This window comes from Aeromicrobium sp. WCS2018Hpa-31, from assembly GCF_031843905.1.
Classification (GTDB): Bacteria; Actinomycetota; Actinomycetes; order Propionibacteriales; family Nocardioidaceae; genus Aeromicrobium.
Map to the genome: position 1 here is coordinate 112,743 of NZ_JAVTJF010000010.1, position 57,671 is coordinate 170,413.

Genomic DNA, 57,671 nt, shown 5'->3' on the forward strand with positions numbered 1-57,671 from the left:
GTCGCTGACGTGGGGCGCGACCGCGCCGTCGTCGAGCCGTACCCGGGCATGCGCGTCGAGATCGGGGTCCACGGCATCACCGGCAATCCCTTGGACGACCCGCGCGACCTGATGACGGTCGGTGAGGTGGTGGTGGCGCATGTGGTGCGCGCCGGAAGTTGGCTCCTCTCGCTCGTCGACGTCGACGACGACGAACCGGTGCGGGAGGTTCCGTCGCTGCTTCCGGGCGGTCCTGCGTGGCTCGCGGTCGAGGATTCCGCGCCTGCCGCTCGGCCGGAACCGGACGCACCCTGGTCGCCACCGCAGGTCGACGTCGAGCCGGTCGTCGCGCTCGAACCGGCAGGCACGCCGCCACCGGCCATCGCAGGGGCGGCCGACGTCCCCACACCTGCTCGACCGTCCCCTCTCGATCTCGATCCTCGGCGGCGAGGAGCCGCCGATGTCACCCATCCGCCGTCGACGTCGCCCGACGACGAGCCGGTGGCTACCTCCTCCGCTCGGAAGGACCTGCACCTGGAACGGGCAGCGCGTGCTCATGCCCAGCGGCAAGCGGACGCCCTGAGGCAAGAGATGGCTCAGCTCGTCTCCCGTCTTCAACGGCTCGAGCACGAGCGGGACCGGGCGGTGGGGGAGGTGGAGCGCAAGAGGACGGAGACTCGTGACCTCCGCAAGAAGCTGCAGCGTTCCCGGTCCGTGGCTCGGGTCGAGGCCAGCAGCGAGGAGCGCTTCATCGATGCGGAGTCGGCGTTCCGTCACGACGTGTACCTCGCCTGGGTCGAGGCGATACCGGCTGCCGAGAAGGCGCAGCGTCCGCTGCCGGACGACTGGACGCTCGGGCGCGACTTCCTCCCCTCTCTGGCGTCGGTCGACGGGGTGGCGCGATCGAAGGTCGCTGAGGTCGTGGTCCACGTGCTCACCGGACTCGCCGACTCGATGCCCGGCCGCGACATGCATCGTCTGAGGATGGGTCCCGGCGGTGACGACCCGTGGGTGGAGCGGCATCCGGGGGAGTACTGCTGGCGAGTGGCGCTGCAGCAGCACACCCCGAGTGCGCGGCGTCTGCACTTCTGGCGACGGGGCACCCAGGTGCAGCTGTCGAGGGTGGCGCTCCACGACGAGATGCGGCCATGATCGTGTGATGACCCGCGTCCGCATCCACAACCTCTCCGTCTCTCTCGATGGGTACGCCGCGGGGGAGCCGCAGTCGCTCGAGACGCCGATGGGGCACGCCGGGCAGCAGTTGCACACGTGGATGTTCGCCACCCGGTTCGGCACCGCGATGATGGGCGGCGATACCGGCAGCTCGGGGATCGACGACGCCTTCGCGCAGCAGCACGAGCACGGTTTTGGCGCGGAGATCATGGGAGCCAACAAGTTCGGGCCGCCCGGCTGGCAGGACGACGCGGACTGGCGTGGGTGGTGGGGCGACAACCCGCCCTTCCACACGCCGGTCTACGTGCTCACGCACCGACCGCGTGCCTCGATCGAGATGGACGGCGGGACCACGTTCCACTTCGTCGACGCGTCCGCTGCGAAGGCGCTCGATCTCGCGAAGGAGGCGGCCGGTGACCTCGACGTCAGGATCGGTGGCGGTGCCGACGTGGTCCGGCAGTTCCTCGCCGCGCGACTCGTCGACCACATGCACGTGGTGCAGGTGCCAATCGTGCTCGGCCGCGGCGCGCACCTGTGGAGCGGTCTCGAGGGACTCGAGGACGACTACGACGTCGAGGTCGTGGCGTCGCCGAGCGGCGTCACGCACCTGACCTTCGAGAAGAAGACGCTCTGAGCTAGTCGCAGTTGTCGCAGATGCCCGTCGCCGGCAGCGCCATGAAGCAGGTGGGACAGATCTTCGCGGGCCGGTCCTCCGGCTTCACGGCACGCTTGACGGTGGTGGTCGATCCGGACGCTGCGCGCGTCGTGCGGACGCGGGCCGGTCGGGGAGTGCCGCCGTCGGCGGGCAGATCGGTGGCGAGGGCCTGGTAGCAGAGCAGGCGGTCCTCGGCAGCGCGCTGCTCGACGTCCTTCACGACGTCGCCGGTCGCCGCCAGCACGGCGCGACCGTAGACGTCGCCCACCGTGCCGTCGCGCTGGACGGCGAGCGATGTGAGCGGCGGGTCGCCGGCGCGGGCTGCCGCGAGGGCGGTGATCTCCATGAGGTCACCAAGCCAGGTGCGGCGCGACGTCGGGCTCTCGACGCGCGTGCGCTTGAGTACCTCGTCGGCGAGGTCGGAGACGGTGATCACGGCGCCGTAGCGCGACGCGGTCTCGCGCAGGACGTCGAGTGCTACGGGGGTCCACCGGGCGAACTGGGGGAGGATCTTGGCCACGTCTGCCGACGTTAGACGATCGGTCCTGACGGACCGCCGGCCGGTGCCGACGAGATGACTAGCTGCGCGCCTTCCGTACCCGGATAGGCCCCTTCGCGGTCGACGGATTGACGACGTGACCGCCCTGCGTGATCTCGACCCTGCCCTCATCGACCAGTCGGCGCGCAGCGCGTCGGGCCGGTTCCATGAGGTCGCGCCAGCCGTCGGGATCGACCTGCTTCGCGGCCTCGGACGGGCAGATCGTCGAGGTGACCGCCCGCTGGTCGAGCAGCCCGATGATCGCGTCCTGCAGCGCCTGGTCGGTCTTGGTCACCCCGCGCTTGCGGCAGGCGGTGGAGCAGTAGCGCACCTGGTCCCAGTCGCGCTCCCACTTCCTGCGCCACTCGATGGTCCGTCCGCAGGAGGCGCAGGTCTTCGGTTCGGGTGGCACCGTCCTAGTCTCCGTCGACCGGGACGGTCTCGCCCGTTCAGCGGGCGACGAGGACGGGGGCGGCCTCCTCGACCTCGAGAGACGTGGACTCGCCGGTCGCGGTCAGGGTCTGGCCGAGGGGAGTCCAGGCGCCGCCGTCGACCCGGTATCGGACCGAGTAGGTGGTGTCGACGCGCGGCCGGACCTCGTCGGCCACACGGCGGTAGGTGTGAGTGACGTCCTTGGCCGGGTAGGGACGGCCGGGCCTGGTGGTGGACTTCGAGGTTCCGTCGCCCGGGTGCCAGGTGTAGCGCGTCGGAGTGGCTTCGACGTCGATGTCGAAGCCCAGCAGCGTCACGCTCTCGCGCAGCGTCCGCGGGTCGGTGTGGAAGATCGTCGGGACGTTCACGAGGGTCCGCCCGCCCGGCTGCACCTGGATCTGCAGCGACGGCATCGGGATCTCGCTGACGGCGCGGCGGATGTCGCCCTCGGTGACTTGAGGGGCGGTGGCGGGTTGGGCGTCGGTGGCGGTGATGCCGCGCGCTCCACAGCGAAAGGTTGGCTCGTAGCGACGGGCGTCATCAGAACGGCCGGCGGCTTGATTTCGGAAGAAGCATGCCGAGTCACGACGAGGCTTACTTGCGCGCAAGTCGCGGGACCCTCCGAAACGAGCAGCCTTCTCCCTCGCGAGAGATTTGTCGGTGTCCCGCAGCACCAGACGATCACCACGGCCTTCTGCCTCCGGGTCGGCCACCGCGGGGAATGGAAACGTCATAGCAAACAGGAAGACCGAGGAACTCACGAAGAACTTCACGACGGCTCCTCGAGCAGAATGAAGAGCATCCTCCAACGGCCCTCTTCGAATTTGACCGTGTAGGTCACTCGGCTCGTCTCCTTCTTGCTCTTGGTCGTCTCGCCGCTGGCAGTCCGCCGGAACTGTCCTGCTGCGGCTTCGGCGTTTACGGTCACGTCGAAGGTTGAATCGTTGAGCCGAGAAACGTCGAGCGGAGGAAGCAGCCTCCGCTCCCCGCCCTTGAACGCCCCTCCGTTGGCATACGTCTCTTCATAGAGGTCGATGAAGCGCGTGCATCCGCTGCAGTCCGATGCTGAGATTCGCTGAAGTGGTTCCACATCACCGGTCAGCGCGGCGTAGTCAGAGGTCTCAATCCAGTGAGCGGTGAATGAGGCAGCGCCCTCTTGCGTCGCATCCTTCGCCTGGCTGGGCAGAGAGGGAGGAACGCGTGAAGTCGATGTAGCGGCGGTCGGGTCGGGCTCGAGGACTTCCGGCTGGCCTGAGCAGGCGGAGGCGAGGAGAAGGGCCGCGGTGGCGGCGGTTCTGGTGATGACTGACAACGTGGATCCCCCGATCTGACGGTCCGAACCTAGCGAAATCGCTCGGGGACGTGAAGACCGTTGTCCCCAGCTCCGGTGGAGCATCCGAGGTAGGTGGCGCGCGTTATTTCCGGACGAGCGGTAGGTCTGCCGCGGATACGAGGCCGGTAAGCGCGGCTCACCTACCTCCGGGGCCTGGGTTCCGCGGGCTTCCTACCGCGACGCCCCGTTCCGCGGGCCACCTACCTCTTGGGGGACGGGTGGGAGCGGGGTGTCCGGGTGGGCGGCTAGGTTCGAGGCGTGGCCTTGACGATCCATCGCGCGGAGCGAGCCGACGTGCTCGCAAGTGGGTTGGCGCGGCTGCTCGCGGAGCCGCCCGCGGACCCGTTCGAGCGCGACGTGGTCGTGGTGGCCGCCAACGGAGTGGAGCGCTGGCTCGCCCAGACCATCAGTCACTCGCTCGGGGCCAGTGACGGGCGCGACGACGGGATCTGCGCCGGCGTGGAGTTCGTCCGCCCGATGCACCTGCTGTCCGAACTCACCGAGAAGGACCGCGACGACCCGTGGGCCAGCGGTCGGCTCGCCTGGACCGTGCTCGACGTCCTCGACGCGCACCTCGACGAGCCGTGGCTCGAGATCGTCTCCCGCCACGTCGGGCGGGGCATGGCGCCCGCCGACGAAGCCTTGCGCCGCAGCCGGCGCTACCCGACAGCACGTCGGGTCGCGTCGTTCCTGCACGGCTACGCGGTCCAGCGTCCGTGGATGGTGCAGGCGTGGGGCGCGGGCGACGATGTCGACGGGCTCGGTGCACCGTTGCGCCCCGAGAGCCGCTGGCAGGCGGAGGTGTGGCGGCGCGTCGCCGCCAGGCTCGACGGCCATCCCTCGCCTGACCGGCGCCTGGCCGACACCGCAGCCCGCCTGCGCGACGGCAGCCTCGACCCCGACCTGCCGCAGCGGCTCTCGTTCTTCGGCCACACTCGCATGCCGCACGCCGAGCTCGACGTCGTCGACGCGCTCGCCCAGGTGCGCGACGTGCACCTCTGGCTCCCGCACCCCTCGCGCGCCCGCTGGGACGCCGTCGCCGCCACCGCCGGCCGTACCCACGACGGTCACGCGCCCCGGCGCGACGAGGTCGAGACGCTCGAGACCGGCAGCACCTTCCTCACCGCCTGCGCACGCGACGTGAGCGAGCTGCAGCACGCCCTGCTCGCCCTGCCTGGCGACGCGGACGTCGAGCACCTGCCCGAGCCCGACCGCCCCACCACCCTGCTCGGTGCACTCCAGCGTGACCTCGCCGCCGACCACGACGGACCCACCGACGAGCACACCGACGGGGGAGTGCGCACCCTCGACCCGCTCGACCGCTCCGTCCAGGTGCACGCCTGCCACGGACCGGCTCGCCAGGTCGACGTGCTGCGCGAGGTGGTCGTCGGCCTGCTCGCCGACGACCCCACCCTCGAGCCGCGCGACGTGCTCGTCATGTGCCCCGACGTCGAGACCTTCGCCCCGCTCGTCGAGGCCGCCTTCGGGCTCGACGACGTGGCCGGCGTCGACCACCCGGGCCACCGCCTGCGGGTGCGGCTCGCCGACCGCGCCACTGGTGCCGTGAACCCCGTGGCCGAGGTGCTCCAGCGCGTCGTCGACATCGCCGCCGCCCGCCGCACCACCGCCACCGAGGTGCGCGACCTGCTCGGCCTCGCACCGGTGCGCCGGCGCTTCGGTCTCAGCGACGACGACCTCGAGCAGGTCGACACCTGGACCGCCCAGACCGCCATCCGCTGGGGCGTCGACGCCGACGCCCGCGGCGCCTGGAACCTCGCCGGCCTCGCCCAGAACACCTGGCGCTCCGGGCTCGACCGACTCGCCCTCGGTGTGGCCACCGACGGTCAGCGGTACGACGGGCAGCCCGGCAACCGGCTCGGCGGCGTGCTTCCGCTCGACGACCTCGGCAGCACCGCCGTCGACCTCGTCGGACGCCTCGACGAGGCCGTCGCCCGGCTCGGCTCCGTCCTCGCCGACGCCGAGCCGCAGCCCATCGCCGACTGGTCCGACCTGCTCGCCCGCGCCGTGCACATGCTCACCGACGTTCCCCCGCGCGACGCCTGGCAGAAGGAGCAGGTGCTGCGCATCCTCGCCGAGCTCGCCGCACCGGCTGGCGGTGCAGCCGAGGCGGGAGGCGAGGACGGAACAGGTGGCACGCTCACCGTCGTCGAGGTCGGGGCCTTCCTGGCCGACGCGTTCGCGCCCCGCCCCACCCGCACGAGCTTCCGCACCGGCTCGCTGACCGTGTGCACGATGGTGCCCATGCGCTCGGTGCCCCACCGGGTCGTCTGCCTGCTGGGCGTCGACGCCGATGCTTTCCCGCGCACCCCCACGCCGCTCGGCGACGACGTGCTCGCCCGCACCCCGCTCGTCGGCGAGCGCGACGCCGCCGGTGAGGACCGCCAGCTCTTCCTCGACGCCGTGCTCTCGGCCACCGAGCACCTGGTCATCACCTACACCGGCGCCAGCGAGCACACCGGCCGCCCGCTCCCGCCCGCCACACCGGTCGGCGAGCTCCTCGACCAGCTCGACCGGACCGTCCCGGGCGCCGACGTCCGCGACCACGTGACCGTCCACCACCCCCTGCAGTCGTTCGACGTGCGGTCCTTCACGCCCGGCGCCCTGCTGCCCGGCACGGCGTTCAGCTTCGACGCCGCCGCCTACGCCGGTGCCCGCGCCACCACCCGTGAGCCAGAGCCGCCAGCGCTCTTCCTGCCCGAGAGCCTGCCCGAGCAGCGCGCCGACGTGGTCATTCTCGACCAGCTGCGCGAGCTCGTGCGACACCCCGTCAAGGCCTTCGTCACCGGGCGGCTCGACGTCCGCCTGCCCTACGAGGACGACCCGGTCGACGACGCGATCCCGCTCGACGTCGGCCACCTCGAGCAGTGGGGCGTCAGCCGTCGGGTGCTCGAGGCCGTGCTGGCCGGCGCCCCGGGCGAGGAGGCCGAGGCCGACGAGCTGCGTCGCGGCCTGCTCCCTCCCGGACCGCTCGCCGCCTCCACACTGCAGAAGAGCCGCAGGCTCGTGGGCGACCTCTTCGCCTTCGCCGCACCGCTTCGCAATGAGGCCGCCCACAGCGTCGACGTCGACATCGAGCTGGCCGACGGACGTCGCGTGGTCGGCACCGTCGCCGACGTGCACCCCGCGCACGCGCTGAGGGTCACGCCCTCGGCCGTGCAGGGTCGCCAGCTGGTCGAGGCCTGGGTCGACGTGCTCGCGCTCGCCGCCGCAGGCCAGGGGCTGCCGATGCACCTCGTCGGTCGGGTGTCGGCCGGACGCGGCAAGGCACCAGGCGTCGCCACCATCGCCCCGCCCACCGACGACGAGGCGCGCGCGATCCTCGCCGAGGTCCTCGACCTCCACACCCTCGGGACGAAGCGCCCGCTGCCCCTCCCGGTCAAGACGTCCCAGGCCTACGCCTCCGGCATCCGACGTGGCAAGCCGCAGATCGCCGAGGTCTTCGCCGAGCGCGAGTGGGTCGGCAGCCGCGACATCCCCGGTGAGGACGCCGACGCCTACCACCGGCTCGTCTACGGCCCCGGGCTGCCGTTCTCCGCGCTCGTCACGCGCGGGCTCGACCAGCACGCCGTCACCCTCTGGACGCCGCTGCTCGACCGGTTGGACGGTGCCTGATGAGCGAGCGCCCCCCTGCCGTCGTCGACGTCGCCGAGTTCGACATCACCGACCCGCTGCCCACCGGCACCACGCTGCTCGAGGCCAGCGCCGGCACCGGCAAGACCTGGGCCATCGCCGCGCTCGTCACCCGACTGGTCGCCGACGGCCACGCCGAGCTCGACGACCTCCTGGTCGTCACCTTCGGCCGAGCCGCGAGCGCCGAGCTGAAGGACCGCGTGCGCGAGCGCCTCGTGGAAGCCGACACCACGCTCACCACGGGCAGCGCGCCCGAGTCCGACGCGCTCCTGACCCTCCTGCTCGACGCACCCGAGGCCGAGCGCGCCCAGCGCCGACGTCGGCTCCGGCGCGCCGTCGCACGCTTCGACGAGGCCACCATCACCACCACTCACGGCTTCTGCCACGCCGTGCTCCGCAGCCTCGGTACCACCGGCGACGTCGAGCCCGGGTCGGCGCTCATCGAGGACGACACCGAGATCGTCGACCAGGTCGTGGCGGACCTCTACCTGCGCGCCGTCGGCATGGGCGCCACACCGCCGTTCGACCACGCCGAGGCCGGGCAGCTCGGTCGTCGCGCCGTGGAGGACCCGTCCGCCCACCTCCTGCCCACCGACGCACCGCAGGGCTCGCCGCCCGACCTGCGTCGGCGGTTCGCCGGTGCCGTCCGCGACGAGTCGGCCCGACGTCGGCTCGCCGCCCGCACCCTGTCCTACGACGACCTGCTGCAGCGACTCGCCGAGGCCCTGGAGCCCGAGGCGTCACCCGCCCGCACCGTCATGCGCGACCGCTGGCGGTTCGTGCTCGTCGACGAGTTCCAGGACACCGATCCGGTGCAGTGGCAGATCCTGGAGCGGGCCTTCCTCGGCCACGCCACGATGGTGCTCGTCGGCGACCCCAAGCAGGCCATCTACGGGTTCCGCGGCGGCGACGTCGACACCTACCTGCGCGCCGCCGCCCAGGCCGACACCCGCCGCACCCTCGTCGAGAACCACCGCAGCGACGCGCCGCTCGTGGCCGCCGTCGACACCGTGCTGCGCGGAGCAGCGCTGGGCGACCCCGAGATCCTCGTGCGTCCCGCCCGCGCTGCGCTCAGCGGCTCACGCCTGCACGACCCCGAGCACGAGGCGCCGTTCCGGCTCCGTGCCCTGCTGCGCAGCGACGCCCAGCACGAGTCCGACGCGCCCCTCAAGATCGGCGCCGTGCGCCCGCGGGTCGCCGCCGACGTGGCCGGCGACATCGCCGCCCTCCTGCGCAGCGGCGCCACCTACGACCACGGGACGGGTCCGGTCCCGCTCACCGCCGGCGACGTCGCGATCCTCGTCGAGCGTCACCTCGAGGCCGACCTGCTGCACGAGGCCCTCGCCCGACTGGGTGTGCCCGCCGTGCGCAGCGGTGGCCCCGACGTGCTGCAGAGCGACGCCGGGCTGCAGTGGGTCACGCTGCTCACGGCGTTGGAGTCCCCGCACCGCAGCGGCTACGTGCGCGCCGCGGCCCTCGGACCGTTCCTCGGCCTCACGGCCGCCGACCTCGCCACCGGGGGAGCGGACCCCGATGGCGACGGCCTCACCGACCGCGTCTCCGCCCAGCTGCGCGACCTCGCCGACCTGCAGCGCGAGCGCGGCACCGCCGGCATGGTCGAGGCGCTCACCGGCGACCCGGCGGTCGTGGAGCGGCTGCTGCGCCACGAGGGCGGCCGACGTCAGCTCACCGACCTCGAGCACGTCGGCCACGTGCTCGCCGGCGCATCTCGTGAGCACGGCCTCGGCCTCTCGGGCCTGCTGCGCTGGCTGCTCGACCGACGCTCCGAGAGCGCTCCGTCGGCCGACCGCACCCGCCGGCTAGACACCGACGCCGACGCCGTGCAGATCGTCACCACCTTCGTGAGCAAGGGGCTGCAGTACCCCGTCGTCTACGTGCCGTTCCTGTTCGACCGCTACGTCCCCACGCCCACGATGGTGCGCCTGCACGACGCCGACGGCCGCCGCTGCCTCGACGTCGGCGGTGACGGGCCCTCGTGGCGCACCCATGCCGCCCGCTCCGACACCGAGCGGGCCGGCGAGGCCCTCCGGCTGCTCTACGTCGCCATGACCCGCGCGCAGTCCCGTCTGGTCATGCACTGGGCGCCCACGTTCAACGGCAAGCACGCCGCCCTGCACCGGGCCCTGTTCCGTCCCGACCCCGACGACCCGGTCGTGCCCGACACGCAACCGGTCCCGTCCGACCACGATGCCGTCGCGCGGCTGCGCGCCTGGCAGGACCGCGGAGGTCCGGTCGTGGAGCAGATGGTCACCCAGACGCTGCCGCTCGACCCCGCACCCGCCGACGGCACCGAGCTCGTGCTCCGCCGACTCGGGCGCGAGGTCGACACCACCTGGACGCGCACCTCCTACACGTCGCTCGTGCGCCGCGACGACGGACGCTCGGTGGCCAGCGAGCCCGAGGCCGTCGGCCCCGACGACGAGGTCGACGTGGTCGCCGACGTCGGGGCCGCGCCCACGCTCGGCCCGTCGCCCTGGGCCGACCTCGTGGGAGGCGCTGCGCTCGGCACCCTCGTGCACGGGGTGCTCGAGGACGTCGACGCCGACGTCATGGCCACCAGCACCGATGCCATGGAGCGTGAGGTGCGGCTCCGGGTGGAGGAGCAGCTGGCACGCCGACCGATCGCGGTCGACGTCGAGGCGCTCGTGTCCGCCCTCGTCGGCGCGCTGCGCACACCCCTCGGCGCGCTCGCGGACGACCTGACCCTCGCCGAGTCGCTCGCCCGACGACCCTTCCGCGAGATGGACTTCGAGCTGCCGCTCGCCGGCGGCGATCGTCGCGGTCGGGTGGATCGCCCCGGCACCCTCGCCGACGTCGCCGACCTGATGGAGCAGCACCTCGCGGCTGCCGACCCGCTGCGGCCCTTCGCGGCCGAGCTGCGCGACGCGTCCCTGCGCGGCCGCACCCTGCGCGGCTACCTCACCGGGTCCATCGACCTGCTGCTGCGGCTCGACGGCGACGGCTCGCTCGTGGTCGACCACAAGACCAACCGGCTCGAGGGCCCCGACCTCACCGACGCCGGGGGAGGACTGGAGGCCTACGCCCCCGACCGTCTCGCCGGCGCGATGCTGCACACCACCTACCCGCTGCAGGCCCTGCTCTACGCCGTCGCGCAGCACCGGTTCCTGCGCTGGCGGCTGCGCGGGTACGACCCCGACGAGCACCTGGCGGGCGTCCTGTACCTCTTCGTGCGCGGCATGACCGGTCCCGACGTCCCGCGTGGCACCGACGGCGCGCCGTACGGCGTGTTCGCGTGGCGCCCGCCCACGTCGCTCGTGCTCGGGCTCAGCGACCTGCTCGACGGGAGGGTCGCACGATGAGCGAACAGCCGATCGTCGTGGGCGACGACGCGCTCGACCCGTTCGACCGCCAGGTCGTCCAGTCGTCCGACGCGGACGTCCTGACGGTGCTCAACCGCGCCGGGCTGCTCGTGGCGGCCGACGTGCACGTGGCCCGCACCGTCGGCCGTCTCGGCAGCGAGGACGACGAGGCGGTGCTGCTGGCCGTCGCCCTGGCCGTGCGCGGCGTGCGTCTGGGGTCGTCGTGCATCGAGCTCGCGCCGGTGGTGGCCGACCTCCGGGTCGAGGCGCCCGACCTGCCGTGGCCGTCCTTCGCCGACGACGTCCCCGCCTGGTGGGCGCGCATCGTGGCCAGTCCGCTGGCGACCGGCCGAGACCGGGTGCTCGTCGCGGAGGAGCCGCTGCTGCACCTCGCCCGCTACCACGCCCTCGAGGTCTCCCTCTGCGACCGGCTCGCCACCCGCCTGGCCCTGCCGGCTCCCGCCACGGACGACGAGGCGCTCGGCAGCGACCTCGACCGGTTGTTCGGTGAGCCCGGCTTCGACGAGCAGCGAGCGGCGGCCGAGCGTGCCGCACGCTCCTGGACGAGCATCCTCACCGGCGGGCCGGGCACCGGCAAGACCACCACGATCGCCCGACTGCTGGCCGCGCTCGCGGCCCAGCACGCGTCGGCCGGTCACGCCCGACCGTTGAACGTCGGCCTCGCCGCACCCACCGGCAAGGCGGCCGCCCGCATGCGCGAGGCGATCGTCGGCGCCGCCTCCGGCACCGTGTTCACGGCCGACGAACGCACCTGGCTGGAGTCGTTGCGCGCCGTCACGCTGCACCGGCTCCTCGGCGCCCGACCGGACCACCGCACCGCGTTCCGCCACCACGCGGGCCAGAAGCTGCCCTACGACGTGGTCGTCGTCGACGAGACCTCCATGGTCTCGCTGCTCATGATGGAGCGGCTGGTCCAGGCCGTGCCCCCCACCTGCCGCCTGGTGCTCGTCGGCGACTCCGAGCAGCTCGCCTCCGTCGAGGCCGGCGCGGTGCTGCGCGACGTCGTCGACGGACTGGGGGGTCCTGGTCACTCGGCCGTCACCCACCTGACGCAGGGGCACCGCTTCGACGGGGGCATCGGCGACCTGGCCGCCGCCGTGGTCGAGGGCGACGCCGACGGCGCCCTCCACGTGCTCACCGGGGGAGTCGAGGGACTGACCCTGCGCGCTCCCGACGAGATCGACGCCGTGGCGGCCGAACGACCGGCCGACCAGGCCCGCGTCGTCGCCCGGGCCGCGCTCGAGGGCGACGTCGACGGCGCCCTCGCAGCCCTGGCCGAGCACCGACTGCTGTGCGCCCACCGCGACGGCCCGTTCGGGGTGAGCCACTGGAATGAACGGCTCGAGCGCGAGGTCCGCACCTTCCCCGACCCGTCGCGACCGTGGTTCGCCGGCCGTCCCGTGCTCGTCACGCGCAACGACCCCTCGCTGCGGGTCAACAACGGCGACGTCGGGGTGGTCGTCGACGACGGACACCGGCTCGTCGTCCACCTCGACACGCAGGTCGAGGTGTCGTCGTCGCGACTGTCGTCGGTGCAGAGCGCCTACGCGAGCACCGTCCACCGCAGCCAGGGCAGCGAGTTCGAGCACGTCACCCTCGTGCTCCCCGACGAGGACTCCCTCGTGCTCACCCGCGAGCTGCTCTACACCGCGGTCACCCGCGCCCGCACCAGTCTCACCGTCGTGGCCACGCCCGAGGTCGTGCGCGCGGCCGTCGAGCGCCGCACCGCGCGCGCCAGCGGCGTCGCCCGCCGGCTGGCTGCGCTCAGGAATTCTGGGTAGTTCGTCCGTTTCCACCCGTCCGCGCCGACCTTCGGGCACCCTCGTGCTGGGAGCACGAGGACGAGGGAGCGTTCGATGGGGAAGAAGACGTCGTACCCGAAGGGTGAGTATCGCCGGCTGCTGCGAAGCTGGCTCGTGCGACACAAGCGTGTCGTGGCGGTGATGGCGCTGCTGTTCATCGCGACAGTGGTCGCCGAGTTCGCACTGCTGACCGTCTTCCCCTCGCCTGAGTACGCGCGGTACGTGATCGTCGCGTTGTTGGGCGCCATGTTCGTCGGCTTCTGCTGGGCCATCCACACGCTCTTCCTGGCGCACGAAGGTCACGCCATCCACCAGCTCCGCGGCGCGTGGGGCGAGGACAACACCGCCACCGAGCTGAAGGCGGCCCAGCGTCAAGGCTTGGTCTGGGGGCGTGTCGACGCGCTGGAGCTGGAGCGGGGCGACATCGACCACCTCGTCGTCACCCGTCGCGGCGGCGTCGTCGTGGTCGACTCCAAGTGGTGCAGCGCCCTCGACGCCGACCTGCGGCTGGCCTTTGCCGCGAGTGCGACCCGAGCCGCGAACGCAGGCAGGGGTCTGGTCAACACCGTCACGCAGCGCAGCCACGGTCGGCACAGCGCCCCGCGCAAGGCCCTGACGGTGACGCCGGTCGTGGTGGTGTGGGGTGCCGCGCAGTCGTCGGTGCGCGACGACGAGGTCGTCGACGGCGTGGCCATCGTCCGCGGATCAGGCTTCCGCACCTGGCTCGCCCGCCTCGAGGCCGAGACCATCTCGCAGAAGACCGCCACGGAGCTCGTGGCACGCATCGAGGGATTCGACGAGAACCGACGCGCGGTGGTCCGCGAGCGGGAGCGCGAGCGCCAGAGCGTCACGCCGGTGAGCACCTAGACCGTCCTCGAAGATGCAGGGTGAGGGTGTCCCTGACAGGCTGGCCGGGACCGATCAACGACCCGGGAGGACACCCCCATGAAGAAGCTCATCTACGCGACGGCCTTCGGCATCGGCTACGTGCTCGGCACCCGGGCCGGCCGTGAGCGGTACGAGCAGATCCGCCAGGCCGCCGAGAAGGTCCAGACCGACCCGCGCGTGCAGGACGCGGTCCGCAAGGCCGAGGGCATGGCGCAGGACGCGGTCACCCTGGCCCAGGACGACGAGCGCCTCGCCGACCTCGCGCACAGCGTGAAGGACTCGGCGCAGAAGGTGCGCGAGCAGGCCGTCGGCGTCGTCTCGTCGGTGCGCCAGAGCGTCGAGGACGACGACGTCGTGGGTGACGTCGTCGACACCGCCAAGGGTGCAGCGAAGGACGTCGCCGACAGCGCGAAGGCCGCGACCGACGGCGGCGGAGTGAAGGACGTCGTCGACACGGCCAAGCACGCGGCGAAGGACGTCGGCGAGAGCGTCGAGGACGCATCCGACGACGGTGCGATCGAGGACGCGGTCGGCACGGCCAAGGACGCAGCCGGCGACGCGAAGAAGGTCGCCGAGGAGTCGGCCTCGGAGGCGACGCGGAAGATCAAGGCGGCGAGCGACGAGGCACGCGGCGAGTCCGGTGGCACGGACGCCGACGGCGAGACCTGGCCCCCGCACCCAGACGAGCACATCGCCGAGCCCGAGGACGAGGTCGTCTTCACCACGGGACCCGACGACAAGAGCTGACGGCCGGCGTCGGCCCGGGTCACACGGACCTGGTCCGGCCCCCGAGCCCGAGCCCCCATCGGTGGATCCTCAACCGCAGTGCGGCTCCTGCGGTTGAGGATCCACCGATGTGGGGGAGAGCGGCGGTCAGGCGCCGAGGCGGGAGCGGACCTGCTCGAGCACGCGCGGGGGGAACTCGTGGGTGCGTCGGCAGCGCTCCACCAGGTAGAGGATCTTGTTGAGCCGGGGGCCGGGAAGCTCCACGCCGCGGGCCTCCAGGGCCGGACGGAGCACGTTGCGGTCGAAGGCACCGTCGCTGCGCTCGGGCTCGTCGCGCCACCGCGCGAACGCCTCCTTCAGCTGGGCGTGTGCCACGACCCCGTTGTCGGGCGAGATCGCCACGGCGATCGCCGCCACGAGCCAGGCGTCGTCGTGCTGCAGGGCGTCGACGTCGAGCTGCACGGTCCCGGTGCCCGATGGACGAAGCGTCGGGGGGTCGAAGTCGACGACCAGCTCCAGGGTCTGGTCGGGGAAGCGCAGCGAGATGCGCGTGCCGGGGGCGGTGAGTGACATCCGCTGGCCGGGCACCGGCGTCGACGCGTCGCCGTCGGGAGTGACGACCTCCATGACCACGCCGTTCGCTCGCTGGCCGCGGTGGAGCACCGGATGGCCGGGCCCGGACTGCACCACCACGGCGGGGTCGCTCAGGTAGGGGAGTCGGACGAGCACGTACGCCGACCCGCCGATCTCCTCGACGGCCACCGGCCGCTGGTCCGGCAACGTCATGCGTCGAGCGAGGACCAGCTTGCCGCCGGGCTCCACGACCGTGCTGCCGCCGACGTCGGGGCCGACGGACCAGGCGATGCGCAGCACGGGACGTCCTTCGCTGGGTCGATGGGTCTGGGTGGGTGAGGGGACCGGCCGAGGCGGTCGGTCGAGGACGATCATGCCAAACCCGCCGGAGGACCCCGCGTCACCGAAGCATTGTGCACGATGTAATCGTGTGCAATGATCGATGAGGCGCGAGACAGCGCCGCACCCACGACTTCAGGAGGACGTATGGACGCGATCTACACGGCAGAGGCACTCGCCACCGGCGGAGGACGCGACGGCGGTCACGTCGTCACCTCCGACGGCCAGCTCGACGTGCGCACGGCGCTGCCGAAGGCCATGGGCGGCAACGGCGAGGGCACCAACCCCGAGCAGCTGTTCGCCTCCGGCTACGCGGCCTGCTTCCACAGCGCCCTGCAGATGGTGGCCCGCCAGGCCAAGGCGGACGTGACCGACTCGAGCGTCGGCGCGAAGGTCGACATCGGCCCGAACGGCCAGGGCGGCTTCGAGCTCGCGGTGACCCTCGAGGTCGTCGTGCCCGCCCTCCCGCACGACGAGGCCCAGAAGCTGGCCGACCAGGCCCACCAGGTCTGCCCGTACTCCAACGCCACGCGCGGCAACATCGCCGTGACCGTCGTCGTCACCGACGACTGAGAGCCCGCAGGACGCACCTGTGCCGGGTGCGTCCTGCCCTGGGAACGAGCCGCGGTGGAACATGTTCCACCGCGGCTCGACTCTTGCGTGCCCCCGCGACGACGATGGCGAGCATGACCACCCTCGGCTCGCTCACCACCAACCTGTTGATCCTCGCCGCCTTCGTCGGCGTCGTCGTGGTCGCCCTGCGGGTCGCGCAGAGCATCTTCGGCACCGGCTCGAAGAAGGCCGCCGCCACCGAGGCCGCCGCCCGTCTGGTCGCCTACCCGACCGGTTCGGCCGCGGTGCTGCGCCGCCGCTTCGTGAAGGCCCTCACCAGCCAGCACGTGGTCATGCCGAGCGGTGACCGCGTGGCCTTCAGCGAGCTGGTCGTGCGGATCGCGCCCGAGGACCTCGAGCGCCTCGATCCCGACGGCGACACCGACCGGCTGGGTGACGACGCCGCCAAGCTCTACCGCACGCACGCCGAGCGCGAGGGATGGGCCGTCCCCGACCACGTCGACGTCGAGGTCGAGGTCGACCCCGGTCTGCGGTCCGGCTGGGTCCCCCCGGCCCGCGGCAGCCGCTCCGGGGCGTCCGTGCGCCGACCGCTCGAGCAGGCGCTGAGCGCCAACGGCTCCGACCGCAAGGAGCCCGACACCGGACTCGACTGGGACGTGCTGGTCGACCCGGCCCGTACGGCGTCCGACGGCCGCGCCGGTGGCTCGGCGCCGCGACCCTCCCAGCCCGCCGTCGCGAGCCAGGAGACCATGGCCTTCCCGGTCCTCGTGCCGCACGACCCCATGCCCACCGTCAACGTGGCCGGCGACCTGTTCCTGCACCGCGGTGGTGAGACGGTGCGGGTGCCCCGTGACGGCGTGACGACGCTCGGACGCCTCCCCGACTCCCCGCTGCGCCTCGACGAACCCGAGATCTCCTACCGTCACGCCGCCATCCGGCTCGACGGTGCCACCTGGCAGGTGATGGACGTGGGCAGCACGAACGGCACCACGGTCGACGGCGAACGCATCGGTGACACCTGGTCGCCGCTGCGGGACGGCGTGGTCCTCGCCCTGGCAGGCGTGCGCGTCACGGTCGGCTCGGACTCGCACGGGACCGTGGCGCTCGGTGGCGTTTCGCGGGCCACGTGACAATGGTGCCCATGGCTGATCAGCGGAGCCGTCGCCGACGGTGGACGAGCTGGTTCGTGGCGTCCGCCGAGGGGCACGCGCACGGGCACGTCCCGGTGCACGACCGCCCGCACGGGTCCAGCCACGGCCGCACGGTCCCGCGGGACGACGCCGTCACCGCCGAGGTCCCCGTCGTGGCGCCGGTGGTGCCGGCGCCGGAGGTTCCCGTGTCGTCGCCACCGTCGCCGGGCACGGACGGCCGCGACACGGTGGAGCCCCAGGTGGACGCCGGCCGCTTCACGCTCCAAGGACGTATCGGGGCGGGGAACCACGGGGTCGTCTTCCGCGCCGTCGACCGCCACCTCGGCCGCCAGGTCGCGATCAAGCGGTTCTCGCACTTCCTGGCCGACGACCCTCGCGCCATGCGTCGCATCACCCGCGAGGTCGAGACGCTGGCGCGGGTGTCGCACCCGAACGTGGTCACCGTGCACGACCTGGTGCGCATGCCCGACGGCGACGGCGAGGTGGTCCCGCACCTGGTGATGGAGCTCGTCGAGGGCACCTCGCTGCGCGACCTCCTGGCCCAGCGCGGGCCGAGCCCGAGGTCCGTGGTCGTGGTCCTGGGCGTGCTCGACGGGCTCGCGGCCTGCCACCGAGCCGGGATCCTGCACCTCGACATCAAGCCCGCCAACGTGCTGGTCACCCCCGCCGGTGGCATCAAGATCGTCGACTTCGGCATCGCGCGCGCGGCCTCCGACGCGACCGCCACCGTCGCCGGCACGCCGCACTACATGGCACCGGAGCAGTACGACGGCCGCGCGGACGAGCGCAGCGACGTCTACTCCGTCGGCTGCCTCCTGTTCGAGTGCCTGACGGGCCGGGCGCCGTTCGAGGGCGCGATGGCCACCCAGCTGATGGCGCACCGCACCCAGGCCCGGCCCGACCCGCGCGCGAGTGCCCCCTGGGTCGGCGCCTCGCTGGCGGCGGTCGTCCAGAAGGCCATGGCGATCGACCCGGCCGACCGGTACGACGGGGTCGGCTCCATGGCGGCCGCGTTGTCGGCCGCGGCCTCGGACGTCGACACCCACGCAGCGGCCCGATCCTCCGCCCAGCCCGCCGCGGTGCTGCCCACCGGCCCGGCACCGCGACCCGCCGCGGACCCTGTGGCCGAGCCGATGATCCGACCGTTGTCGCGTCCGGGTGAGCTGGGGGACCGGCGGCGTCCTCCGGAGCAGGACGCCGCGCCGGAGGCGCTCGGGCACGCCGGACCGTCGGTCACCCGCTGGACCCGTCTCGTCTCGCTGCTGCTCGGTCTCGGCGCCAGTGCCGCGGTGCTGGCCGTGGTGCCGATGGTCGCGTGGGCGAGCCTCGACCTCGCACCGTCGTCCACCCGGCCCCGCGCGATGGACGACCTCTCGGCCGACGCGTGGTGGATGATCTCGGTCGGCATCGCCCTCGTGCTCCTGGTCCTGAGGCGCAAGCGGTTCTTCCCCCGGCTCGCGGGCCCTCAGGTCGGAGCGCCGCTGCCCGACGGTCCACTCGCGCCGAGCGCTCGAGGTGGCATCGCGATGGCGTTCGGCGCGGCGGTGAAGGGCAGCCTCCCGCTGCTGCTTCCCTGGTACGTCCTCGGGCTGCTCGCCCTGCTGACGGCGAGCGGCTTCGGTGCGCCCGACGACCCCTACGCGGACGTCTGGACGACGCTGTGGGTGCTCGCGCCACTCGTCGCGGTCGTGCTCGGCGTGCGCAGCATCACGGGCATGCGGATGCGCCTGGGTGCCATCACGGTGTCGTTCCTGTGCCTGATGATCGCGGCCGGCGCGGCGGTCTACTTCGTGCTCGCCGCCACCTTCGTGGTCTGAGGGCTCGGACCTCAGCGTGCGAGCAGCCGCAGCGCGCCGGTGGCCCACCACCGGCCCGCGGTCGGGCCGCCCTGGCACGTGCCGTCGGACTCGCCCGGCCGCTTCACCCACAGGTACGCGTCGAGCCCGGACCGGTTGACGACGGCCGGAGCCCGCCCGATCCGAGCGGCCCGGGGATTGCAGAAGTCCCATGCGTCAGGAGGTGTCGTGGCACCGTTGCGGGACGTGTCGAGGACGTAGCGCTTCCCGGTCACGCCGCGCTTGCGCAGGGCGGTCAGCACCTGGGAGGCGTACGCGGCCTCGTCCTTCGTCGGTCGGAAGTTCGACACGTTGACGGCGAACCCGCGCGCGGTCCGGACGCCGGAGGAGACGAGGCGGTCGGCCATCACGTCGGGGGACTGCCAGCTGCTGTGCCCGGCGTCGAGGTACACCCACGCGCCGGCCGACGTCAGACTCGAGACGGCGTGGCGCAGGAGTGCGGCCCGGTCGCCCTGACCGCTGCACGCGCCCATGAGGGCGACGGCGTCGGGCTCGAGCACGACCATGGCCTTGCGACCCTTCAGGCCGGCCGCCACCTGGGTGACCCAGGCCTTGTAGCGCGCGGGGCTCAGGCCACCTGCCGAGTGCTGGCCGCAGTCGCGGCCGGGGATCGCGTAGACGGCCACGAGCGGGGTGCGCCGGGCCTTGACCGCGCGCTTCGCGTAGGCCTCGACCTTCGACCGCACGGTCGACGCGGAGTACCCGTCGGTGACCCAGAGCGCCTGGCCCCGTGAGCCGATCTTCGCGAAGCGGCTGTCCTTCGCCGCCGCCTTCGCGGCCGCGCCCGTCGGGTCCACGTAGACCGGGCGGGTGAGGCGTGGGTCGGCCTTGGCCGCGGACGCCGGAGTCCCGGCGACGAGCGTGGCCAGGACGGCGCACAGCAGCACCGCGAGCAGCCCGGACCGGGCGGTCGCGGGCAGCCTGAGACGTCGCGTGGCTCCCTCCACGGGCGAGATCCTACGGGTGGGTGACGGTCGGCGTGGTCGCTTTCGTGCACGATCCGCCGTGGGAGGCTCGCTGGGCGAAGGCACCCGCGCCGGTCAGGTCGTCGTGACCTCGGCGACCTGGGCGTCGAGGGCGGTCACGAGTGCGTCGGCGTCGACCCAGACGCTCCACCCGTGCTCGCCGGCGCCGAGGGCGATGCGCCGTCCGAGCACCGAGGCGTCGGCCACGACCGGCAGGGCGGAGGTGGTGCCGAGCGGCGTGATGGTCCCGCGTTCGTACCCGGTGGCGGCGAACGCGGCGTCGGCGTCGGGCATCCGCGCCCGGTTCACGCCGAGGGCGGTGCGCAGGAGCGGCCAGGAGATCTGTCGGTCGCCGGGCACGAGGACGAGCACGAACGCGTCGCCGTGCTGCACCACGAGCGTCTTGACGATGTCGCCGGGCGGCACACCGAGCAGGGCGGCGGCCTCCTCGAGGCTCCCGGCCGCAGGGCGCTCGACGAGCTCGACCTCCAGCCCACGGCGCTCCGCGTCGGCCAGCACCCGCTCTCGCCCCATGGGTTCATCGTGCCAGGGGCTTGCTAGCGTCGCGGCCGTGACCGAGCACGCCTATCCGGACCACGAGCGGGAGACCGTGCACCGGGTGATCGCCGAACGTCGGGACATGCGCCACTTCGCCGGGGGTGAGGTTCCTTCGGACGTGCTGGCCCGGCTGCTCGAGGCCGCGCACCGAGCCCCCAGCGTCGGGCTGATGCAGCCGTGGCGGTTCGTCCGGGTCACGGACCGCTCGTTGCGGCTGCGGCTGCACGCCCACGTCGAGACCGAGCGACGCCTCACCGCCCAGGCGATGGGGGAGCGGTCCGAGGAGTTCATGCGGCTCAAGGTCGAGGGCGTGCTGGACTGCGCGGAGCTGCTGGTGGTGGCCCTGACCGACGACCGTGACCGACACGTGTTCGGTCGACGCACGATGCCGCACATGGACCTCGCCTCCGCCTCCTGTGCGATCCAGAACCTCTGGCTGGCCGCGCGGGCCGAGGGCTACGGCATGGGCTGGGTCTCGCTGTTCGACCCGGAGGTCGTCGCCGCCGAGATCGGGATGCCCGTCGGTGCGGAGCCCATCGCGATCCTCTGCCTGGGCCCGGTCCACGCCTTCTACGACCGCCCGATGCTCGAGCAGGAGCGCTGGACGTCCCCGCGGCCCCTCGCCGCGCTGCTCGGCGAGAACCGCTGGCCCGCCGACGAGGCATCGACGCCCGTCAACCCTTGACCTGTGGTTGACCTTCGGTTCTGATGGAGGGACGCTCAGGCACCTCACCGCCCGGGCGATGGGAGAACGACCTTCTCTCGGGATGGACGACGGGGCCGGATCACTTCCCCTGGGCCGGCTCCGTCGTTCCCCTTCCGGCTAGAGCGTGGTGCCGTCCTCGAGCCGCAGGAACTCCAGGTGTCCCTCGTAGGCGTCGAGCACGTCGTCGATCAGCTGACCGTGCGTGTAGTCCATGACGTCGTAGCCCTGCCCGCCGCGGCTCAGGTGGACCTCGAGGCGGGAGTAGCGGTCGTCGTCGCGCGGCATCAGGCTCCCGCTGTAGACCGGGATCGGCACCTCGCAGCGGATGACGCGGTAGCAGAACGGCTCGCCGTCGCCCACCGACGCGGTCAGCTCGACGCCCGGTCGGCCCTCGTCATCGGCGGTCGTGGCGACGGCGGCCTCGACGCCGGTCGACGCGAGCTCGCGAGCGACCTCCTCCAGCGCCGGGGTGACGGTGCGGACCAGGAAGTCGTCGGCCTTCGACGGGGTCGGGAAGCTCATGACCCGGCGCAGCCTCGCCTTCCAGTGCGGCGCCGAGGGGGCGGACCCCCCGCTGCGACCGGAGAGCGCGCCGGGCATCGAGCCCGCACGGGAGTCCTCGATCAGCGCCTCGACGCGCAGCGCGCGGTGGAGCCCGATCATCACGAGGATCATGACGAAGGCGAACGGCAGGCCCATGATGATCGTCGCGTACTGGAGTGCGAGGACCCCGCCGACGAGCAGGAGGGCGATGGTGAGCGCGCCGGTGACCGCGGCCCAGAAGATGCGCAGCCGACGCCCGCCGTCGGCGTGCGCGCCGGTCATCCTCGACGACAGGTTGGCCATCACGAGGGCGCCGGAGTCGGCCGAGGTCACGTAGAACAGCAGGCCGACGAACGTCGCGATCGAGGCGATGAGCGGGAACGCCGGGTACTCGGCCAGGAAGGTGTAGAAGCCCTGTTCGGGCGTGTTCATCGCCAGCTCCCCGAACGCGCGGTCGCCCTGGCGGATGAGGTCGATGGAGGAGTTCCCGAAGATCGAGACCCACATGAGGATGTACAGGAACGGGATGATCAGCGTGCCCGCCACGAACTGCCGGATGGTCCGGCCCCGCGAGATGCGCGCGAGGAACAGCCCCACGAACGCCGACCAGGCGATCCACCAGGCCCAGAAGAACAACGTCCAGTAGCTCATCCAGTCGCCGGTGTCCTCGTAGGCGAACGTCTGCATGGTCATGTCGGGGAACAGGCGCACGAAGTCGCCGACGTTCAGCACCAGCGCGTTGAGCAGGTACGCGGTCTTGCCGGTGACGAGGATCCAGGCGGCCAGCCCGATCGCGAGGAACACGTTCAGCTGCGAGAGCCGCTTGATGCCCTTGTCGACGCCGGAGACCGCCGACACGGTGGCTGCGCCGACCCCCACGATCACGATGCCGATCTGCACGGCCTTGTTCTGCGGCACGCCCATGAGCTGGTTCAGGCCGAAGTTCAGCTGCACCACCCCGATGCCGAGCGTGGTGGCGACGCCGAAGATCGTGCCCAGCACGGCCGCCGTGTCGACCGCGTCGCCCGCGTACCCGTCGACCCGCCGCCCGATCAGCGGGTAGAGCGCGGAGCGGATCGCGAGCGGGAGGTTCATGCGGTAGGCGAAGAAGCCGAGCGCGATGCCCATGAGGGCGTACATGCCCCAGCCGGTGATGCCGTAGTGGAAGAGGGTCCAGACCGTGGCCTCGCGCGCCGCCTCGACGGTCTCGGGCTGCCCGGACGGGGGAGCGAGGTACTGCGTGACCGGCTCGGCGACGGCGAAGAACATGAGGTCGGTGCCGATGCCGGCGGCGAACAGCATGGCCGCCCACGAGAAGGTGCTGAACTCCGGTCGCGAGTGCTCGGGCCCGAGCCGGGTGCGGCCGTGGCGGGAGACGCCGAGGTAGACGACGAACCCGAGGATGACCGTCGCCAGCAGGATGTAGTACCAGCCGAGCCACTCGGTGGTCCAGGTGACCACGCTGCCGAGGGTGGACTCCGCGTTCTCCGGGGCGATCACGCACCACAGGCTCACGGCGAGGGTGACGCCGGCGGCCGCGCCGAGCACCACCCAGTTCACCGGGGGAGACGCGTCCGGCCGGTTGTCCGTGCGCACGTCGTCGGTGGTGGGAGTGCTCATCGTCGGTCTCCTGCCGTGGGTGCCGCCACCGTGCCGGGGGCGGCGTCGTTGCGCGGGTCGCCCTCGGGCCACAGGGGCATCCCGGTCCCGTGACGGTAGAACGGCACGTCCTGGGGCGCCAGGGGTGTGTTCCCCGCGATGAGGTCGGCGGCCTTCTCGGCCACCATCATCACCGGCGCGTAGATGTTGCCGTTCGTGACGTACGGGAAGACCGACGCGTCGACGACCCGCAGCCCCTCGGTGCCGTGCACCCGCATGGTGGCGGGATCGACGACGCTGAGGTCGTCGGTGCCCATCTTGGCCGTGCACGAGGGGTGCAGGGCGGTCTCGGCGTCCTTGGCGACCCAGTCGAGGATCTCCTGGTCGGTCTCCACGGACGGGCCGGGGGAGATCTCGCCGGCGCTGAAGGCCGAGAACGCGGGCTGCTCGAGGATGTCGCGCGCGGCGCGGATCATCTCGATCCACTCGCGTCGGTCGTTCTCGGTCGACAGGTAGTTGAACCGCAGGGCTGGGTGCTCACGGGGATCGCGGCTCTTGATCTTGAGCGAGCCGCGCACGTCGGAGTACATGGGTCCGATGTGCACCTGGTACCCGTGCCCGCCGTGCTCCTCGCCACCCGCGGGCTTGGACCCGTCATACCGGATGGCGATGGGCAGGAAGTGGAACATCAGGTTCGGGTACTCGACCTGGTCGTTGCTGCGGACGAAGCCGCCGGCCTCGAAGTGGTTCGAGGCGCCGACGCCGCGGCGCAGGAACATCCACTCGGCGCCGATGCGCGGCTTGTGGCGGTGCTTGAGCCACGGCGCGATCGACACCGGCTGCTTGGAGGCGTGCTGGATGTAGACCTCGAGGTGGTCCTGCATGTTCTCGCCGACGCCGGGCAGGTCGACGACCGGGTCGATGCCCAGGGCGCGCAGCTCCTCGGCGTTGCCGATGCCGGCCAGCTGCAGCAGCTGGGGGGAGTTGAAGGCGCCGCCGCACAGGACGACCTCACCGGCCTGCACCGAGCGCTCGAGCCGTCCGCCGCGCACGTAGTCGACACCCGTCACGCGGTTCCCCTGCGTCCTCAGGCCCGTGACGAACGAGAGCGTGTGCACGGTCAGGTTCTTGCGGTGCTTGACCGGTGCCAGGTAGGCCTGGCTGGCGCTGAGTCGTCGTCCGCGGTGCACGTTGCGGTCGAACTTGGCGAAGCCCTCCTGGCGGTAGCCGTTCACGTCGTCGGTGAGGGGGTGGCCCGCCTGCTGGACGGCCTCGAAGAACGCCCCGAAGAGCGGGGACGTGGCGGGACCGCGCTCCAGCACGAGCGGACCGGAACCGCCGCGCCACGCGTCGGCACCGGCCATGCAGGTCTCCATGCGCTTGAAGTACGGCAGGCAGTGGGCGTAGTCCCAGTGCTCGAGGCCCGGTTCACCGGCCCACCGCTCGTAGTCGAGCGGGTTGCCGCGCTGGAAGATCATGCCGTTGATGCTCGACGAGCCGCCGAGGACCTTGCCGCGGGCGTGGAAGACGCGCCGGCCACCCATGTGGGGCTCGGGCTCGGACTCGTAGCGCCAGTCGTAGAGCGGGTTGCCGATCGGGTAAGGCAGGGCCGCAGGCATGTGGATGAACGGGTCCAGCTTGGTGTCGGGGCGCCCGGCCTCGAGCACCAGCACGCTCGTGGAGGGGTCGGCGCTCAGCCGGTTGGCCAGGGCGGAGCCGGCGGACCCGCCGCCGACGATGACGTAGTCGTAGCTCTTCACGCGTGCTCCTCGGTGCTGGGCTCGTCGGTGCTGGGCTCGTCGGGCGGGGCGCCGAACCAGCCGGTCGGCGCGGGACGGGTGTTGTGCCAGACGTGCTTGGACTCGCGGTACTCGTCGAGCCCGGCGAGCCCCAGCTCGCGGCCGATGCCGCTCTGCTTGAAGCCGCCCCACTCGGCCTGGGGCACGTAGGGGTGGTAGTCGTTGATCCAGATGGTGCCGTGCCGCAGACGCGAGGCGACGCGCTCGGCGCGACCGGCGTCCTGGGTCCACACGGCGCCGGCCAGCCCGTAGATCGTGTCGTTCGCGATCGAGACCGCGGCCTCCTCGAGGCCGTCGGCGTCGGCGCCGGTGAACCGTTCCACCGTGAGGACCGGCCCGAAGCTCTCGTCCTGCACGCAGGACATGTCGGCCGAGCACTCGTCGAGGATGGTGGGGAGGTAGTAGAAGCCGTCGGCGAGCGCGGCGTCGTCGGGTCGGGCTCCGCCGACGCGCAGCACCGCACCCTCCTCGATGCCGGCGGCCACGTAGGCCTCGACCTTCTCGCGGTGCGCGGCGCTGATGAGCGGACCGGTCTCGGCCTGCTCGTCGTCGGGCCCACCGAGCCGGATGCGGGCCGCACGCTCGACGAGCTCGTCGACGAACGCGTCGTGGATCGAGTCCTCGACGACGAGCCGGGTACCGGCGGAGCAGACCTGCCCAGAGTCCAGGAACACCGCGGTGAGGGCGTTGTCGATCGCCGCGTCCCAGTCGGCGTCGGCGAAGACGATGTTGGGGTTCTTGCCCCCGAGCTCGAGGGCGATCTTCTTCACGGTCGGGGCGGCGGACGCCATGATGCGACGGCCGGTGGCCAGCCCCCCGGTGAACGAGACGAGGTCGACCTCGCGCGGCTCGGTGAGGGCCGGGCCGACGCGGTCGCCCGCGCCGAGCACCAGGTTCGCGACACCGTCGGGCAGACCGAGGTCGGCCAAGGTGCGCACCAACCAGATCGCGGTCGAGGGGGTGAGCTCGCTCGGCTTGAGCACGAACGTGCAGCCGGCGGCCAGCGCAGGCGCGACCTTCCACGACGTCTGCAGCAGCGGGAAGTTCCACGGCGTGATGAGGGAGCACACGCCCACCGGCTCGTGGACGATCCGGCTCCTCACGGCCGGCATGCCGGCATCGACGACGCGGCCGGCGTCGGCCTGGGCCAGCCCGGCGAAGTGACGAAAGACGCCGATCACGTCGTCCATGTCGATGCGGGCCTCGACCATCCGCTTGCCGGTGTCGAGGGCCTCCAGGCGCGCGACGGTCTCCTTCTCGGCCTCGAGCCGGTCGGCGAGGCGGTGCAGGAGCGCGGCGCGCTCGGGGGAGGGCGTGCGGGGCCAGGGGCCGTCGTCGAACGCGGTGCGAGCAGCGGCGACGGCGTCGCGGGCGTCGTCGGCGGTCGCCTCGGCGACCGTGGTGACGTGGTGGCCGTCGGCGGGGCAGCGGATCTGGCGGGTCTCGCCGTCGCTCGCGTCGCGCCACCGGCCGTCGATGAACAGGGTGGTCACTCGGTTCCTCCTCGGTCGGGCAGTCCTTCGACCCAACCGGACCACGTAGAGCACGTCAAACCGCGGGTGCCGGCGCGGCGTCATCGGCCGGCGGCACCCGCGGTCCGGTCCGTCAGGCCGTGTGATGGACCTCCTGCAGCCCGTGGACGGGGGTCGGGATGCCCTCGTACCGGGCCTTCAGCTGCAGCGCCAGGTACAGCGAGTAGTGCCGCGACTGGTGCAGGTTGCCGCCATGCATCCACAGGTTCTCGACCTGGGTGGGCTTCCACATGTTGCGCTGCTCGCCCTCCCACGGACCGGGGTCCTTGGTCGTCTCCGATCCGAGGCCCCAGCACTTGCCGACGCGGGCTGCGGTGTCCTGGTCGACGATGTCGGCCACCCAGCCGTTCATCGAGCCGTAGCCCGTGGCGTAGACCACGAGGTCGGCCTCGAGCTCGGTGCCGTCGGCCAGGACCACGGACGTCTCGGTCAGGTGGTCCACCTGGCCGTGCGCGAGCTTCACCCGCCCGTCCGCGACGAGCTCGGCCGCGCCGACGTCGATGTAGTAGCCCGACCCGCGGCGCAGGTACTTCATGAACAGGCCGGAGCCGTCGTCGCCCCAGTCGTGGTCGAAGCCTGCGGACTCCAGCCGCTGGTAGAAGTCCGCGTCCCGCTCGGCCATCTGCTCGTACAGCGGGATCTGGAACTCGTGCATGATCCGGTAGGGCAGCGAGGCGAAGATCATGTCGGCCTTCTCCGTGGTGACGCCGGCCTCGACGGCACGCTCGGAGTAGAGATCGCCCAGGCCGATGTCCATGAGGGAGGCCGACTTCACGATGTGCGTGGAGGAGCGCTGCACCATCGTGACGTCCGCGTCGTTCTCCCACAGCGCCCCGCAGATGTCGAAGGCGGAGTTGTTCGAGCCGATCACCACGGCCTTCTTGCCCGAGTAGGCCTCCGGGCCGGGGTGCTGGCTGGAGTGCTGCTGCTCGCCGGCGAAGACGTCCTGGCCCGGCAGCTCCGGGACGTTGGCCTTGCCCGACATGCCGGTCGCGAACACCAGCTGGGTGGGCCGCAGCTCGATGGACTCGCCGTCGCGCTCGACCGTCACGCTCCACGTGCCGGCGGCCTCGTCGAACGTCGCCGACCGCACCGTGGAGCGCGACCAGTACGGCAGCTCCATGACCTTGGTGTACATCTCGAGCCAGTCGCCCACCTTGTCCTTGGGTGCGAACACCGGCCAGTTCTTCGGGAACGGCAGGTAGGGCAGGTGGTCGTACCAGACCGGGTCGTGCAGGCAGAGGCTCTTGTAGCGCGAGCGCCACTGGTCGCCCGGCCGGTCGTGGCGGTCCACCACGAGGGCCGGGACGCCGAGCTGGCGGAGCCGGGCGCCGAGCGCGATGCCGCCCTGCCCGCCGCCGATGACCAGCGCGTACGGCTGCGTGCCGTGCCCGAGGTCGGCCTCCTCGGCGTCCCGCTCCTCCTTCCAGGACGGCCTGCCCTTGGAGAGCTCGTGACTGACGCCCTGGGGTCGGGTCTCGCCCTGGTTCTCCTCGTGGCCCTTCAGCTCGCGCAGCGACGTGAGCAGCGTCCACGCCCCCTCGTCGGTGAGGCGCAGGTGCCCCTTGCCGCGGCCGACGCCGGTCTCGAACGCGATCCAGGCCTCCACGACGCCGTCGGCCTCGGTGGCCGGCTCTGTGAGCGTGAAGGCACTCGGATCGACGCGGTCGAGCACGTCGTCCAGCATCGACCTCACCCCGGCCGGGTCCTCCACGGTCGTGATGTTCCAGGTGAAGGAGACGAGGTCGCGCCAGAAGCTGGTCGGCGCGAAGAGTGACGCCGCCCGCGCGGTGTCGCGTGCGGTCAGGGCGTCCTCGAAGTCGCGCAGCCAGGTCTCGACGCGGGTCGAGGGGTCGGCGGGGTCGGTTGCGGTCGGCGGGTCCAGCAGCTCGGTCATGGTCTCTCCTCGGGTGTCCGTGGACCTGCAGGACACCGCCCCGCCGGGGGTCCCGGGAACCGTTGCACGATGTTGCAACGTGGCCGGGGTCACACTCGGGTCGGAGGTGGCGCCATGGCAGGCTTCGCGGCGGTCGGACCGGGGACCGACCTGGGTCGGCACGCGCAGGAGCTCGCCCGGGTCCGCGACGCCGTCCTCTCCGGGACGCGGTCGACGTCACCCCTGCGTCCCGTGGTCGCACGGTCGTGGGCCCGCACCCTGAGCGCCGGCGTGCGGCCCGACGTCGCCAACGCCCGCGACCCGCTGAAGGCCGGTGAGGTCGAGCGCCGACGTCGGGACTCGCGCCTGCGTCTCGTCGTGGAGGAGCTGGCCTCGGTGGTCGAGCCCGTCGCGGAGGCCTCGCACTTCCTGCTCGTGCTCACGGACGCCGACGGCGTGATCCTGTGGCGGCGCGGTGCTGCTGCGGTGCGTCGCCAGGCCGACGCGCTCGGCTTCGAGGAGGGAGCGCTCTGGACGGAGGAGGTGGTCGGCACCAACGCGATCGGCACCGCACTGGCGGAGCAGGCGCCGGTGCAGCTGTTCTCGGCCGAGCACTTCGAGCAGCACCAGCACCCGTGGTACTGCACGGCCTCGCCGATCCACGACCCGGTCACGGGAGACCTCCTCGGCGTGGTCGACGTGAGCGGTCCGGCGATGACCCTCCACCCGGCGGTCGTCGCGCTGGTCGGGACGGCGGTGCGCCTGGCCCAGCTGGAGCTGCGTCGTCAGCACGAGTCGAGCCTTGCCCGGCTGAGGGACGCGACCGAGCCGCTGCTCACGGCCGCGGCGGGACCCCACCTCCTGGTCGACGAGCACGGGTGGGTGGCCCGCGCCGTCGGTGTGCGGGCACCCGAACGGGTGGCCGCCCCGTGCGCCGGCCTGTCGCAGCGTGTGCTGGGCCTGGGTCTGTGCGTGCCCGAACGGCTGGGTGACGGGTGGGTGCTGCGGGCCCGGCCCGACGACGCCGTCGTGCGAGCCCGGCTGGTCGGCGGAGACCGTCCACTGCTGACGCTCGACCACGCGGGAGTGCCTTGGAGCGTGGGGCTCTCGGCCCGGCACGCGGAGGTGCTCCGGATCGTGGCGGCCGCCGGTCCCGCCGGCATCACCGCGGCGGGACTCGGCCGCGCGCTCTTCGGCGACGACGGCCACGAGGTCACCGCTCGCGCGGAGGTCTCGCGCCTTCGCCGTGTCGTCGGTGCGCTCGTGGAGTCCTCGCCCTACCGGCTGAGCGACGGGGTGGAGCTGCTGCACGGGTGAGGGGCGAGCGCGAGCAGGACCCCGCGCTCGTGTCGAGAATCGTTCCCGTTACTGTTCATGGGAATCGTTCTCGACTAGGGGAGTACCCATGCACCTGTTCCACCGATCCCGGCTGCGCGCGGCCGCCGTCGTGTCCGCCCTCGCCCTGGGCGCCGCCGCATGTGGCGGCGGGGGAGGCGACGACGACACCGCCGCCTCCGACGTCGGCCAGCAGCTCTCCGGCCCGCGCCTCGTCCTCACCACCGACGAGGGTCTGCTCGTGCTGGACCGCGACTCGCTCGAGCCCGTGGCCACGCTCCCGTCCGAGGGCTTCGTGCGGGTGAACCCGGCAGGCGACGACCGGCACGTGTTCGTGTCCACCACCGAGGGCTTCCAGCTGCTCGACACCGGGGTCGAGGTCGAGGCGCACGGCGACCACTCGCACTACGCCGTGGCCGGCAAGCCGCGCCTCGGGGAGACCTTCGAGGCGCCCGAGCCCGGTCACGTGACGGTCCACGACGGCACCACGCTGCTCTTCAGCGACGGCGCCGGCACCATCCAGGAGCTCGACACCGACGATCCGACCACCGTCGTGGACACCGTGGAGCTGCCGACTCCGCACCACGGTGTCGCCGTGAACCTGGACGGCGACCTCCTGCACACCGAGGGCACGGCCGACGAACGCTCGACCGTGGTGCTCCGTGGGGCCGACGGCACCGAGAAGGCCCGCACCGACGACTGCACGGGCGTGCACGGCGAGGCCACGGCTGCGGACGGCGTCGCCGTCGTCGGCTGCGAGGACGGGGTCGTGGTCGTGCGCGACGGCGAGATGACGAAGATCGACAGCCCGGACGCCTACGGCCGCATCGGCAACCAGGCCGGCAGCAGCAGCTCGCGCGTCGTGCTCGGCGACTACAAGGTCGACGCGGACGCCGAGCTCGAGCGCCCCGAGCGCATCAGCCTCGTCGACACCGAGTCCGACGAGATCCGCCTCGTCGACCTCGGGACCAGCTACTCGTTCCGGTCCCTTGGGCGCGGGGCGGCGGGCGAGGCACTCGTCCTCGGGACCGACGGTGCGCTGCACGTGCTCGACGCCGAGTCCGGGGACAGGCTCGACACGATCGACGTGCTCGAGCCGTGGCGCGAGCCGCTCGACTGGCAGAAGCCCCGTCCGACGCTGCACGTCGACGGTGACACCGCCTGGGTGACCGACCCGAGCACCAGGACGCTGCACGAGGTCGACGTCGCGTCGGGTGCCGTCGTCGACTCGGTGACGCTGCCCGCCGTGCCGAACGAGATCGTCTCGGCCGGCTGACGTCGGCGCAGACGTGGGGAGCGGTGGACGTCCGTACGACGCTCACCGCTCCCGGCGGACCCACCCTTGACGCGTGACGCGCGTCACTGTCACGCTCACCCTGCGCGTCCGAGGGTGTCGCGCGATGGGGGAGTCGCCGATGTCCACGTCCATGCCCACGTCCTCGCCCGAGGCCCGCACCGGATCGCCGCGTCCGCGCCGGTCACGGCGGCTCAGGACACGCCTGGCCCTCGCCGCCGCCGCGGCCCTCGCGGGTGGGCTGGTCGCCGCGCCGCCGGCGTCCGCAGCCGACTTCTACACCCCGCCGGCCTCGGTGTCGGGCGCGCCCGGCACGGTCGTGCGCAGCGAGCCGTCGCAGTTCTACCTCGACCCGTTGAAGCTGCTGAAGGCCCCGGCCGACGTCACCCGCGTCATGTACGTGAGCGGCAACGCCGACGGACCCACGGTGGTCACCGGCACGGTCCTGCAGCCGCGCACCCGCTGGATCGGACGAGGCGAGCGGCCGGTCGTGGCCTACGCCGTGGGCACCCAGGGCATGGCCGACCGCTGCGCGCCGTCCCGGCAGCTGGCAGCCGGCACCGAGTACGAGGGCGCCTTCATCAAGGGCCTGCTCGCGCGCGGCTACACGGTCGCGGTCACCGACTACGAGGGTCTCGGCACGCCCGGCGTCCACCCCTACGTCGACCCGAGGTCCTTGGGGCGCAACGTCCTCGACTCGGTCCGCGCCGCGCAGCGGCTCGGCATCGTCACCTCCACCGCACCGGTGCTGGTCTCCGGCTACTCCGAGGGCGGCAACGCGGCCGCGGGCGCGCTGGAGCTCGCGGCCGGGTACGCGCCGGAGCTGAGGCTCAAGGGCGGCTACGCCGGAGCGGTCCCCGCCGACCTCGCCCGGGTGGCTCCGAAGCTCGACGGCTCGCCGTACGCGGCGTTCCTCGGGTACGCCGTCGCGGCGCTCGACGACGCCGAGCCGCAGCTGGGCATCCGCGACCTGCTCAACGCGCGCGGCCAGGACTTCCTCGACCGCGTGCAGGACAGCTGCACCATCGACGGGGTCGCCTCGTTCGCCTTCACCCGCACGAGCGACCTCACGGTCGACGGTCGACCGATCTCGGCGTTCCTGAGCCGTCCGGACATCGCCGCGGCCCTGGCCGAGCGACGTCTCGGCTCGGCGCGGCCCACGGTGCCGAGCCTCGTCGCCCACTCCGGGCTGGACGACGTCGTCGACTACGCGCAGGGCCGCGACATGGCGCGCTCCTGGTGCTCCAAGGGCGCGAAGGTGCGGTTCCAGACCCTCGTGACGCCGACGCACGTCGGGGGAGCGGTCGCCGGGTTCCCGAACGCCTTCGCGTTCCTCGAGGGTCGGGTGGCCGGAACACCGTTCCTGTCCACGTGCGGGCTCTTCTAGCGAAGACCGCGCACGGCCTCGACGCCCCGGTCGACCACCAGGTCGAGCGGGGCGTCGACGTCGATGGCCGTGCCCAGCTCGTCGGGCTCCAGCGGCTCGAGCGTGTCGAGCTGGCTGCGCAGGAGGGTCGGGGGCATGAAGTGCTCCCGACGGCGCATCCGGGCGTCGAGCACGTCCACGTCGGCCACGAGGTGCAGGAACGCCACGGAGCCGGGCGGCTGGTCACCACGCAGCAGGTCGCGGTAGGTCCGCCGCAGCGCCGAGCAGCCGAGCACCGTGGGGATCCCACGTGCGGCGTGGTCGGCGAGGATGCCCGCCAGCTCCTTGAGCCACGGCCGCCGGTCGTCGTCCGTGAGGGGCGTGCCCGCCGACATCTTCGCGATGTTGGCGGCCGGGTGGTGGGCGTCGCCCTCGACGTAGGTCATGGAGAGTCGGTCCGCGACGCGGCTGCCCACCTCGCTCTTGCCGGTGCCGGAGACCCCCATCACGACCACCTGCAGTGCGCCGGTCATCGAGCTCCCTCCCACGCTCTAGAGTCAGCGCCATGGTGACGGCACACTCCGAGGTCCTGGCCGACCTGGGTCCGCGCGTCGTCGACGGCCGCCTGGCGCCCGGTGAGTCCCTGACCCTCGACTCGATCAGTGCCGACTACGCGGTCTCGCGCACCGTGGCCCGCGAGGTCGTGCAGGTGCTGGCGTCGATGGGCCTGGTGGAGAGCCGGCGTCGGACCGGGGTGACCGTGCTCCCGGAGGACCGTTGGGACCACTACGCGCCCGCGGTGCTCCGCTGGCGGCTGGCGGGACCGGGACGTGCCCACCTCCTGCGCCAGCTGTCGCAGCTGCGCGCGGCCGTGGAGCCGCCGAGCGCCGAGCTCGCCGCGCACCACGCCTCCGACGAGGTGCGGTCGCAGCTGCTCGACCTGGCCGACGACCTCGAGCGCACCGGCGCCGGCGGCGATCTCCGGTCGTTCCTCGAGCTCGACGTGACGTTCCACCGTCTGCTGCTCCAGGCGTCCGGCAACGTGATGTTCCAGGCGCTCGGGGGCGTGGTCGAGGAGGTGCTCCGCGGGCGGACCGACCACCACCTCATGCCGTCCGAGCCCAAGCCCGAGGCGCGTCGCCTGCACGCGGCCGTCGCGCGTGCCGTCGCCGAGCGTGACGGCGAGGCGGCCCGATCGGCCATGCACGCGATCTGCGCCGAGGTCGTCGCCCAGATGCGCGACGACTGACCGCAGGTCGCTGTCGGGCGTGGTCATCCGACGAGGGGGTAGAGGGCCGCGGCGACCGCGAAGGCCGACACGCCCAGCGTCGTCTCCATCACCGTCCACGTGCGCAGCGTCGTCTTCTCGTCCATGCCGAGGAAGCGACTGACGAGCCAGAAGCCGGAGTCGTTCACGTGCGAGAGCACGGTCGCCCCGGCCGCGACGGCGGTGACGAGCAGCGCGATCTGCAGGTCCGACAGGTCGACGGTCTGGCCGGCGATGAGTCCCGAGGCCGTGGTGAGGGCGACCGTCGCCGAGCCCTGCGCCACCCGCAGGGCGGTGGCGAGCAGGAAGGCCTGGAGCAGCAGCGGGACGCCGAGGTCGCCGAGGGACTCGGTGAGGGCGTCGCCGATGCCGCTGGTGCGCAGCACGCCGCCGAACATGCCGCCGGCTCCCGTGATCAGGATGACCGAGCACACCGGACCCAGCGACTGGTCGAGGAGCTGTCCGGTCTCGGCGAGGCTGCGGTCTCGGCGGCCGAGCGTCACGATCGCCACGAGCAGGGTCAGCAGCAGCGCGACGGGAGTGTTGCCCAGCAGCACCAACGTCTCCACGACCCGGTTGCCCTCGGCGATGGTGCCGTTCGTGACCAGGGTCGTGAGGACGGTGTTGAGCCCGATGAGGACGAGGGGCACGAGCAGGATCGACAGCACGAGCCCGAACGCCGGCGGGGTCACGGCGTCGCGCCCCGTGCCGTCGCGCCCCGTGCCGTCGCGCTGCTCACCGAGCAGCAGGGTCGGCACGTCGACGTGCACCCGAGCGCCGATGTAGCGCGAGAAGAGGTAGACGCCGACGTACCAGGCCACGATCGCGATCGGCAGGTTCACGAGCAGCACGACGCCGAGGTCTCCGCCCATGACGGTGCCCGCCGCGACGGGTCCGGGGTGCGGTGGGAGGAAGGCGTGGGTGGCGGCGAAGGCGCCCGCGGCGGGCAGGCCGTAGAGCAGGACGGAGCCGCCGAAGCGACGCGCGACCGTGAGGATGATCGGGAGGAACACGACGAGGCCGGCGTCGAAGAAGATCGGCAGGCCGAAGAGGAACGCGGCGACGCCGAGCGCGAAGGGTGCCCTCGCCTCGCCGAAGCGCCCGACCAGGGTGTCGGCGAGCACCTGGGCACCTCCGGACGCCTCGAGCAACCTGCCGATCATCACGCCGAAGCCGACCAGCAGGGCGACGGAGGCGAGCGTGGAGCCGAAGCCCGAGGTGAGCGCGAGAGGTACGTCGGCCAGCGGGATGCCGGCGGCCACGGCCGTCAGAAGGCTGACGAGCACGAGCGCGATGAACGCGTGCAGGCGCACGACGATGATGAGCACGAGGAGCACGGCGACCGCGACGGCCGCGATGAGCAGCAGGACGCCGGTGCTGTGCACGGGGGTGATGGGATCCATGAGGGTCTCCGAGGTCGGGAGCGGGGCGACCGGCGTGAGCCAGGTCACCCGAGTGTGCCGCAATGGTAGTACCAATGCAACGTCTCGGCCTCCACGCGCTCCGTCGCAGGCCCGTCCGTGGGACGAGGCTGGTGCTGCCGCCCTCAGCGGCGCAGGCGGACCAGGTCCCCGAGCTCGGCGTCCGTCAGCTCCGTGAGCGCGCCCTCGCCGGCGTTCACCACGGCGTCGGCCAGGGCCCGCTTGGAGGCGATGAGCTCGGCCACCGACTCCTCGATGGTTCCCTCGGCGATGATCCGGTGCACCTGGACCGGCTTGGTCTGGCCGATGCGGTGCGCGCGGTCCGTGGCCTGGTCCTCGACGGCGGGGTTCCACCAGCGGTCGTAGTGGATCACGTGGTCGGCCCGCGTGAGGTTGAGCCCGGTGCCGCCGGCCTTGAGCGACAGCACGAAGACCGGCACCTCGCCCGCCTGGAAGCGGGTGACCATCTGCTCGCGGACCGGGACCGGGGTGCCGCCGTGCAGGAACTGCGCGTCGATCCGACGTTCGGCGAGGTGTCGGGTGAGCAGGTGACCCATCTGGGCGTACTGCGTGAACAGCAGGACCGCGCCGTCCTCGGCGATGATCTCGTCGACCAGCTCGTCGAGCATCTCCAGCTTTCCGGAGCGGCCCGCGAGCGTGCTCCTCGGCTCGCGCAGCAGCTGGGCCGGGTGGTTGCACACCTGCTTGAGCTGGGTCAGCAGCCGCACGACCAGCCCGCGACGCTGCATGCCGTCGCTCGCCTCGATCTGCGCCATGGCCTCGCGGACGATCGCCTCGTAGAGCCCGACCTGCTCGCGGGTCAGGTGCACCCGGTAGTCCGTCTCGGTCTTCGGCGGGAGCTCGGGGGCGATGCCGGGATCGCTCTTGCGGCGCCGCAGCACGAAGGGACGCACGAGCCTGGACAGCTCGCCCGCGCGGTCGCGGTCCTGCCCTCGCTCGATGGGCCGCGACCAGCGACGACGGAACTCCTCGAGCCCGCCCAGCAGCCCTGGCGTGGTCCAGTCGAGGATCGACCAGAGCTCGGTCAGCCCGTTCTCGACCGGGGTGCCCGTGAGAGCCAGGCGCACGGGTGAGGGGATCGCTCGCAGGGCCTTCGCGCCGGCCGAGCGCTGGTTCTTGACGTACTGGGCCTCGTCGGCGACCACGACGCCCCAGCCGCGCTCGAACGTGGCCAGCAGGCGGGCGTCGCGTCGCAGGGTGGCGTAGGTGGTGACCACGAAGCCGTTCTCCACGCCGTCGAGGCTGCGTCCGGCGCCGTGGTGCCGGCGGACCTCGACGCCGGGGGCGAAGCGTCGGATCTCGCGCTCCCAGTTGCCCACGACGGACGCCGGGCAGATGACGAGGGTGGGGGCGGGCTCGTCGCCGGCCTCGCGGGCGAGGTCCTCCAGGTGCAGGTGCAGCGCGATGAGCATGACCGTCTTGCCCAGGCCCATGTCGTCGGCGAGGATGCCGCCGAGCCCGAGGTCGACCAGCTGGGCCATCCACCGCAGCCCGTCGCGCTGGTACTCGCGCAGGGTTCCTGCGAGCCGGGGCGACGGCTCGACCGGGTCGCGCGACCCCTGGTGGGCGAGGCGCTGACGCACGTCGTCCAGCCAGCCCTCGGTGTCGACCTGGGTGCGGACGTCGTCGACCTCGACCTCGCCCGTGACCGCGGCCCGCAGTGCCTCCAGTGCCGTGATCTCCTGGCTGCGGTGCTCGAGCATCGCCCGGGTGCGGGCGGGGTCGACGAGGACCCAGCGGTCGCGGAGCTGGACGAGCCCGTGCTGGGACTCGGCCAGCAGGTCGAGCTCGGCGGAGGTCAGCGTCTCGTCCCCGAGGGCGAGGTTCCAGTCGAAGCGGAAGACCTGCGCCCGGGCGAACGCCCGCGGGCGGTCGTGAGGCATCGCCTCACCGACGCGGCGCACGGTGGGGCGGGCGTCGAGCTCGCGCACGAGGCCGTCCGGCCAGAGCACCTCCATGCGGTAGGCGCGCAGCAGGCTCGAGACAGGGGTGCGTCCGAGCTCGCCGATCTCGGCCGCGGTCACGGGGACGGAGCCGGTGTCCAGACGGCCGAGCAGGCGCGTGAGGGCCGGCCACGCCGCGGCCGCCGTGGTGATCAGGGTGCGCACGCCGGGACGGGACCCCGGTCCGAAGTGGTGGTCCTCCTTGCGCCAGATCTCGGCCACGTCGACCGCGGCCCAGGCGGCGTCGAGCGGCTTGACCCGCAGTCGCACGTCCGCGACGGGTCGATCGGGATCGTCGGAGTCCTCCGCCGCACGGAAGGTCACGACGAGCTGGCCGCTGAAGTGGCGCGGCCGCACGGGCGCGCGCTCCACCAGGGGCGGAGGTGCGACGCCGTCGCGCGAGGTCGTCGAGGCCGAGCTCCCGGGGCGTCCGGGAGTGCCGGCACCGAGATCCTGCGGCTGGGTCGCGACGGCGGGCGCATCGACCGCCAGGGCGGACAGGAAGCCCCGCACCTTGGCCTGCGCCGAGGCCGGGTCGGGGCCGATCGCGCGGGCTGCCTCCTGCAGCTGGGAGGCCGCGGTCGAGTCGGGAGCGGCCAGCCGGCCGGAGGCCATCAGACGCAGGGCGAGGATGGCCGGCGTGGCCCAGGCGCGCACCGAGGCGTCCGCGTTCATGGTCCGGATGCCTTGACTGAGCGCGCCGATGGCCTCGGTCGCCGTGACCCGCTGCTCGCCGTCCGGAGCCCGGAACACGAAGCGCGAGTCGGCCGGGTCCTCGGCGACCTCGAAGTCGACCGGATGCCTCAGCAGCAGCCTGAGGTCGGTGGTCGTGGGCATCCGACCATTGTCCCTCACGGTCCCAGCGCGTCGTGCAGGGCGTCCATGGGACCGTCGGGTCAGTCGATCTGCAGCTCTCCCATCGGTCCCCATCCGTCGACCGGGACCTGGTGGCTGATGATCTGGGGCGTCGAGACCAGCAGGGGGCGCATGGCCTCCAGGCCGGCCGCGAAGTGGTCGCTCGACACGTGCGCCTCGGCGGCGTCGTCCTCGAACCCCTCGACCAGCACGTAGGTGTGCTCGTCCTCGAGGCTGCGGGACCACTCGAAGAAGAGGTTCCCCGGCTCGGCGCGCGTGGCCTCGGTGAACGGTCCGACCGCCTCGGGGAACGTCTCGGCGTGCTCGGGTCGCACGGCGAACTTCACGACGATGAGGATCATGGGATTCCTTTCGGAGGAGGTGGGTCCGGACCGACCCTAGGTCGCGTCGGCGAGGTCCGCAGCCTGCGCACTCCCTGCGTGCGGTGAGACAGTGGTCGGGTGCGCGCTGCCCTCGTCCTGCTCTCGTTGCTCGCGCTCGCGGGTGCCTGCACGACCGCGCCCGGCGACGACGACCGCCCGAGCGGGGGCACCTTGGGTGGCTCGCTGCCCACCCTCGCGCCGCCCCCCGAGGTCTGGCCCGCGGTGGAGTGGGATCGCGACGAGGCCGGCCGGTGGGACGAGCTCGACGCCGCGGCGGCAGCGACCGGCAGCACCTGCGTCGCCGTGGTCGAGGACGGCACGCTCGTCCACCGGTGGACGGCGCCTGGCGCGACGGCGCGCACCGCTGGTCCGGTCTACTCGGTCACCAAGTCCGTCACGGCCCTGCTCGTCGGCATCGCCGTCGACGACGGGCTCCTCTCGCTCGACGACCGGGTGGCCGAGCACGTCCCGCAGTGGCAGGACGGGCCGTCGGCCGACGTGACGGTCGAGCAGCTGCTGTCCATGACGTCGGGTCGGCGATGGAGCTACGACGTCGACTACGGGCGGATGATCCGTCGCGAGCCCGACAAGACGGCGTTCTCGCTCGGTGTGGGGCAGGAGCACCCGCCCGGTGAGCACTGGGAGTACGACAACATGGCCGTCCAGGTGCTGGCGGCGGTCCTGTCCTCGGCGACGGGTGGCGACGTCGAGGGCTTCGCGCGGGAGCGACTGCTCGACCCGCTCGGGCTGCGTGACACGACGTGGGACCGCGACCCGTCGGGCGCCACCACCACGTACTCCGGCATCCGCTCGTCCTGCGACGACCTGGCGCGGATCGGCCTGCTCGTGGCCCGTGACGGCCGCTGGGACGGCGGACGGATCGTCTCGGCCGACCTGGTGCAGCGGCTGACGGGCACGTCCTCCAGCGACCTGAACGCCGCGTACGGCGGCCTGTGGTGGATCAACGCCGAGGGCCGGGTGCAGACCATCGAGCGGGCCGCCGGCTTCGGCGCCGACCGACCGCCCACCACGGGCCGCCTGGCGCCGGACGTGCCGGCCGACGCCCGCTGGGCGATCGGCTACGGCAACCAGGTCCTGGCCGTGGTGCCCTCGCGCGACGTCGTCGCGGTGCGCATCGGCGCCCGCCCGTCCTCGCCGGACGACCTCGGTGCCGCCGACCTCACGTCGCGGGTGCTGGCCGGGCTCGCGTGACCGGCCGGACGGGACTCAGTCCCGCAGCTCCTCGGGGACCTCGGGCTCCGCGGCCTGCGCCTCGGCGACCTGGCGGTGCACGTCGTCCATGTCGAGGTCGCGCACGGCCTGGATCACCTGGTCCAGCGCGGGCGCCGGCAGTGCGCCGGGCTGGCTGAACACGAGGACGCCGTCGCGGAACGCCATGAGCGTGGGGATCGACGTGATGCCGGCGGCACCGGCCAGCTCCTGCTCGGCCTCCGTGTCGATCTTGCCGAACGTGACGTCGGGGTGCTGGTCGCTGGCGGCGTCGTAGACGGGAGCGAACTGGCGGCACGGGCCACACCAGGAGGCCCACCAGTCCACGAGGGTGATGCCGTCGGTCGTGACGGTCTCCTCGAAGCTCTTGGCGGTGAGGTCGACGGTCGGCATGGTGATCCTCTCGAAGGGTGCGGTACGTCGTCGTCAACGCCCGTCCCCGGGACGACATTCCCTGTGATCCTCGTCCCGTTGCGTCATGAACCTCCCGAAGGGTGCTCTCCTCACCTGTCGCCGCCAGCGGCGGAGCAGAGAGGACCGTGGGGGACCAGTGAAGTACGACCGGCCGGTGTGGCAGCTCATGTACGACTGCGCTGCCGCCATGCCCGATCCCTTCCGCTACGAGGACGTCCACCGCTGGTTCGCCCGTACCTACCCCGAGATCGGGCAGGCGACGATCCGCGCGCACCTGGTCGGCCTGTGCGAGGGGGGACGGCCCAAGCAGGCGCAGTTCGCGAGCCGGGCACCGATCTTCCGCCGCGTGTCCCGGGGCATGTACGAGGTGATCCCGGAGGGCGAGCGCAAGATCGACCCCGACCTGCCGGGCGGCGGCGATCCGACGGACCAGACGCCGAGCCCGTCGGACGACACGTCGAGCGGGACGGACGATCCCGTGCGCGACCGGTTCGTCGCCTCGGCCTTCGACGACGCGACCGTCGTGCGCGCACCCCGACCCGGGTCCGACGCCGAGCCTCCGGCCGACACGTCCACCCGGCCGGCCGACCGAGCCGCCGGCTCCACCTTCGAGGACCTCATCGAGCGCTCGGGCCTCGCCGGTGAGCTGCAGGTGGTGCCCGACCCCACGGCCGAGTCGGCCGACGTCCTCCTGATCGCCAGCGAGGGTGAGCGGGTCCTGGTGCCGGCGCCGTCACGCGAGATCTTCCGATCCGACGACTTCCAGTCCGCGCGTCTGCGTGCCCAGGCCCGCGGGGCGCGGTGGTACGTGCTCTCGGCCGAGCACGGGCTCCTCGACCCCGCGGAATGGGTCTCGCCGGACTCGCGTGCCCTCGGGGACCTGAGCCCGCACTTCCGTCAGGTCTGGGCGGAGTGGGTGCTCGTCCGCCTCGAGTCGTTGGAGGGGGCGGTGGCCGGGCGACGGGTGCACGTCATCGCCCCGCGCGCCTACGTCGGCCCCCTCGCGGCCGTCCTGCAGGACGCCGGCGCGGAGGTCAGTGTCGGTGGCCCGGAGCGTTCGGACGACCTGACCGCGGTCCGCGACCGTCCGCGCCCTCCGCTGGTGGCCCAGCCTGATCCGGTGCCCCGTGGGCACGGAGGCTCCGATGCGGTGCGGGTCCCTGCGGCTCAGGACGAGCGAATTCGTGCGGAGCCGGTGCCCCTCGTGTCCGCAGCCGTCGCCACCGGCCAGGACGACCCACTGCTCGACGACGACGAGGTCTCCCTCGTCGTGCGGCACCTGGGGGACGGCGACGGCGCCGTGGCGCCCGACCGTCTCGACGCCATCCAGGAGGTGCCGGGTCTCTTCGCCTGGCACGTCGACGCGGACGGTGCGCGCATGTTGAACCGCAGCCTCATGCTCCCGGTCGGTGCCGGAGTCCTGCACGTGGGACACGCGGGCGCGCTCGGACGCTGGCCCGACGCGGTCCACAGCCTGCGGCACCTGGTGCAGGACGTCCAGCTGGAGGGGCGGTCGCGGAGCTCGATGTTCCGCGCCGGTCTGGCGATCGTCCTCAGCGCGCCTCTGGCGATGAGCTCGCTCGACGACCCGGCGCTCACCGACTGGATGCGTCGGCACCTGCGTGTCGTCACGTGGCCCACGGCCGAGCGCGACAGCATCCATGCCCTCGCACACCGGGTGATCGCCGCGCTCGAGCCACCGCTCAACGTCGACCACCTGCGGGCGGGGGAGATGAGGCGTCGCCTCGCCGAGCTGCGTCGTCACCACGCCTGACGGATCGCCCCGCCCCTGCGCGGCGCGCTCATCTGACCGCCGTCGAGCAGCCGAACACTACCTCTCGGTAGGGGTGCTGCTCGCGCAAACATGAGGATAACCTCATGACATGGACGACATGACCTTCGACTACGAGACCACGGACGTCGCTGCCGGCCGCGCCCGGTTCCCCCGACGACCCCTGCGCGTCACCTCGGCCCACGACCGGCTCGACCTGGGCACGCGTGTGCGCCGCGACGCGACGGACTTCGCCTGCCACGCCTGGGACGAGTCCGGCCGACTCTGAGCCCCGCCTCCGTCGACCACCGCCTCCGTCGAGGGGCGCGGACGTGACACGGCCCCGTCGAGCCTTGGCTCGACGGGGCCGTGATGCGCCGTGATCAGTCCAGCGGGCGGATGTTGGCCGCCTGCAGACCCTTCTGGCCCTGCTCGACGTCGAACTCGACCTTCTGGTTCTCGTTGAGCGAGCGGTAGCCGCTCGACTGGATCGCGCTGAAGTGCGCGAACACGTCCTCGCTGCCGTCGTCGGGGGCGATGAAGCCGAAGCCCTTGTCGGCGTTGAACCACTTGACCGTTCCTGTTGCCATTCTTCAACTACTCCTTCGGGTGCGTCCGCGACCGTCGCGGGCGCGTCGTCCGTCGTCTCGCCCGCTGGGAGCAGCCCAAGGCACGAGGACCCCGAGATGCCGGCACGGCCGGATCCAACGACAACACGTTCAGCCTAGGTCACGGAGCAGGGCGCGGCGAGGGTCCGTGTCGGCGCGTCGGTCAGCGGGGATTGCCGTACAGCGCGACGGCGTAGTAGCGGTCCTTGGCGTCCCGATAGGCGCCGATGCCGACGTAGCGGTGACCTGACCCGATCTGGTTGCGGTGGTGGCCTGAGGAGCGGACCCAGGCGTTGACGGTGGCGGTGCCGGTCGGGTAGTAGCGCGCCAGGTTCTCGCCGATGCCGTCGAGCTTGCAGCGCTTCATGATCGTCGTGAGCTGCGACGAGGGCCGGTGCTGGAGGCGCTTCTTCTTGGTGGCGAGGTGCTTCGCCCACGAGTTGGCGTAGTTGTCGAGGCAGGTCTGGAGCTTCAGGGCGACCCGGCCGTTGTCCGCGCGCACGGCGTTGGTGCGGTCGAGGACCTGCTTCTGGTAGGTCGGTGACCCGATGTACGCGTGGGCCGTGACGGCGGTGACGGCGAGCAGGACGGCCGTGAGGCCGCCCGCGAGCAACGTGCGCATGCAAGGTTCCTGTCGGTCATGCCCCTGGAGACGGCGCGTCCCGCCGTACCGGCGCCACTCTGCCAGGTCCTTCGGACGTGTGCGCCCCTATCTCGGGGAGTGGCCCGAAAGAACTAGTTCGTTAGTACTACGCATCTCTAAAGTCAAGACTGCCGTTGCTCTCAGCAACCGCTTAGGTTGGTCGGCATCGTGCCTCGTTCGACCCATCCGGTCGGCGGGGCCAGTGGGCGGTCGATCGACTGCCCTCACCACACCACGTCCTAGGGGGGACCACGTGAAGCGTGTCACGACAGGCATTCTGGGCCTCGGACTCGCGGCATCGCTCGGACTCACGTTCGCGGCGCCGACGAATGCGGCCCAAGCACCACCGACAGGGGGAGCGGACCGGATCCAGAAGGATCACGACCTGCCCAACCCCATCGAGGACAAGCGCCGCGAGCTGCGCGAGCAGGCCGTCAAGGCCGTGATCAACGGTGACGCCGAGCCCGTGGAGAAGAACGGCAGCACGGTCGTCAAGGTCGGCAAGGCCGCCAGTCCGGCTGACGCGGCCGCCATGAGGAACACGAAGGCCTCGGCCAAGACCAAGACGAAGGCGGCCAAGGGCAAGCAGAAGGACCAGTACGTCGAGCTCTCCCAGGAGCGCGCCGACAAGGTCTTCGTCATCCTCGCCGAGTTCGGCGACGAGCGTCACCCCGACTACCCCGACGGCGACACCGACCCGGACACCGCTGGACCGGAGAAGTTCGACGGCCCCCTGCACAACCAGATCGAGGAGCCGGACCGCACGAAGGACAACTCGTCGGTCTGGCAGGAGGACTACGACCGCAAGCACTACCAGGACCTCTACTTCAAGACCGGCAAGAACGTCGAGTCGGTCAAGACGTACTACGAGAAGCAGTCCTCGGGTCGCTACACGGTCGACGGGACCGTCTCGGACTGGGTGAAGGTGAAGTACAACACCGCTCGTTACGGTCGCGACGACGCCTCGACGTGGAACCTCATCCAGGACGCGACGACCCAGTGGGTCGCCGACCAGAAGAAGGCCGGCAAGACCGCCGCGCAGATCAAGAAGCAGCTGGCGCAGTACGACGTCTACGACCGCTACGACTTCGACGGCGACGGCGACTTCAACGAGCCCGACGGCTACATCGACCACTTCCAGATCGTGCACGCGGGTGCAGGCGAGGAGGACGGCGACTCCACGCACGGCGAGGACGCGATCTGGTCGCACCGTTGGTACGCGTTCCTCACCGACCAGGGCGTCACCGGCCCGTCGCAGAACCAGCTCGGTGGAACCCAGATCGCCGACACCGGCCTCTGGGTCGGTGACTACACCGTCCAGCCCGAGAACGGCGGGCTCTCGGTCTTCGTCCACGAGTACGGACACGACCTCGGCCTGCCGGACGCCTACAGCACGGCCGGCGGCGACAACAGCAACGAGTTCTGGACGCTCATGGCTCAGTCCCGGCTCAACGCCAAGGGTGAGGCCCTCGGCGAGCGTGCCGGCGACCTCGGCGCGTGGGAGAAGCTGCAGCTCGGCTGGCTCGACCACGAGGTGATCGCCACCAAGGAGAAGCGCACGCTGGAGCTCGGCCCGCAGGAGTACAACTCGGCGAAGCCGCAGGGTGCCGTCGTGGTCCTGCCCAAGAAGGAGGTCACGCGCGAGCTCGGCGCACCGGCCTCCGGCTCGAAGCAGTTCTACTCCGGTTCCGGCGACGACCTGGCGAACGCGATGAGCACGGAGGTCTCCATCCCCGCCGGAAGCAGCAGCGCCGCGCTGAAGGCCAAGGTCCGCTACGAGATCGAGGAGGGCTACGACTACGCCTACGTGCAGGCCTCCACCGACGGTGGCTCGACCTGGACGGCCCTCGACGGCACCATCGGCGGGTCACCGATCGGGGACGACACCTCCGGACGTCCCGGGATCGACGGGAAGCAGGAGAGCTGGGCCGACCTCGTCGTCCCGCTCGACGCCTACGTCGGCAAGACCGTGCAGCTGCGCGTGTTCTACAAGACGGACGGCGGCCTGGCGCTGCCCGGCCTGTTCGTCGACGACGTGTCGGTCACGGCCGGTGGCACCGAGCTGCTGAGCGACGACGCCGAGGACGGCGGCGAGGCCTGGACGTTCGACGGCTTCTCGATCGTGGGCGCCTCCACGACCGACGAGTACGACAACTACTACGTCATGGGCCACCGGTCGTACGTCTCGTACGACCGCTACCTCAAGACGGGGCCGTACAACTTCGGCTTCGCCACGACGAGGCCCGACTGGGTGGAGCACTACGCCTACCAGACAGGTCTGCTGATCTCGTACTGGGACACGTCGCAGGCCGACAACAACACCATCACCCACCCGGGTGAGGGGCGGAACCTGCCGATCGACGCGCGACCGCGCCCGATCACCGACATGTCCACCGGCAAGCCGTGGCGCGCCCGCGTCCAGGTCTACGACGCGCCGTTCTCGACGCGCAAGGCCGACTCCATGACCCTGCACACGAACGGCAAGCCCAGCTACATCCGTGGCCAGGCGGCGGCACCGCTGTTCGACGACACCAAGAAGTACTTCTACGAGGAGGCTCCGCAGCACGGCGTCAAGCTGCCTGCTGCTGGTGTGAAGGTGCGGGTGCTGTCCGAGAAGGGCACGTCCATGAAGGTCCGGTTCAACTGACGCGGCGCGTCAGCTGAGAGGTCGGAGCTTCCCCTGATCGGAAGGGGCGCGTACCAGGGGGGTGCGCGCCCCTTCCTCATGTCCGCAGGCGGCTGGGTCCTGCCGCCCGGAGGTCACCTGGACCGCAGGACCTCGTCGACGGCGCCGGGCGCTCCGCCGAACTCGTCGGCGACCTCTCCGGCGACCTCCTCGGGGTCGCCGGCCGGGTGACCGTCCTCGTCGAGCCCGGCGTCGGCGTCGCGCAGGGCGCGATGGGCGGTGGAGAGGACCAGGGCCGCGGCGAGCACGACGACGGCGGCGACCGCGAACGGCGCGTGCACCGAGGTGGCCGCGACGAGTCGGCCGGCGGCGAAGGGAGCGAGACCGCCGCCGATGAAGCGCACGAAGCCGTAGGCGGCGGAGGCCACCGGCCGCTCGACCGGCGAGATCGTCATGACGGCCTGCGTCATGAGGGTGTTGTTGATCCCGATGAAGATGCCCGCCGCCACCACGCAGCCGACCATGAGCCTCTGGTCTGTGGGGTCGACGGCCATCAGCGCCAGGTCGACGGCGAACAGCGTGAACGCCGCGTACAGCGACACGGACGTGCCGAGGCGACGCTGCAGCCAGGGCGCCCCGACCACCGAGAAGAAGGCCACCAGCACGCCCCAGGCGAAGAACACCCACCCGAGCTGGGTGATCGAGAGTGCCATCGGGAAGGGGGCGTACCCGAGCATCGTGAAGAAGCCCCAGTTGTAGAGCAGGGCCGCGACGCTCATCGTGGCCAGGCCGCGGTGGCGCAGCGCGCTCAGTGGAGCCGAGATCGGGGTCGTGTGGTCGGGCCTGGGGGTGGCGGGCAGGAGCACGACGGTCGCGACGAGGGCGATCGACATGAGGACGGCCACGCCGTAGAACGGACCGCGCCAGCTGATGTTGCCGAGCGTCCCGCCGACGAGGGGGCCCGCGGCGATGCCGAGACCGAGCGCCGCCTCGTACAGGATGATCGCGCCGGCGAACCCACCGCGGGCGCTCGAGACGATCGCGGCGAGCGACGTCGCGATGAAGAGCGCGTTGCCCAGGCCCCAGCCGGCGCGGAAGGCGACGATGCCCTCGATGCTGCCGCTGGACCCCGCGAGGGCGGCGAACACGACGATGATGGCCAGGCCGACGACGAGCGTCCGCTTGGCGCCGAAGCGGCTCGACACGGCGTTCGTGACGAGCATGGCGACGGCGGTCACGACGAGGTAGCTGGTGAACAGGAGCGTCACCTGGCTCTCCGTGGCGTCGAGCTGCTCCTTGAGCGCGGGCAGGATGGGGTCCACCAGGCCGATCCCCATGAAGGAGATCACGCAGGCGAAGGCGACGGCGTACACCGCCTTCGGCTGGCCGAGCAGGCTCGATCGGGCTCCGTCGTGTCCGCTGGTGTCGGTGGTCCGGTCAGTGGGGCTGGTCATGGTCCTCCTGGGTGAGCTCGACGATCGCGTCGACGGCGGCGTCGAGCGCTGCGAGCTGGGCGGGTGGGAGACGGGCGACCCGGGCGGCGACGATCGCGTCCTGCTGTCGACGGCGCTCCGCCAGGGCGTCGCGCCCGGCGTCGGTGACCGCCACGAGCGTCGCTCGGCGGTCGCTGGGGTCGGACGTGCGGCTGACGAGACCTGAGGCCTCGAGACGCTGGACGAGCCCGGTCATCGCCGGCTGGCCGACGGCCTCGAGCCGGGTCAGGTCCGAGATGCGGGACGGTCCGCGCCGTTCGAGCGCGGAGAGCGTCCCGGCGGCCGTGCGGCTGAGGCGGTGGGAGGCGGTCTCGCGGGAGACCACCGAGACCAGCTCGCGCAGGGCCTGGGCCAGTCGCGGGACATCCGGTTGCGTCACGCAACCAAATGTATCAGGACCTGATATTCATCGGTCGTGGGAGGTCATCGCCGCGTCACGCGTCCGGCGAGCAGGCCGACGAGCACCACGCCGAGGGTCCACAGGACCCCGGCGAGCGGCAGGGCCAGCACGAGCAGCAGGCACCCGGCCGCCCCGATCCGTGCCAGCAGGCTCAGGAATCCGGAGCCGTCGAGGGTGAGGGCCGAGGCGTTGGTGAGCGCGTAGTAGACGAGCACGCACCCGCTCGAGGCGGCGACGGCCTCGACCGCACCGACGAACGGCAGCGCCGCCACGACGACGAGGCTCACCGCGACTTGGGCCGAGGCAGGGACGCCACGGGAGGACTCGCGCGCCAGCCGTGCGGGGAGGTGGCGGTCGCGGGCCATGGCGAGCACGGTCCGACTGACCCCGCCCAGCAGGGAGAGCAGGGCCCCGCCCGCGGCCACGACGGCGGTCGCGGCCACGACGGTGGAGAGCGCAGGATGGCCGAGCGTGTCGACGGCGTCGGCGAGGGCACGATCACTCGAGGAGGCGACGTCGGCGGGCAGCGTGCGCGAGACGGCCAGGGCGACGAGCAGGTAGAGCGCCGTGACCAGGACGAACGAGACCGCCACCGCGCGCGGGATGGTGCGCTCGGGGTCGCGGACCTCCTCGCCGAGAGTGGCCAGCCGGGCGTAGCCGGCGAAGGCGAAGAACAGCAGGGCGGCGGCCTGGACCACGTCGAGCCCGTCGGTGGGCGGGGCCGGCGCGACGACGGCGCCTCGTTCGAGGAGCAGCACGACCGAGCCGCCGACCACGATCACGACCAGCGCCGCCGAGGCGGTCAGCGCGTCGGCGGACCGCCGGGCGCCGGCGAGATCGACGAGCGTGAGGGTCACGACGGCGAGGATCGCCGCCGACGTGGCGTGACCGGGCCAGAGGTGCGCGCCGACCGCCAGCGCCATGGCCGCGCACGAGGCGGTCTTGCCGACCACGAAGACCCAGCCGGCCAGGTGGCCCCAGGTGGGGCCGAGGCGCTCACGGGCGAACACGTAGGTGCCGCCGGCGGCGGGCATGCGCCGTGCCAGCCTGGCCGACGCGGTGGCGTTGAGCCCGGCCACCATCGCCGCGAGGAGGACAGCAGATACCGCGGCGTCGCCCGCGCGCCCCACGACGGGTCCGACGGCCACGAAGATGCCGGCGCCCAGCATGGAGCCGGCACCGAGGCCGGTCGCCCGGACAGGGCCGAGGACCCGCGCCAGCGCCACGGCTCAGACGTCGTAGTCGACGACGAGCGGCGCGTGGTCGGAGAACCGCTCCGCGTAGGTGGCGGCCCGGTCGACCCGGGCGGCGACCGCGGTGGCGGCCAGCTCGGGCGTGGCCAGCTGGTAGTCGATGCGCCAGCCGGTGTCGTTGTCGAAGGCCTGGCCCCGCCACGACCACCAGGTGTACGGGCCGTCCACGTCGCCGGCGTGGGCGCGTGCCACGTCGACCCACCCGAGGTCGTCACGGACGCGGTCCAGGTAGGCGCGCTCCTCGGGCAGGAAGCCGGCCTTCTTGAGGTTGCCGCGCCAGTTCTTGATGTCCCGCTCCGTGTGCCCGACGTTGAAGTCGCCGGTCACGACCGCGTGGTCGGCGTGCTCGCGCAGCTCGGCGAGGCGCACCAGCAGCTGGTCGAGGAAGCGGTACTTGTCGTCCTGGCTCGGGGTGCCCACACCACCGGAGTGCACGTAGGCCGAGACCACGGTGAGCAGGCTGCCGTCCTCGAGGACCACGTCGGACTCGATCCAGCGTCCGGCGTCGTCGAAGGACGGGTCGCCGTGCCCCACGCGGTGCGCCTTCGGCTCGGTGCGGCTGAGCACGGCCACGCCGGCGCGGCCCTTCGCGGCGGCCTCGGTGTGCACGACGTGGAAGCCGCTGTCGGCCATCAGGTCGTGGACGAGGGCGTCGGGCGCGCGGACCTCCTGCAGCGTGACGACGTCGGCCTCGACGGCGTCGAGCCAGGGACCCATGCCCCGGCGGAGAGCGGCACGGATGCCGTTGACGTTGACGGTGGCGATGCGGAGCACGCGAGCCACCCTACGAGTGGCCTCCGACGTCGGCCGAAGCCGGTGGAGTGCCGGTGCCGACGGGTGCGGTCGGCTCGTGCGGGGCGTCGACGACGTCGATGATCCAGGCCAGCTCCCACGCACGCTCGTGCCACGCGGCGTAGCGTCCGCTCACCCCGCCGTGGCCAGCGTGCATCTCGGTCTTGAGCAGGGGCGGCGTGCTGCCGGTGGAGAGCTCGCGCAGCCGCGCCACCCACTTGGCCGGCTCGACGTAGAGCACGCGGGTGTCGTTGAGGCTCGTGACCGCGAGGACCGGGGGATAGTCGGCGGCGCGCACGTTCTCGTAGGGCGAGTAGGACTTCATGTACGCGTACACGTCGGGGTCGTGCAGGGGATTCCCCCACTCGTCCCACTCGATCACGGTCAACGGCAGGCTCGGGTCGAGGATCGTGGTGAGGGCGTCGACGAACGGGACCTCCGCCACGACCGCACCGAACGCGTCGGGCGCGAGGTTGAGCGCGGCGCCGACGAGCAGGCCACCGGCGCTGCCTCCTTCGGCCACGAGGCGCTCGGCGCTGGTCCACCCCTCGGTCACGAGGTGGCGCGCCGCGGCGACGAAGTCGGAGAACGTGTTCTTCTTGTGCACCAGCTTGCCCTGGTCGTACCAGGCGCGGCCGAGCTCGCCGCCCCCGCGCACGTGCGCGATGGCGAAGACGAAGCCGCGGTCGAGCAGCGACAGACGGGGGATCGACAGCCCTGGATCCATGCTGATCTCGTAGGAGCCGTAGCCGTAGAGGAGGGCGGGAGCCGACCCGTCGCGAGGGGTGTCGGCCCGGGCCACGAGCGAGATCGGCACCCGCGTGCCGTCGTCGGCGACGGCCCACGTGCGGTGCTGCACGTAGTCGGCCGGGTCGTAGCCCCCGAGGACGGTCTGCTGCTTGCGGACCACGAGCTCCCCGGTGTCGACCACGTAGTCGAGCACCGTGCTGGGGGTGACCAACGAGCCCATGCCCAACCGGATCACCGGCTGGTCCCACTCGGCGTTCGCACCGACGCCGGCGGTGAAGAGCTCCTCGCCGAAGTCGATCTCGGTGAGCTTCCCGACGCCGTCGGCACCGAGGGGGGCGACCGCCACGCGCGTCATGGCGGCGCGTCGGTAGGAGAGCACGAGGGTCTTCGCGAACACGTCGACCGCCTCGAGCCGGGTGCCCGGGGTGTGGGGGACGACCACGTCGGGCCGGCTCGTCGGGGCGTCGACGGGCACCGAGCCCAGCTCGAAGTCCTCGGCGTCGTCGTTGTGCAGCACGAAGAAGACGTCGCGGTCGCCCAGCACCGCGTGCTCGAGGGAGTACTCGACGCCGTCGCGTCGTGGGATGACCACGCGGAACTCGCCCGTGGGGTCGTCGGCCTCGAGCACGAGCACCTCGCTCGTGATCTTCGACGAGGCACCGATCACCAGGTAGCGCTCGGACTGCGTGCGCCCGACGCCGGTGAAGAAGCGCTCGTCGGTCTCCTCGTGCACGAGAACGTCGGAGGCGTCGGTGCCGAGCCGGTGCCGCCACACCCGGTGGGGGCGCCACGCGTCGTCCACGGTCGTGTAGAAGAGGTGGCTCCCGTCGGCCGACCAGGTGACCCCGCCGCTCGTCCCGGGGATCTCGTCGGGCAGGACCTCACCGGTGCGCAGGTCCTTGACACGGATCGTGTAGCGCTCGTCGCCGACCACGTCGACCGACCACGCGAGCAGGTTCTCGTCGTCGCTGAGCGAGAACCCGCCGAGGGAGAAGAACTCGTGTCCCTCCGCCTCGACGTTGGAGTCGAGCAGGACCTCCTCGCCCGGGACGGGGACCCCGGGGACCAGGACCGGCGGGTCCCAGTCGTCGGGGGACTCCACCCGGGTGCGGCAGCGGATCGCGTACTGGCTGCCCTCGGACGTGCGCGAGTAGTACCACCACTGACCGTGCCGCACGGGCACCGAGAGGTCGGTCTCGAGGGTGCGGGTGCGGATCTCCTCGAACAGCCGCGCGCGCAGGTCGCCCAGGTGGGCCGTGCGAGCCTCGGCGTAGTCGTTCTCGGCCTCGAGGTGCGCGATCGTGCGCGGGTCGTCCTTGTCGCGCAACCACTCGTAGTCGTCCTCGACGGAGTCGCCGTGGTGGCTGCGAGTGATCGGGTGCTTCGCGGCGACCGGGGGATGGGACGAGGAGGTCATGCGGTGACGCTATCGCCCGGTTCCACGGGAGGCACGGAGACGTGGTCGGGCAGGTCCGCCGCGACCTCCGCGTCCGCGAGCTCGTCGGGGCGACGCGGCCGGGTCGGCCCCTCGTGCCCGGGGGAGAGATCGGGATCGTCGGCCGCGAACGTGTGCACGGGCCCCGGTCCGGTGAGCCGGGTCTCGAACCGGACCGTGACGCGGCCCAGCCCGCCACCCCAGACCCATCCGTCGCCGTGCGTGCGGTGGTGCACGTCGTTGCCGGGGCTCCAGCTGACCGGTGGAGGCGGCGCGAGGTCGGCGGCGTCGGGCTGCTCGGAGGGAGGGAGGTCGAGCGGCTCGTCCGCCTCGAAGAGGTCGTCCTGCACCCAGTCGGCGAGCCCGCTGATGCCGACACCGACGAGCCGCAGCCCGCCGGAGAGGTCGGTGGTGGCGAGCAGCGCCAGTGCGCTGCGGGCCAGCAGGCCGGGGGAGTCGGTGGGCCCGGGAAGCGTCGTGGACCGGGTGTGGGTCTCGAAGTCGTGGTAGCGGATCTTGAGGGTGACGGTGCGCCCCGACAGGTGTCCGCGGCGGAGGCGGTCGGCCACGCGACGGGCCATCGTCTCGACGACACCTTCCAGCCGGGGGCGATCGGTCACGTCGTCGGGGAAGGTGTCCTCCACGCTGATCGACTTGGCCTCCCGCTCGGCCACCACGGGGCGGTCGTCGTCGGCCCGCGACAGTCGCGCGAGCGAGCGCCCCGAGGCCGAGCCGAGCAGACGGACGAGCTCGTCCTCGTCGCGGGAGCGGAGCTCGTCGACGGTGGAGACGCCGGTCCGCCGCAGCCGCTCGGCGGTGGCCGGTCCGACGCCGGGGATGGCGGTCACCTGCATGGGTCCCAGCAGCTCCAGCTCGGTCCCCGGCGCCACGACGAAGAGGCCGTCGGGCTTGCGGATCTCGCTCGCGATCTTGGCCATCAGCTTGGAGGAGGCGACGCCCACCGACGCGGTGAGCCCGTGGGTGAGGTCCTCGATGTCGGCCCGGAGCGCCTCGACCCGGGCGAGCAGGGCGTCGGGGTCGGGGTCGTGGTCGGGCCCGGCGGCGAGGTCGACGAAGGCCTCGTCGAGCGACAGCGGCTCGACGAGGGGCGACTCCTGCCGCAGGCGGGCCATGACGAGGGCGCTGGCCTCGCGGTAGGCGTCGAAGCGACCGCTGAGGAAGGCAGCGTGCGGACAGCGCGACCGGGCCTCGGCCATCCGCATCGCGGACCGCACGCCGTGCACGCGCGCCTCGTAGGAGGCGGTCGAGACGACGCCCCGGTGCCCGATCCCGCCCACGATGACCGGCTTGCCGCGCAGCGACGGCTTGTCGCGCTGCTCGACCGAGGCGAAGAACGCGTCGAGGTCGAGGTGGAGCACCGAGGCCGTGGACCGCATCGGCCCATTGTGCGTGCCTTCGCCGACGGTCCGCGCGTCCACAGCCCGCGGCCCCGCCGCCGGCGGCTGTCCACAGGTCCGCCACAGGCTCTGTCCGGCCGCGCGACGGAGCGTGAGTGTGGAGACATGACGACTGCACCCGTGTTCACGGCCCACGACGTGGGCGACCTGTTCAACCTGCTGCCGACCGTGTTCGGCTTCATGCCCGAGGAGTCGATCTGCGCGATCGCCACGTCCGGGCCACGCGAGCGGTTCGGCTTCCGCATGCGCGTCGACCTGCCCCACGACGCGGAGCACGTCCCCCAGCTGGCCCGCTTCGTGGCGGGCCACCTGCGCAACAACGGGGCCGAGGGCGCCATCGTGCTCGTCGTCTCGCGTCGACGCGAGGCCGCCGGCGAGGCGGCGTGGGCGGTCGAACGGGCTCTCGGGACCGTTCGGCCCGTCGTCACGGCCTGGACCGACACGCAGCGGTACTGGACCACCTTCGACGACGACCCGAGGGAGGGGACCCCTCTGGAGCTGAGCGACCACCACCCGGGTGTCGTCAGTGCCGTCGTCGCGGGTCAGGAGATCCTTCCGGACCGGGCCACGCTGGAGCGGCGGTGGCACCCCGCCGAGGGGCCGCGGTGCGGGTGGCTGGCCTCGCAGGTGCTGGAGGTGGAACGCGACATCGTCCAGCAGTCGTGGACGCGCTCCGGGGCGCAGGTGGGCGACGCCGGCATCGACGAGGTCCTCCGGGTCGTCGGCCTCCTCGAGGACGGTGCGCGACCGGACGACCTGGCTTTCCTGCGCTCCTGCGTCTGGCTCACCCACCACGCGGTGCGCGACCGGCTCTGGCCGCTGTACTCCCGGAAGCAGGCGGAACGGGTCCTGCCGGCGTGGCGTGAGCTCGCGCGCCAGGCGCCGTCGGCATACGCCGCGGTCCCGTACACGGTGGCGGCCTACCTCGCCTACCTGGTGGGCGACGGCGCCCAGGCCATGATGGGCCTCGAGCGAGCGCGCGCCGCCGACCCCTGCTTCGACATGGCCGAGAGCCTCCAGCACGCCCTCGTCGCGGGCCTGCACCCGGACCGCCTGCACCACCTGGTGAGCGGTGCGGCCCTGGCCGAGCTGGCCGAGACGACACGTCCGGGGACCGACGCGACCTGACCGTCGACGTCGCGGCACCAGGACGGGCGCGACCGCCTCTGGTGCGGCGATGCGTTCGGTGAGGCGCGCGACCTCCACGACCCCTAGGGTTGCCCCATGGGGCAGGACGTCGACGACAGGTCCTTCACGCGTGAGGACCGGACCCGCTATCGGGCGAAGGTCCGTCGATGTCTCGACGTCTTCGCGCGCATGCTCTCCGAGCGCGACTTCTCGGTGGGGGAGCCGCAGATCGGTGTGGAGATCGAGTTCAACCTCGTCGACGAGGTGGGCGATCCCGCGATGAAGAACGCCGAGGCGCTCGAGGCGATCGCCGACGAGGCGTTCCAGACCGAGCTCGGGCTGTTCAACATCGAGATCAACGTCCCGCCGCAGCCGGCGAGCGGCGCAGGCTTCCGGACGCTGGAGGACACGGTCCGCCGCGACCTCAACGAGGCGCAGACGAAGGCGGAGCGGGCAGGGGCGGGGCTGCTGATGGTGGGCGTGCTGCCCACGCTGCGCGAGCAGCACCTCGGCGCCGACTCGCTCTCGCCCAACCCGCGCTACCACCTGTTGTCGGACCAGATCCTGTCGGCGCGCGGCGAGGACATCGAGATCGTCATCGACGGTGTCGACCGGCTAGCCACGACGGCCGACACGATCATCCCCGAGGCCGCGTGCACGAGCACCCAGCTGCACCTGCAGGTCGAGCCCGACGAGTTCGCGGCGACCTGGAACGCAGCCCAGGCCGTTGCCGGGGTCCAGGTCGCGGTGGGCGCCAACTCGCCGTTCCTGCTCGGTCGACAGCTGTGGCACGAGACGCGCATCCCGCTCTTCGAGCAGGCCACCGACACCCGCAGCGAGGAGCTCAAGACCCAGGGGGTCCGCCCCCGCGTGTTCTTCGGGGAGCGCTGGATCACCTCGGTGTTCGACCTGTTCGAGGAGAACGTGCGCTTCTTCCCGGCGCTGCTGCCGATCCTGGAGGACGAGGACCCGCTCGCGGAGCTCGAGGCGGGGCGCGTGCCGTCGCTGGCCGAGCTTCGGCTGCACAACGGCACCGTCTACCGGTGGAATCGGCCGATCTACGACGTGGCCGACGGACGTCCGCACCTGAGGGTCGAGAACCGGCTGCTGCCGGCCGGGCCGACCGTGGTCGACACCCTCGCGAACGCGGCGCTCTTCTACGGCCTGGTGCACGTGATGCGCCAGAGCGAGCGCCCGGTCTGGTCGCAGCTGTCGTTCAAGGCCGCCGAGGACAACTTCCACCAGGCGGCCCGGGTCGGCATCGAGACGGACCAGTACTGGCCGTCGGTCGGCACCGTGTCGGCGCGCGAGCTGGTGCTGCGCCACCTGCTGCCCCTGGCCCACGAGGGGCTCGCGCAGATGGGCGTCGACGGTCCGGTGGCCGGACGCCTGCTCGACGTCATCGAGCAGCGCTGCATCCGAGGCGTCAACGGGGCGACCTGGCTCATCGGCAGCTTCGAGCGCGAGCTCACGCGCGGCGGTGATCGGGTGAAGGCGCTGCAGGCCGTCACGCGGCGCTACGCCGAGCTCATGCACGCGAACGAGCCGGTCCACAGCTGGCCGACGGACTGAGTCCGGAGGGGTCGGGCGCCGGCATCCGTGGGGCTTGCGCCCCCGTCGGTGGGGGCTTGGGCGTGCGTGGCAGACTGGACCACGCAGAGGTTGACCGCAGGCCTCTTTGTTGCGCCCTCATACCGGTCAAGGAGGAGATTTGTTCGTGAGTTCCGTGCCCGGAGCGCGACCCCGTGTCGCACGTTCGGCCGCGCGAGTGGACTCGCCGAGCAGGTCTTGCCCCACGACCCGGCGCGAGCAGTACCGCCCAGCCCACCCGCGAGATCAGAAGAGCCCGTGACGAAGACTTCCAAGAAGCCCGCAGCCTCCTCGACCGCGAAGAAGGCTCCCGCCAAGAAGGCCCCGGCCAGCAAGGCCGCGCCCTCCACGCAGGCGAAGAAGGCGCCCGCCAAGAAGGCTCCGGCCAAGAAGACCGCCGCCAAGAAGACCGCCGAGAAGCCGGTCGACATCGCCGAGGTCCTCGAGGTGCCCGCCGCAGGCGAGGCCGCCAAGGTCGACGCCCAGGGCAAGAAGATCCTGCCGGACATCCCCGACGAGGAGTTCGTCAAGGATCTCAAGAACGACCCGACGCTGAAGGAGGACGAGGAGTCCAGCTTCACGCTGTCGGCGGCCGACGAGTCCGACGAGCCCGTCCAGCAGGTCATGGTCGCCGGCGCCACCGCCGACCCGGTCAAGGACTACCTCAAGCAGATCGGCAAGGTCTCGCTGCTCACCGCCGGTGAGGAGGTCGAGCTCGCCAAGCGCATCGAGGCCGGCCTGTTCGCCGAGGAGAAGCTCGCCAAGGGCGGTCGCATTTCCGAGAAGGTCCGTGAGGAGCTCGACTGGATCGTCGTCGACGGTCGCCGGGCCAAGAACCACCTGCTCGAGGCCAACCTGCGCCTCGTGGTCTCGCTGGCGAAGCGCTACACGGGCCGCGGCATGCTCTTCCTCGACCTGATCCAGGAGGGCAACCTCGGTCTCATCCGTGCGGTCGAGAAGTTCGACTACACCAAGGGCTTCAAGTTCTCGACCTACGCCACCTGGTGGATCCGTCAGGCCATCACGCGCGCCATGGCCGACCAGGCCCGCACCATCCGCATCCCGGTGCACATGGTCGAGGTCATCAACAAGCTGGCTCGCGTGCAGCGACAGATGCTCCAGGACCTGGGCCGCGAGCCCACCCCGGAGGAGCTTGCGCTCGAGCTGGACATGACGCCCGAGAAGGTCGTCGAGGTCCAGAAGTACGGCCGCGAGCCCATCAGCCTGCACACGCCCCTCGGCGAGGACGGCGACAGCGAGTTCGGCGACCTCATCGAGGACTCCGAGGCCATCGTCCCGGCCGACGCGGTGTCGTTCACGCTCCTGCAGGAGCAGCTGCACGCCGTCCTCGACACGCTCAGCGAGCGTGAGTCCGGCGTGGTCTCCATGCGCTTCGGACTGACCGACGGCCAGCCGAAGACGCTCGACGAGATCGGCAAGGTCTACGGCGTCACGCGTGAGCGCATCCGCCAGATCGAGTCCAAGACGATGAGCAAGCTGCGCCACCCGTCCCGCTCGCAGGTTCTGCGCGACTACCTCGACTGAGTCGTAGCGCCCGCGCGTTCGAGTCTGACTGGAGTCCCAGGAAGACCCGGAACGCGCGGGCGACGCACAGCGCTTCTAGTC

General features: G+C 72.1%; 47 protein-coding genes (1 of these 47 only partly in view). 22 read left to right on the top strand and 25 right to left on the bottom strand.

The window, feature by feature from the left end; genetic code table 11:
- A protein-coding gene (locus tag RQG84_RS14150) for a hypothetical protein (protein ID WP_311210513.1) crosses the window boundary here: on the bottom strand, nt 1-450 show its 5' portion. 369 nt of this gene lie to the left of the window's left edge; only the first 450 of its 819 coding nucleotides appear in the window; the start codon lies at nt 448-450; its stop codon lies off the left edge, out of view.
- A 120-nt stretch (nt 451-570) separates the two neighbouring features.
- Between RQG84_RS14150 and RQG84_RS14155 the strand changes: the two genes are divergently transcribed.
- Entirely contained in the window at nt 571-1,131 is a 561-nt protein-coding gene (locus RQG84_RS14155) for a hypothetical protein (protein ID WP_311210514.1), read from the top strand.
- 7 nt (nt 1,132-1,138) lie between these two features.
- Nucleotides 1,139-1,786 (top strand): dihydrofolate reductase family protein, encoded by a 648-nt coding sequence (locus RQG84_RS14160; protein WP_311210515.1) that lies wholly within the window; start codon nt 1,139-1,141, stop codon nt 1,784-1,786.
- 1 nt (nt 1,787) lies between these two features.
- Here RQG84_RS14160 and RQG84_RS14165 read toward each other — a convergent pair whose 3' ends face one another.
- The 4 genes from RQG84_RS14165 to RQG84_RS14180 are packed head-to-tail and all read right to left on the bottom strand — an operon-like array spanning nt 1,788 to nt 4,089.
- A complete protein-coding gene (locus tag RQG84_RS14165) occupies nt 1,788-2,327 on the bottom strand; it encodes a hypothetical protein (protein ID WP_311210516.1) in 540 nt (179 codons plus the stop codon).
- A gap of 58 nt (nt 2,328-2,385) precedes the next feature.
- Nucleotides 2,386-2,757 carry a DUF2256 and DUF3253 domain-containing protein gene (locus RQG84_RS14170; RefSeq protein ID WP_311210517.1) on the bottom strand — a complete coding sequence of 124 codons (372 nt, stop codon included), beginning with the start codon at nt 2,755-2,757 and terminating at the stop codon, nt 2,386-2,388.
- Nucleotides 2,758-2,794: 37 nt separating this feature from the next.
- The gene (locus RQG84_RS14175) at nt 2,795-3,550 is read right to left on the bottom strand and encodes a hypothetical protein (protein ID WP_311210518.1); all 756 of its coding nucleotides are present in this window, start codon (nt 3,548-3,550) and stop codon (nt 2,795-2,797) included.
- Nucleotides 3,547-4,089 carry a DUF6318 family protein gene (locus tag RQG84_RS14180; protein ID WP_311210519.1) on the bottom strand — a complete coding sequence of 181 codons (543 nt, stop codon included), beginning with the start codon at nt 4,087-4,089 and terminating at the stop codon, nt 3,547-3,549. The genes RQG84_RS14175 and RQG84_RS14180 overlap by 4 nt, the downstream gene beginning before the upstream one ends.
- Before the next feature lie 279 nt (nt 4,090-4,368).
- Between RQG84_RS14180 and recC the strand changes: the two genes are divergently transcribed.
- From recC to RQG84_RS14205, 5 genes are all read left to right on the top strand, one after another.
- A complete protein-coding gene (gene recC / locus RQG84_RS14185) occupies nt 4,369-7,743 on the top strand; it encodes an exodeoxyribonuclease V subunit gamma (RefSeq protein WP_311210520.1) in 3,375 nt (1,124 codons plus the stop codon).
- The gene (locus tag RQG84_RS14190; protein ID WP_311210521.1) at nt 7,743-11,102 is read left to right on the top strand and encodes a UvrD-helicase domain-containing protein; all 3,360 of its coding nucleotides are present in this window, start codon (nt 7,743-7,745) and stop codon (nt 11,100-11,102) included. Before recC ends, RQG84_RS14190 begins: the two co-directional genes overlap by 1 nt.
- Nucleotides 11,099-12,904 carry an exodeoxyribonuclease V subunit alpha gene (gene recD, locus RQG84_RS14195; protein WP_311210522.1) on the top strand — a complete coding sequence of 602 codons (1,806 nt, stop codon included), beginning with the start codon at nt 11,099-11,101 and terminating at the stop codon, nt 12,902-12,904. The genes RQG84_RS14190 and recD overlap by 4 nt, the downstream gene beginning before the upstream one ends.
- Before the next feature lie 75 nt (nt 12,905-12,979).
- Nucleotides 12,980-13,792, top strand: coding sequence for an NERD domain-containing protein (locus RQG84_RS14200; RefSeq protein ID WP_311210523.1), 813 nt, complete (start codon nt 12,980-12,982; stop codon nt 13,790-13,792).
- Between the two features lie 78 nt (nt 13,793-13,870).
- A complete protein-coding gene (locus RQG84_RS14205) occupies nt 13,871-14,560 on the top strand; it encodes a hypothetical protein (RefSeq protein WP_311210524.1) in 690 nt (229 codons plus the stop codon).
- Nucleotides 14,561-14,686: 126 nt separating this feature from the next.
- On the opposite strand, the gene RQG84_RS14210 is transcribed toward RQG84_RS14205, so the two are convergent.
- Nucleotides 14,687-15,412, bottom strand: a complete 726-nt coding sequence (locus tag RQG84_RS14210; RefSeq protein WP_311210525.1) for a hypothetical protein — start codon at nt 15,410-15,412, stop codon at nt 14,687-14,689.
- 186 nt (nt 15,413-15,598) lie between these two features.
- Between RQG84_RS14210 and RQG84_RS14215 the strand changes: the two genes are divergently transcribed.
- The 3 genes from RQG84_RS14215 to RQG84_RS14225 all read left to right on the top strand — a co-directional run bounded on the left by RQG84_RS14215 (nt 15,599) and on the right by RQG84_RS14225 (nt 18,992).
- Nucleotides 15,599-16,024 (top strand): organic hydroperoxide resistance protein, encoded by a 426-nt coding sequence (locus RQG84_RS14215; RefSeq protein WP_311210526.1) that lies wholly within the window; start codon nt 15,599-15,601, stop codon nt 16,022-16,024.
- A 113-nt stretch (nt 16,025-16,137) separates the two neighbouring features.
- On the top strand, nt 16,138-17,154 hold the full coding sequence (locus tag RQG84_RS14220) for an FhaA domain-containing protein (RefSeq protein ID WP_311210527.1): 1,017 nt from the start codon (nt 16,138-16,140) through the stop codon (nt 17,152-17,154).
- 11 nt (nt 17,155-17,165) lie between these two features.
- Nucleotides 17,166-18,992, top strand: a complete 1,827-nt coding sequence (locus RQG84_RS14225) for a serine/threonine-protein kinase (RefSeq protein WP_311210528.1) — start codon at nt 17,166-17,168, stop codon at nt 18,990-18,992.
- Between the two features lie 11 nt (nt 18,993-19,003).
- Here the strand turns inward: RQG84_RS14225 and RQG84_RS14230 are convergent, their stop codons facing one another.
- Nucleotides 19,004-19,978, bottom strand: coding sequence for a glycoside hydrolase family 6 protein (locus RQG84_RS14230; RefSeq protein WP_311210529.1), 975 nt, complete (start codon nt 19,976-19,978; stop codon nt 19,004-19,006).
- 93 nt (nt 19,979-20,071) lie between these two features.
- Nucleotides 20,072-20,530 carry an aminoacyl-tRNA deacylase gene (locus RQG84_RS14235; RefSeq protein ID WP_056554407.1) on the bottom strand — a complete coding sequence of 153 codons (459 nt, stop codon included), beginning with the start codon at nt 20,528-20,530 and terminating at the stop codon, nt 20,072-20,074.
- Between the two features lie 37 nt (nt 20,531-20,567).
- Between RQG84_RS14235 and bluB the strand changes: the two genes are divergently transcribed.
- Complete coding sequence (gene bluB, locus RQG84_RS14240; RefSeq protein WP_311210530.1) at nt 20,568-21,239, top strand: 5,6-dimethylbenzimidazole synthase; 672 nt, start codon at nt 20,568-20,570, stop codon at nt 21,237-21,239.
- A 138-nt stretch (nt 21,240-21,377) separates the two neighbouring features.
- On the opposite strand, the gene betT is transcribed toward bluB, so the two are convergent.
- The 4 genes from betT to RQG84_RS14260 form a co-directional block, all read right to left on the bottom strand.
- Nucleotides 21,378-23,423 carry a choline BCCT transporter BetT gene (gene betT, locus RQG84_RS14245; RefSeq protein ID WP_311210531.1) on the bottom strand — a complete coding sequence of 682 codons (2,046 nt, stop codon included), beginning with the start codon at nt 23,421-23,423 and terminating at the stop codon, nt 21,378-21,380.
- Nucleotides 23,420-25,162 (bottom strand): choline dehydrogenase, encoded by a 1,743-nt coding sequence (betA, locus tag RQG84_RS14250; protein ID WP_311210532.1) that lies wholly within the window; start codon nt 25,160-25,162, stop codon nt 23,420-23,422. The genes betT and betA overlap by 4 nt, the downstream gene beginning before the upstream one ends.
- The gene (locus RQG84_RS14255) at nt 25,159-26,694 is read right to left on the bottom strand and encodes an aldehyde dehydrogenase family protein (RefSeq protein WP_311210533.1); all 1,536 of its coding nucleotides are present in this window, start codon (nt 26,692-26,694) and stop codon (nt 25,159-25,161) included. The genes betA and RQG84_RS14255 overlap by 4 nt, the downstream gene beginning before the upstream one ends.
- Nucleotides 26,695-26,806: 112 nt before the next feature.
- A complete protein-coding gene (locus RQG84_RS14260) occupies nt 26,807-28,630 on the bottom strand; it encodes an NAD(P)/FAD-dependent oxidoreductase (RefSeq protein WP_311210534.1) in 1,824 nt (607 codons plus the stop codon).
- A 114-nt stretch (nt 28,631-28,744) separates the two neighbouring features.
- On the opposite strand from RQG84_RS14260, the gene RQG84_RS14265 reads away from it, so the two are divergent.
- The 3 genes from RQG84_RS14265 to RQG84_RS14275 all read left to right on the top strand — a co-directional run bounded on the left by RQG84_RS14265 (nt 28,745) and on the right by RQG84_RS14275 (nt 32,625).
- Nucleotides 28,745-29,926, top strand: coding sequence for a GAF domain-containing protein (locus RQG84_RS14265; RefSeq protein ID WP_311210535.1), 1,182 nt, complete (start codon nt 28,745-28,747; stop codon nt 29,924-29,926).
- A gap of 88 nt (nt 29,927-30,014) precedes the next feature.
- Nucleotides 30,015-31,220: a hypothetical protein gene (locus tag RQG84_RS14270; RefSeq protein WP_311210536.1), complete on the top strand. Its 1,206-nt coding sequence runs from the start codon at nt 30,015-30,017 to the stop codon at nt 31,218-31,220.
- A 73-nt stretch (nt 31,221-31,293) separates the two neighbouring features.
- On the top strand, nt 31,294-32,625 hold the full coding sequence (locus RQG84_RS14275; RefSeq protein WP_311210537.1) for a lipase family protein: 1,332 nt from the start codon (nt 31,294-31,296) through the stop codon (nt 32,623-32,625).
- Here the strand turns inward: RQG84_RS14275 and RQG84_RS14280 are convergent.
- Entirely contained in the window at nt 32,622-33,137 is a 516-nt protein-coding gene (locus tag RQG84_RS14280) for a gluconokinase (RefSeq protein ID WP_311210538.1), read from the bottom strand. The two genes, RQG84_RS14275 and RQG84_RS14280, sit on opposite strands and share 4 nt — an antisense overlap.
- Nucleotides 33,138-33,169: 32 nt before the next feature.
- Between RQG84_RS14280 and RQG84_RS14285 the strand changes: the two genes are divergently transcribed.
- A complete protein-coding gene (locus tag RQG84_RS14285; RefSeq protein ID WP_055967765.1) occupies nt 33,170-33,853 on the top strand; it encodes a FadR/GntR family transcriptional regulator in 684 nt (227 codons plus the stop codon).
- Nucleotides 33,854-33,876: 23 nt separating this feature from the next.
- Here RQG84_RS14285 and RQG84_RS14290 read toward each other — a convergent pair whose 3' ends face one another.
- The 3 genes from RQG84_RS14290 to RQG84_RS14300 form a co-directional block, all read right to left on the bottom strand.
- The gene (locus RQG84_RS14290; protein WP_311210539.1) at nt 33,877-35,274 is read right to left on the bottom strand and encodes a gluconate:H+ symporter; all 1,398 of its coding nucleotides are present in this window, start codon (nt 35,272-35,274) and stop codon (nt 33,877-33,879) included.
- Nucleotides 35,275-35,417: 143 nt separating this feature from the next.
- The gene (locus RQG84_RS14295; RefSeq protein ID WP_311210540.1) at nt 35,418-38,093 is read right to left on the bottom strand and encodes a DEAD/DEAH box helicase; all 2,676 of its coding nucleotides are present in this window, start codon (nt 38,091-38,093) and stop codon (nt 35,418-35,420) included.
- A gap of 59 nt (nt 38,094-38,152) precedes the next feature.
- The gene (locus RQG84_RS14300) at nt 38,153-38,473 is read right to left on the bottom strand and encodes a putative quinol monooxygenase (RefSeq protein WP_311210541.1); all 321 of its coding nucleotides are present in this window, start codon (nt 38,471-38,473) and stop codon (nt 38,153-38,155) included.
- A gap of 99 nt (nt 38,474-38,572) precedes the next feature.
- Between RQG84_RS14300 and RQG84_RS14305 the strand changes: the two genes are divergently transcribed.
- A complete protein-coding gene (locus tag RQG84_RS14305; RefSeq protein ID WP_311210542.1) occupies nt 38,573-39,706 on the top strand; it encodes a serine hydrolase in 1,134 nt (377 codons plus the stop codon).
- A gap of 15 nt (nt 39,707-39,721) precedes the next feature.
- Here the strand turns inward: RQG84_RS14305 and RQG84_RS14310 are convergent, their stop codons facing one another.
- Entirely contained in the window at nt 39,722-40,117 is a 396-nt protein-coding gene (locus RQG84_RS14310; RefSeq protein WP_055967775.1) for a co-chaperone YbbN, read from the bottom strand.
- A gap of 208 nt (nt 40,118-40,325) precedes the next feature.
- Between RQG84_RS14310 and RQG84_RS14315 the strand changes: the two genes are divergently transcribed.
- Together RQG84_RS14315 and RQG84_RS14320 are read left to right on the top strand one after the other, a co-directional pair.
- The gene (locus tag RQG84_RS14315; RefSeq protein WP_311210543.1) at nt 40,326-41,912 is read left to right on the top strand and encodes a DUF6884 domain-containing protein; all 1,587 of its coding nucleotides are present in this window, start codon (nt 40,326-40,328) and stop codon (nt 41,910-41,912) included.
- A 109-nt stretch (nt 41,913-42,021) separates the two neighbouring features.
- Entirely contained in the window at nt 42,022-42,198 is a 177-nt protein-coding gene (locus tag RQG84_RS14320; RefSeq protein ID WP_311210544.1) for a hypothetical protein, read from the top strand.
- A 94-nt stretch (nt 42,199-42,292) separates the two neighbouring features.
- Here RQG84_RS14320 and RQG84_RS14325 read toward each other — a convergent pair whose 3' ends face one another.
- Together RQG84_RS14325 and RQG84_RS14330 are read right to left on the bottom strand one after the other, a co-directional pair.
- The gene (locus RQG84_RS14325; RefSeq protein WP_311210545.1) at nt 42,293-42,499 is read right to left on the bottom strand and encodes a cold-shock protein; all 207 of its coding nucleotides are present in this window, start codon (nt 42,497-42,499) and stop codon (nt 42,293-42,295) included.
- A 181-nt stretch (nt 42,500-42,680) separates the two neighbouring features.
- Nucleotides 42,681-43,139 (bottom strand): CAP domain-containing protein, encoded by a 459-nt coding sequence (locus tag RQG84_RS14330; RefSeq protein WP_311210546.1) that lies wholly within the window; start codon nt 43,137-43,139, stop codon nt 42,681-42,683.
- Between the two features lie 274 nt (nt 43,140-43,413).
- Here RQG84_RS14330 and RQG84_RS14335 point away from each other — a divergent pair, with 274 nt between their 5' ends.
- Nucleotides 43,414-45,807: an immune inhibitor A domain-containing protein gene (locus RQG84_RS14335; RefSeq protein WP_311210547.1), complete on the top strand. Its 2,394-nt coding sequence runs from the start codon at nt 43,414-43,416 to the stop codon at nt 45,805-45,807.
- A gap of 113 nt (nt 45,808-45,920) precedes the next feature.
- Here RQG84_RS14335 and RQG84_RS14340 read toward each other — a convergent pair whose 3' ends face one another.
- The 6 genes from RQG84_RS14340 to RQG84_RS14365 are packed head-to-tail and all read right to left on the bottom strand — an operon-like array spanning nt 45,921 to nt 53,306.
- Nucleotides 45,921-47,240: an MFS transporter gene (locus RQG84_RS14340; protein ID WP_311210548.1), complete on the bottom strand. Its 1,320-nt coding sequence runs from the start codon at nt 47,238-47,240 to the stop codon at nt 45,921-45,923.
- Complete coding sequence (locus RQG84_RS14345) at nt 47,224-47,658, bottom strand: MarR family transcriptional regulator (RefSeq protein WP_311210549.1); 435 nt, start codon at nt 47,656-47,658, stop codon at nt 47,224-47,226. The genes RQG84_RS14340 and RQG84_RS14345 overlap by 17 nt, the downstream gene beginning before the upstream one ends.
- Before the next feature lie 44 nt (nt 47,659-47,702).
- Nucleotides 47,703-48,905, bottom strand: coding sequence for an APC family permease (locus RQG84_RS14350; RefSeq protein ID WP_311210550.1), 1,203 nt, complete (start codon nt 48,903-48,905; stop codon nt 47,703-47,705).
- A 3-nt stretch (nt 48,906-48,908) separates the two neighbouring features.
- Nucleotides 48,909-49,706 carry an exodeoxyribonuclease III gene (locus RQG84_RS14355; RefSeq protein WP_311210551.1) on the bottom strand — a complete coding sequence of 266 codons (798 nt, stop codon included), beginning with the start codon at nt 49,704-49,706 and terminating at the stop codon, nt 48,909-48,911.
- Nucleotides 49,707-49,716: 10 nt separating this feature from the next.
- Nucleotides 49,717-51,891: a S9 family peptidase gene (locus tag RQG84_RS14360; RefSeq protein ID WP_311210552.1), complete on the bottom strand. Its 2,175-nt coding sequence runs from the start codon at nt 51,889-51,891 to the stop codon at nt 49,717-49,719.
- On the bottom strand, nt 51,888-53,306 hold the full coding sequence (locus RQG84_RS14365; protein ID WP_311210553.1) for a DNA polymerase IV: 1,419 nt from the start codon (nt 53,304-53,306) through the stop codon (nt 51,888-51,890). Before RQG84_RS14365 ends, RQG84_RS14360 begins: the two co-directional genes overlap by 4 nt.
- Before the next feature lie 126 nt (nt 53,307-53,432).
- Between RQG84_RS14365 and RQG84_RS14370 the strand changes: the two genes are divergently transcribed.
- The 3 genes from RQG84_RS14370 (at nt 53,433) to RQG84_RS14380 (ending at nt 57,590) form a co-directional block, all read left to right on the top strand.
- Nucleotides 53,433-54,455 (top strand): DUF4192 domain-containing protein, encoded by a 1,023-nt coding sequence (locus tag RQG84_RS14370; protein WP_311210554.1) that lies wholly within the window; start codon nt 53,433-53,435, stop codon nt 54,453-54,455.
- 96 nt (nt 54,456-54,551) lie between these two features.
- Nucleotides 54,552-56,027, top strand: a complete 1,476-nt coding sequence (locus tag RQG84_RS14375; RefSeq protein WP_311210555.1) for a glutamate--cysteine ligase — start codon at nt 54,552-54,554, stop codon at nt 56,025-56,027.
- Nucleotides 56,028-56,243: 216 nt separating this feature from the next.
- Complete coding sequence (locus RQG84_RS14380; protein WP_082480795.1) at nt 56,244-57,590, top strand: RNA polymerase sigma factor; 1,347 nt, start codon at nt 56,244-56,246, stop codon at nt 57,588-57,590.
- Nucleotides 57,591-57,671: the final 81 nt, after the last annotated feature.

Excerpts from the sequence above, each read along its gene's own strand:
- RQG84_RS14155 (WP_311210514.1), top strand. The coding sequence starts at position 571 with ATGGCTCAGCTCGTCTCCCGTCTTCAACGGCTCGAGCACGAGCGGGAC.
- RQG84_RS14160 (WP_311210515.1), top strand. The coding sequence starts at position 1,139 with ATGACCCGCGTCCGCATCCACAACCTCTCCGTCTCTCTCGATGGGTAC.
- RQG84_RS14190 (WP_311210521.1), top strand. The coding sequence starts at position 7,743 with ATGAGCGAGCGCCCCCCTGCCGTCGTCGACGTCGCCGAGTTCGACATC.
- recD (WP_311210522.1), top strand. The coding sequence starts at position 11,099 with ATGAGCGAACAGCCGATCGTCGTGGGCGACGACGCGCTCGACCCGTTC.
- RQG84_RS14200 (WP_311210523.1), top strand. The coding sequence starts at position 12,980 with ATGGGGAAGAAGACGTCGTACCCGAAGGGTGAGTATCGCCGGCTGCTG.
- RQG84_RS14205 (WP_311210524.1), top strand. The coding sequence starts at position 13,871 with ATGAAGAAGCTCATCTACGCGACGGCCTTCGGCATCGGCTACGTGCTC.
- RQG84_RS14215 (WP_311210526.1), top strand. The coding sequence starts at position 15,599 with ATGGACGCGATCTACACGGCAGAGGCACTCGCCACCGGCGGAGGACGC.
- RQG84_RS14220 (WP_311210527.1), top strand. The coding sequence starts at position 16,138 with ATGACCACCCTCGGCTCGCTCACCACCAACCTGTTGATCCTCGCCGCC.
- RQG84_RS14225 (WP_311210528.1), top strand. The coding sequence starts at position 17,166 with ATGGCTGATCAGCGGAGCCGTCGCCGACGGTGGACGAGCTGGTTCGTG.
- RQG84_RS14235 (WP_056554407.1), bottom strand. The coding sequence starts at position 20,530 with ATGGGGCGAGAGCGGGTGCTGGCCGACGCGGAGCGCCGTGGGCTGGAG.
- betT (WP_311210531.1), bottom strand. The coding sequence starts at position 23,423 with ATGAGCACTCCCACCACCGACGACGTGCGCACGGACAACCGGCCGGAC.
- RQG84_RS14260 (WP_311210534.1), bottom strand. The coding sequence starts at position 28,630 with ATGACCGAGCTGCTGGACCCGCCGACCGCAACCGACCCCGCCGACCCC.
- RQG84_RS14265 (WP_311210535.1), top strand. The coding sequence starts at position 28,745 with ATGGCAGGCTTCGCGGCGGTCGGACCGGGGACCGACCTGGGTCGGCAC.
- RQG84_RS14270 (WP_311210536.1), top strand. The coding sequence starts at position 30,015 with ATGCACCTGTTCCACCGATCCCGGCTGCGCGCGGCCGCCGTCGTGTCC.
- RQG84_RS14280 (WP_311210538.1), bottom strand. The coding sequence starts at position 33,137 with ATGACCGGCGCACTGCAGGTGGTCGTGATGGGGGTCTCCGGCACCGGC.
- RQG84_RS14285 (WP_055967765.1), top strand. The coding sequence starts at position 33,170 with ATGGTGACGGCACACTCCGAGGTCCTGGCCGACCTGGGTCCGCGCGTC.
- RQG84_RS14290 (WP_311210539.1), bottom strand. The coding sequence starts at position 35,274 with ATGGATCCCATCACCCCCGTGCACAGCACCGGCGTCCTGCTGCTCATC.
- RQG84_RS14295 (WP_311210540.1), bottom strand. The coding sequence starts at position 38,093 with ATGCCCACGACCACCGACCTCAGGCTGCTGCTGAGGCATCCGGTCGAC.
- RQG84_RS14300 (WP_311210541.1), bottom strand. The coding sequence starts at position 38,473 with ATGATCCTCATCGTCGTGAAGTTCGCCGTGCGACCCGAGCACGCCGAG.
- RQG84_RS14310 (WP_055967775.1), bottom strand. The coding sequence starts at position 40,117 with ATGCCGACCGTCGACCTCACCGCCAAGAGCTTCGAGGAGACCGTCACG.
- RQG84_RS14315 (WP_311210543.1), top strand. The coding sequence starts at position 40,326 with ATGCCCGATCCCTTCCGCTACGAGGACGTCCACCGCTGGTTCGCCCGT.
- RQG84_RS14320 (WP_311210544.1), top strand. The coding sequence starts at position 42,022 with ATGGACGACATGACCTTCGACTACGAGACCACGGACGTCGCTGCCGGC.
- RQG84_RS14325 (WP_311210545.1), bottom strand. The coding sequence starts at position 42,499 with ATGGCAACAGGAACGGTCAAGTGGTTCAACGCCGACAAGGGCTTCGGC.
- RQG84_RS14330 (WP_311210546.1), bottom strand. The coding sequence starts at position 43,139 with ATGCGCACGTTGCTCGCGGGCGGCCTCACGGCCGTCCTGCTCGCCGTC.
- RQG84_RS14340 (WP_311210548.1), bottom strand. The coding sequence starts at position 47,240 with ATGACCAGCCCCACTGACCGGACCACCGACACCAGCGGACACGACGGA.
- RQG84_RS14360 (WP_311210552.1), bottom strand. The coding sequence starts at position 51,891 with ATGACCTCCTCGTCCCATCCCCCGGTCGCCGCGAAGCACCCGATCACT.
- RQG84_RS14365 (WP_311210553.1), bottom strand. The coding sequence starts at position 53,306 with ATGCGGTCCACGGCCTCGGTGCTCCACCTCGACCTCGACGCGTTCTTC.
- RQG84_RS14370 (WP_311210554.1), top strand. The coding sequence starts at position 53,433 with ATGACGACTGCACCCGTGTTCACGGCCCACGACGTGGGCGACCTGTTC.
- RQG84_RS14375 (WP_311210555.1), top strand. The coding sequence starts at position 54,552 with ATGGGGCAGGACGTCGACGACAGGTCCTTCACGCGTGAGGACCGGACC.